This is a genomic window from Psychroserpens mesophilus (assembly GCF_000826645.1).
In the GTDB taxonomy this organism is placed as follows: domain Bacteria; phylum Bacteroidota; class Bacteroidia; order Flavobacteriales; family Flavobacteriaceae; genus Psychroserpens; species Psychroserpens mesophilus.
In genome coordinates, this window is the sequence record NZ_JXJP01000032.1 from 1 (window position 1) to 42,335 (window position 42,335).

General features: G+C 33.8%; 41 protein-coding genes. 29 read left to right on the forward strand and 12 right to left on the reverse strand.

The features are described 5' to 3' along the window. From TD18_RS17255 to TD18_RS15880, 4 genes are all read left to right on the forward strand, one after another. A partial coding sequence (locus tag TD18_RS17255; RefSeq protein ID WP_394330406.1) for an outer membrane beta-barrel protein occupies positions 1 to 339 on the forward strand: 339 nt, incomplete at its 5' end. A gap of 128 nt (positions 340 to 467) precedes the next feature. After that, the gene (locus tag TD18_RS15870) at positions 468 to 1,109 is read left to right on the forward strand and encodes a porin family protein (RefSeq protein WP_040254626.1); all 642 of its coding nucleotides are present in this window, start codon (positions 468 to 470) and stop codon (positions 1,107 to 1,109) included. A 76-nt stretch (positions 1,110 to 1,185) separates the two neighbouring features. After that, positions 1,186 to 1,605 carry a type II 3-dehydroquinate dehydratase gene (gene aroQ / locus TD18_RS15875; RefSeq protein ID WP_040254627.1) on the forward strand — a complete coding sequence of 140 codons (420 nt, stop codon included), beginning with the start codon at positions 1,186 to 1,188 and terminating at the stop codon, positions 1,603 to 1,605. A 29-nt stretch (positions 1,606 to 1,634) separates the two neighbouring features. After that, positions 1,635 to 2,135 carry a hypothetical protein gene (locus TD18_RS15880; RefSeq protein ID WP_040254629.1) on the forward strand — a complete coding sequence of 167 codons (501 nt, stop codon included), beginning with the start codon at positions 1,635 to 1,637 and terminating at the stop codon, positions 2,133 to 2,135. Between the two features lie 312 nt (positions 2,136 to 2,447). On the opposite strand, the gene lpdA is transcribed toward TD18_RS15880, so the two are convergent. The 3 genes from lpdA to msrB all read right to left on the reverse strand — a co-directional run bounded on the left by lpdA (position 2,448) and on the right by msrB (position 5,015). Further along, positions 2,448 to 3,824: a dihydrolipoyl dehydrogenase gene (gene lpdA / locus TD18_RS15885; RefSeq protein WP_040254631.1), complete on the reverse strand. Its 1,377-nt coding sequence runs from the start codon at positions 3,822 to 3,824 to the stop codon at positions 2,448 to 2,450. 56 nt (positions 3,825 to 3,880) lie between these two features. Next, entirely contained in the window at positions 3,881 to 4,435 is a 555-nt protein-coding gene (locus tag TD18_RS15890; protein ID WP_040254698.1) for a DUF1572 family protein, read from the reverse strand. A 103-nt stretch (positions 4,436 to 4,538) separates the two neighbouring features. Next, complete coding sequence (gene msrB, locus TD18_RS15895; protein ID WP_040254633.1) at positions 4,539 to 5,015, reverse strand: peptide-methionine (R)-S-oxide reductase MsrB; 477 nt, start codon at positions 5,013 to 5,015, stop codon at positions 4,539 to 4,541. A gap of 154 nt (positions 5,016 to 5,169) precedes the next feature. Here msrB and glgA point away from each other — a divergent pair, with 154 nt between their 5' ends. The 11 genes from glgA to TD18_RS15950 all read left to right on the forward strand — a co-directional run bounded on the left by glgA (position 5,170) and on the right by TD18_RS15950 (position 20,675). After that, positions 5,170 to 6,381: a glycogen synthase gene (gene glgA / locus TD18_RS15900; RefSeq protein ID WP_040254635.1), complete on the forward strand. Its 1,212-nt coding sequence runs from the start codon at positions 5,170 to 5,172 to the stop codon at positions 6,379 to 6,381. Beyond that, the gene (locus TD18_RS15905; RefSeq protein ID WP_040254637.1) at positions 6,378 to 7,643 is read left to right on the forward strand and encodes a glucose-1-phosphate adenylyltransferase; all 1,266 of its coding nucleotides are present in this window, start codon (positions 6,378 to 6,380) and stop codon (positions 7,641 to 7,643) included. Before glgA ends, TD18_RS15905 begins: the two co-directional genes overlap by 4 nt. A gap of 131 nt (positions 7,644 to 7,774) precedes the next feature. Continuing rightward, a complete protein-coding gene (locus tag TD18_RS15910; protein WP_040254640.1) occupies positions 7,775 to 9,712 on the forward strand; it encodes an alpha-1,4-glucan--maltose-1-phosphate maltosyltransferase in 1,938 nt (645 codons plus the stop codon). A 3-nt stretch (positions 9,713 to 9,715) separates the two neighbouring features. Continuing rightward, entirely contained in the window at positions 9,716 to 11,347 is a 1,632-nt protein-coding gene (locus tag TD18_RS15915) for a maltokinase N-terminal cap-like domain-containing protein (RefSeq protein ID WP_040254641.1), read from the forward strand. A 3-nt stretch (positions 11,348 to 11,350) separates the two neighbouring features. Continuing rightward, a complete protein-coding gene (gene glgB / locus TD18_RS15920; RefSeq protein WP_040254643.1) occupies positions 11,351 to 13,261 on the forward strand; it encodes a 1,4-alpha-glucan branching protein GlgB in 1,911 nt (636 codons plus the stop codon). Between the two features lie 178 nt (positions 13,262 to 13,439). Further along, positions 13,440 to 15,845, forward strand: coding sequence for a glycoside hydrolase family 31 protein (locus tag TD18_RS15925; protein ID WP_040254645.1), 2,406 nt, complete (start codon positions 13,440 to 13,442; stop codon positions 15,843 to 15,845). A gap of 97 nt (positions 15,846 to 15,942) precedes the next feature. Further along, positions 15,943 to 16,773: a M48 family metalloprotease gene (locus tag TD18_RS15930; RefSeq protein WP_052461226.1), complete on the forward strand. Its 831-nt coding sequence runs from the start codon at positions 15,943 to 15,945 to the stop codon at positions 16,771 to 16,773. Between the two features lie 60 nt (positions 16,774 to 16,833). Continuing rightward, complete coding sequence (locus tag TD18_RS15935; protein ID WP_040254648.1) at positions 16,834 to 18,141, forward strand: MFS transporter; 1,308 nt, start codon at positions 16,834 to 16,836, stop codon at positions 18,139 to 18,141. A gap of 36 nt (positions 18,142 to 18,177) precedes the next feature. Continuing rightward, the gene (locus TD18_RS15940) at positions 18,178 to 18,783 is read left to right on the forward strand and encodes a hypothetical protein (protein WP_040254649.1); all 606 of its coding nucleotides are present in this window, start codon (positions 18,178 to 18,180) and stop codon (positions 18,781 to 18,783) included. Between the two features lie 128 nt (positions 18,784 to 18,911). Beyond that, the gene (locus tag TD18_RS15945) at positions 18,912 to 19,751 is read left to right on the forward strand and encodes a hypothetical protein (RefSeq protein ID WP_040254653.1); all 840 of its coding nucleotides are present in this window, start codon (positions 18,912 to 18,914) and stop codon (positions 19,749 to 19,751) included. Between the two features lie 81 nt (positions 19,752 to 19,832). Next, positions 19,833 to 20,675, forward strand: a complete 843-nt coding sequence (locus TD18_RS15950; RefSeq protein ID WP_040254654.1) for a hypothetical protein — start codon at positions 19,833 to 19,835, stop codon at positions 20,673 to 20,675. A 71-nt stretch (positions 20,676 to 20,746) separates the two neighbouring features. On the opposite strand, the gene TD18_RS15955 is transcribed toward TD18_RS15950, so the two are convergent. The 4 genes from TD18_RS15955 to TD18_RS15970 are packed head-to-tail and all read right to left on the reverse strand — an operon-like array spanning position 20,747 to position 23,766. Beyond that, the gene (locus TD18_RS15955) at positions 20,747 to 21,463 is read right to left on the reverse strand and encodes a head GIN domain-containing protein (RefSeq protein WP_040254656.1); all 717 of its coding nucleotides are present in this window, start codon (positions 21,461 to 21,463) and stop codon (positions 20,747 to 20,749) included. Between the two features lie 23 nt (positions 21,464 to 21,486). Next, positions 21,487 to 22,578, reverse strand: a complete 1,092-nt coding sequence (locus TD18_RS15960; RefSeq protein ID WP_040254657.1) for a DUF4097 family beta strand repeat-containing protein — start codon at positions 22,576 to 22,578, stop codon at positions 21,487 to 21,489. Between the two features lie 58 nt (positions 22,579 to 22,636). Continuing rightward, positions 22,637 to 23,197, reverse strand: a complete 561-nt coding sequence (locus TD18_RS15965; RefSeq protein ID WP_040254658.1) for a hypothetical protein — start codon at positions 23,195 to 23,197, stop codon at positions 22,637 to 22,639. An 11-nt stretch (positions 23,198 to 23,208) separates the two neighbouring features. Next, positions 23,209 to 23,766, reverse strand: a complete 558-nt coding sequence (locus TD18_RS15970) for an RNA polymerase sigma factor (protein ID WP_040254659.1) — start codon at positions 23,764 to 23,766, stop codon at positions 23,209 to 23,211. Between the two features lie 230 nt (positions 23,767 to 23,996). Here TD18_RS15970 and lon point away from each other — a divergent pair, with 230 nt between their 5' ends. The 4 genes from lon to cmk are packed head-to-tail and all read left to right on the forward strand — an operon-like array spanning position 23,997 to position 28,975. Beyond that, positions 23,997 to 26,450: an endopeptidase La gene (gene lon, locus TD18_RS15975; protein WP_040254660.1), complete on the forward strand. Its 2,454-nt coding sequence runs from the start codon at positions 23,997 to 23,999 to the stop codon at positions 26,448 to 26,450. After that, entirely contained in the window at positions 26,434 to 27,210 is a 777-nt protein-coding gene (locus TD18_RS17515) for a LysM peptidoglycan-binding domain-containing protein (protein WP_040254661.1), read from the forward strand. Before lon ends, TD18_RS17515 begins: the two co-directional genes overlap by 17 nt. Positions 27,211 to 27,260: 50 nt before the next feature. Continuing rightward, entirely contained in the window at positions 27,261 to 28,280 is a 1,020-nt protein-coding gene (porQ, locus tag TD18_RS15985) for a type IX secretion system protein PorQ (RefSeq protein WP_040254662.1), read from the forward strand. Further along, entirely contained in the window at positions 28,280 to 28,975 is a 696-nt protein-coding gene (cmk, locus tag TD18_RS15990) for a (d)CMP kinase (RefSeq protein WP_040254664.1), read from the forward strand. Before porQ ends, cmk begins: the two co-directional genes overlap by 1 nt. A gap of 55 nt (positions 28,976 to 29,030) precedes the next feature. Here the strand turns inward: cmk and TD18_RS15995 are convergent, their stop codons facing one another. After that, positions 29,031 to 29,411, reverse strand: a complete 381-nt coding sequence (locus TD18_RS15995; RefSeq protein WP_174435329.1) for a LysM peptidoglycan-binding domain-containing protein — start codon at positions 29,409 to 29,411, stop codon at positions 29,031 to 29,033. A 288-nt stretch (positions 29,412 to 29,699) separates the two neighbouring features. Between TD18_RS15995 and rpsA the strand changes: the two genes are divergently transcribed. The 6 genes from rpsA (at position 29,700) to TD18_RS16025 (ending at position 35,125) form a co-directional block, all read left to right on the forward strand. Continuing rightward, positions 29,700 to 31,559: a 30S ribosomal protein S1 gene (gene rpsA / locus TD18_RS16000; protein ID WP_040254667.1), complete on the forward strand. Its 1,860-nt coding sequence runs from the start codon at positions 29,700 to 29,702 to the stop codon at positions 31,557 to 31,559. Positions 31,560 to 31,628: 69 nt separating this feature from the next. Beyond that, positions 31,629 to 32,045, forward strand: coding sequence for a hypothetical protein (locus TD18_RS16005; RefSeq protein WP_040254669.1), 417 nt, complete (start codon positions 31,629 to 31,631; stop codon positions 32,043 to 32,045). Between the two features lie 214 nt (positions 32,046 to 32,259). Further along, positions 32,260 to 32,799, forward strand: a complete 540-nt coding sequence (pyrR, locus tag TD18_RS16010) for a bifunctional pyr operon transcriptional regulator/uracil phosphoribosyltransferase PyrR (protein WP_040254671.1) — start codon at positions 32,260 to 32,262, stop codon at positions 32,797 to 32,799. Positions 32,800 to 32,874: 75 nt separating this feature from the next. Continuing rightward, positions 32,875 to 33,804, forward strand: coding sequence for an aspartate carbamoyltransferase catalytic subunit (locus TD18_RS16015; protein ID WP_040254673.1), 930 nt, complete (start codon positions 32,875 to 32,877; stop codon positions 33,802 to 33,804). A 4-nt stretch (positions 33,805 to 33,808) separates the two neighbouring features. Continuing rightward, a complete protein-coding gene (locus TD18_RS16020) occupies positions 33,809 to 34,141 on the forward strand; it encodes a hypothetical protein (RefSeq protein ID WP_040254676.1) in 333 nt (110 codons plus the stop codon). A gap of 78 nt (positions 34,142 to 34,219) precedes the next feature. Next, positions 34,220 to 35,125, forward strand: coding sequence for a ribonuclease Z (locus TD18_RS16025; protein ID WP_040254678.1), 906 nt, complete (start codon positions 34,220 to 34,222; stop codon positions 35,123 to 35,125). Positions 35,126 to 35,144: 19 nt separating this feature from the next. On the opposite strand, the gene TD18_RS16030 is transcribed toward TD18_RS16025, so the two are convergent. Continuing rightward, the gene (locus TD18_RS16030) at positions 35,145 to 35,576 is read right to left on the reverse strand and encodes a hypothetical protein (protein WP_040254680.1); all 432 of its coding nucleotides are present in this window, start codon (positions 35,574 to 35,576) and stop codon (positions 35,145 to 35,147) included. A gap of 103 nt (positions 35,577 to 35,679) precedes the next feature. On the opposite strand from TD18_RS16030, the gene pdxH reads away from it, so the two are divergent. The 4 genes from pdxH to TD18_RS16045 all read left to right on the forward strand — a co-directional run bounded on the left by pdxH (position 35,680) and on the right by TD18_RS16045 (position 37,743). Continuing rightward, the gene (gene pdxH / locus TD18_RS16035; RefSeq protein ID WP_040254682.1) at positions 35,680 to 36,327 is read left to right on the forward strand and encodes a pyridoxamine 5'-phosphate oxidase; all 648 of its coding nucleotides are present in this window, start codon (positions 35,680 to 35,682) and stop codon (positions 36,325 to 36,327) included. 210 nt (positions 36,328 to 36,537) lie between these two features. Then, positions 36,538 to 37,032, forward strand: a complete 495-nt coding sequence (locus tag TD18_RS16040) for a CAP domain-containing protein (protein WP_040254684.1) — start codon at positions 36,538 to 36,540, stop codon at positions 37,030 to 37,032. A 168-nt stretch (positions 37,033 to 37,200) separates the two neighbouring features. Further along, positions 37,201 to 37,338 carry a hypothetical protein gene (locus tag TD18_RS17260; RefSeq protein WP_160289479.1) on the forward strand — a complete coding sequence of 46 codons (138 nt, stop codon included), beginning with the start codon at positions 37,201 to 37,203 and terminating at the stop codon, positions 37,336 to 37,338. Between the two features lie 222 nt (positions 37,339 to 37,560). Then, the gene (locus TD18_RS16045) at positions 37,561 to 37,743 is read left to right on the forward strand and encodes a hypothetical protein (protein ID WP_040254686.1); all 183 of its coding nucleotides are present in this window, start codon (positions 37,561 to 37,563) and stop codon (positions 37,741 to 37,743) included. 232 nt (positions 37,744 to 37,975) lie between these two features. Here TD18_RS16045 and TD18_RS16050 read toward each other — a convergent pair whose 3' ends face one another. The 3 genes from TD18_RS16050 to TD18_RS16060 form a co-directional block, all read right to left on the reverse strand. Next, positions 37,976 to 39,904: an OmpA family protein gene (locus TD18_RS16050; RefSeq protein WP_241480689.1), complete on the reverse strand. Its 1,929-nt coding sequence runs from the start codon at positions 39,902 to 39,904 to the stop codon at positions 37,976 to 37,978. A gap of 10 nt (positions 39,905 to 39,914) precedes the next feature. After that, positions 39,915 to 40,832 (reverse strand): PorP/SprF family type IX secretion system membrane protein, encoded by a 918-nt coding sequence (locus TD18_RS16055; RefSeq protein WP_040254688.1) that lies wholly within the window; start codon positions 40,830 to 40,832, stop codon positions 39,915 to 39,917. A 13-nt stretch (positions 40,833 to 40,845) separates the two neighbouring features. Then, on the reverse strand, positions 40,846 to 42,335 hold a 1,490-nt coding region (locus TD18_RS16060), incomplete at its 5' end, for a gliding motility-associated C-terminal domain-containing protein (protein WP_040254694.1).

The following is a 42,335-nucleotide window of genomic DNA, read 5'->3' on the forward strand; positions in this document are numbered from 1 at the left end:
AGTGCAGGTATTGCTACAGGTTATTCTACATCTTCAGGAGATTCTCAAGATCTTGGAACGTTCTTTGGTGTAAATTTAGGAACAATTGATTATCCAGATTTTAGCTATATTCCTTTAGCAGCTGCAGGTCGTTACAATGCATCTGAAGCTTTTGTATTAGGAGCTGATTTAGGTTATGCAATCGCTACAGGTGATGGTGATGGAGGATTTTATTATGCTCCAATGGTTGGATACAACATTACAGAAGAATTCCAAGCTAATGTATCTTACAGAGGCGTAAGTGTTGAAGGAGGAAGCTTCTCAACGATTAACTTAGGAGTTAACTACAAAATCATGTAGTCACTAACTATAGATTAATAAAAGGGTGACGATTTGTTACCCTTTTTTTATGTCTAACAATCACATTATTTTTCTTGTTTACTCAAGAAGCTTACTATATTTTTATAACAATTTAATCTCAATCAATTATGAAAAAATTAATGTTATTTGCTGCTCTTTCAGTTGGATATTTATCAGTTATAAACGCTCAAGACATAAGTTTTGGTGCTAAAGCAGGTTTAAATCTTGCCTCGGTAAGTGGTGACGATACATCAGGTCTTGATAGCAGACTATCATTTCATCTTGGAGCTGTAGCTGAACTAGAAATTTCTGAAAAATTTTCAATTCAACCAGAATTGTTGTATTCCAGTCAAGGTGCTAAATATGAAGATTCTTATACTGATTTCGGTTTCAATATCACAGAAAAAGTAGTTGCTAAATATGACTATTTGAATTTACCAATTATGGCTAAGTACTATATAGCTGAAGGTTTCAGTATTGAAGCTGGACCTCAAATTGGTGTTTTATTAAAAGCTGAAGCTGATATTGATGTTACGGTAAGTGGTCAAGGTGTAACGCAATCTGAATCTGCAACTGAAAATTTAAATGAATTCACAAAAGGAATTGATTTTGGATTAAATTTTGGGTTTGGTTATAAACTAGACAATGGTTTAAACTTTGCTGCGCGCTATAATTTAGGACTTTCAAATATTAATGATGGAGAAGGATCAGATGAATTTAAAAATCAAAATGCTGTTTTTCAAATTTCATTGGGATATTTCTTCAAATAATTAGCATTTAAACATAAGTTCAACCGAAGCAATTTGCTTCGGTTTTTTTATGCACAAATTTTAATACCTTTACTTTATGAAGAAATTAATGATCATTAACGGACCTAATCTGAATTTATTAGGAAAACGTGAAACTAATATTTACGGAGATTTATCGTTTACAGAGTTTTTTGATTCTATAAATAATAAGTATCCTGGAATTTCTCTGGAGCATTACCAGTCAAATATTGAAGGTGAATTGATTGATAAGATTCAGGAAGTTGGCTTCAGTTATGATGGCATTATTTTAAATGCAGCAGCTTATACGCATACTTCAATTGGTATTGGTGATGCCATTAAAGCTATCAAAACTCCTGTTATTGAGGTTCATATTTCGAATACGTTTTCTAGAGAAGAATACAGGCACCAATCGTTTATTGCCCCTAATGCTAAAGGTGTAATTTTAGGTTTTGGCTTGCAAAGTTATGAATTGGCAATTCTAAGTTTTATAGATTAATTTTATGCAAATACCATAAAGACTTCAAAATGAGGCAAATTATATTTCTGGTTATAGCTTGTTCTGTATTCAGTTTTTCTTCTCATGCACAATCCAATGTTGAATTTGGGATCAAAGGAGGTTTGAATTTAACCTTCTTTAATGTTGAAGTAGGAGGTTTTGGAATACAAACAGAAACTGAAACAGGTTACTATGGAGGTACGTTTGCAGATTTTTACATTGATGAGTTTTTATCTATTCAACCTGAAGTGCTCTACATTGGGCTAAACGATTTTAAGTTTATTAATGCGCCTATATATGTTAAGTATCAGGTTGCTGAAAAATTCGATCTTATGGTTGGCCCAAGTCTAAATTATTTTTTTGATTTTTTCTCGAATAAATTTAAAATCCGAGCAGATATTTGTGCTGCGTACCAAATAACAACTTCTATAGATTTGCATATGAAATATACCTTGGGATTTGTAGAAATAGCTCCTAACGGTTTATTTATTGGTGTAGGAATTAAATTTGGTTCGTCTAAGCAGAAATGAGCCGCTAGAAAGCAATAAATTATTTTTGATACACAGCTTTGTAAAATAGTTGTCTTAGTTTCGGTCGGATACCTAGCGAAGTGGTTCGACGGAGTCAATAACACATAGCAATATATATTAGATTATAAAGAGTTAACACTAATTTAAAATACATGTAATTTGTCATTTCGAGCCTGTCGAGGATTCTAATTATAATTGTGATATGTTATGATAGATTCCTCCATTCTTGTCGGAATGACAACAAAAAAAGTCCCAATATTATTGGAACTTTTTTGTTTCTAATGTATCTAAAAATCTAAGTTGTCTAGATGTCTATAAATGAATCACTTCATCATAAGCATCTGCTACAGCTTCCATAACAGCTTCACTCATTGTTGGGTGAGGATGTACTGCTTTTAAAACTTCATGACCAGTAGTTTCAAGTTTTCTACCTAAAACCGCTTCAGCAATCATATCTGTAACACCTGCACCAATCATGTGGCATCCTAACCATTCACCATATTTGGCGTCAAAAATGACTTTTACGAAACCTTCTTTGTTTCCGCCTGCACTTGCTTTTCCTGAAGCAGAGAAAGGAAATTTACCAACCTTAATATCAATACCTTTATCTTTTGCTTGCTTTTCAGTTAAACCTACACTTGCTATTTCAGGTGTACAATACGTACAACCAGGAATGTTTCCGTAGTCTAATGCTTCAACATGCTGACCTGCAATTTTTTCCACACATAAAATGCCTTCAGCTGAAGCAACGTGCGCTAGAGCTTGTCCAGGAGTCACATCTCCAATGGCATAATAACCAGGAATATTGGTTTGGTAATAATCATTGACTAAGATTTTATCTCTGTCAACAGCAATACCAACATCTTCCAAGCCTATATTTTCAATATTGGATTTAATTCCGACAGCAGATAATACAAGATCAGCCTCAAGAACTTCTTCACCTTTTTTAGTTTTTACAGTTGCTTTTACACCGCTACCAGAAGTATCTACTTTAGTCACTTCAGAAGAGGTCATTACTTTTATACCACTCTTTTTGAACGAACGTTCAAGTTGCTTAGAAACCTCATCATCTTCAACAGGTACAATTCTATCCAGATATTCTACAATAGTGACATCAGTTCCCATAGAATTATAGAAATAAGCAAACTCTACACCAATGGCTCCAGAACCTACAACAATCATCTTTTTAGGTTGCTTAGGAAGCGTCATCGCCTCTCTGTAGCCAATGACTTTTTTACCATCTTGTGGTAAACTCGGTAGTTCACGACTTCTAGCACCTGTAGCAATTATAATATGATCTGCACTGTATTCTTTTCCGTCAACGTCAACTTTCTTTCCAGTTTTAAGTTTTCCGAAGCCTTCAATCACGTCAATTTTATTCTTCTTCATTAAAAACTTTACGCCATTACTCATGCCTTCAGCAACACCACGACTACGTTTTACAACAGCATCAAAATCATGTGCTGCATCTTTTACTTTAAGTCCGTAATCTTCTGCGTGTTTTAAATATTCAAAAACTTGGGCAGATTTCAATAAAGCTTTCGTAGGAATACAACCCCAATTTAGGCAAACGCCACCTAAACTTTCTTTTTCTACAATAGAAGTCTTTAAGCCCAGTTGAGAAGCTCTAATTGCTGTTACGTAGCCTCCAGGACCACTTCCAAGTACTATTACATCGTATTTACTCATGAGTCTATTTTTGTCTAATTTTTAAGGTTACGAAGTTACAAAACCTAATTGTAATATTAAAGGTCATCTGTAAAATGTCTTCTAGCTTTTTCTTTACTGAATTTTTCCAAATTGTAAGTGTTCGATGTTCCTTTAGGAATTGAGAGAGAAACCCAGTCTTTGCCCTTCAAAAGTTTTCCCAAAAAAACGATTTGGCCTATATGATAGGAGTAGTGTGCTAATTGACGATTTATTGCTTCAGTGACTGTATGGCCTTGATTCCGGATATAAATAATACGTTCTAAATCTTCTTCAGTTAAGGTAGTAATGGCATCAAATAAACAAATCCAGCCTTTATTCCAATAGTCTAAAAGTTCTTCTTTAGTTTGAAAGATATCTTTAAATTCATCATCGCGATGTCGCCATTCTTTTTCACCATCTTCCGTTAAAAAGTTGGTCCATCGACTCAACATATTTCCAACAATATGCTTCACAATTATTGAAATTGAATTAGAATCTTCTACAAATTCTTGTTTAACCTCTTCAATTGAAAGTTGATGGAAAGTTTTTTCTCCTAAGGATTTGTAGTATTCAAATTGTTTCTTAATGCTAGATAAATATGAAGTGTTCATCGTATTGAAATTTGATAACATAAAAATAGCGATACAACATCTTAAAATCTACAAATTCGTATAGATTGATATTATATCGCTATCTGTATTATACGATAGTTATTTAGTTTTCTGGAACAAATTCTAAAGCCACTCCGTTAATGCAATGGCGTTTGCCAGTTGTATCTCTTGGGCCATCATTAAAAACATGACCTAAATGTCCACCGCAAGTCGCACAGTGTTCTTCGGTTCTTGTGTACCCTAGATGATTATCGGTTGAGTACGCTACATTGCCTTCAATGGCTCGGTCAAAACTTGGCCATCCAGTACCAGAATCAAATTTATGTTCACTTTTAAATAATGGTGTATTACAGGCAGCACAATGAAATGTACCAGCACTGTATTCCTTGTTTAACGGACTGGAGAACGGACGCTCAGTTCCTGCTTGTCTTAATACATAATATTCTTGCTCAGTAAGTTCTTTTTTCCATTGGGCTTCAGTTTTATTAACTTCAAAAGTTTCTTTCTTTTCAGGTTTTTGAGCCGAACTGTTACAGCTAAAAAACAAACCGATGAGTCCGACTAATAATGCATTTTTCATAAATTTTAATTTTTTTTAGTAAAGTTAATAGATAATAATATCAACCATAATCAAATTATCATAAATAATAATTTTACGTTTTAATTTTTAGTTGTAAATTCATAAACTAATCTTTTAGTCTTAAAAGTCTTATATAACTTACAGGATAACCTTAATGAAAGCACTATTTTTAACTAGAGAATTTCCTCCTTATGTGTATGGAGGTGCTGGAGTACATGTTGAATATTTAGCAAATGAGCTATCAAAATTAATGGAAATTGAAGTTAGAGCCTTTGGCGATCAAGATACTTCTAAAGGCAATTTGACTGTGAAAGGCTTTCCATTTGATACCTCTGAATTTAATGATGCCAACGACAAGTTAAAAGCGGTTTTTAAAACCTTAAATACAGGCTTGCATATGAATGCAGTAGACATAGATGCTGATATTGTGCATTGTCATACTTGGTATTCTCATTTTGCTGGCATTATGGCTAAACTCTGTTATGGAACACCATTGGTAATTACGACGCATTCTTTAGAGCCCTTAAGACCATGGAAACGAGAGCAGTTAGGGAGAGGTTATGATGCATCTTCATGGATAGAAAAAACAGCCATTGAAATGGCGGATGTTTTGATAGCGGTTTCCGAAGAAACAAAAGATGATGTTTTAAAACATTTTGATGTTGATGAAACTAAAATTGAAGTGGTTTACAATGGCATTGATTTAAAAGAATATGTTGTTGTTAATGAAACGTCGGTTTTAGATGCCTATGGAATAGATAAAACCAAGCCGTACGTTTTATTTGTTGGAAGAATTACACGGCAAAAAGGAATTATTCATTTGGTAAATGCTATAAAATACATCGATGAAGAGACTCAGGTCGTCCTATGTGCAGGAGCTCCTGATACACCAGAAATTGCTAAAGAAATGAAAGATAGTGTGGATGAAGCTTCTAAAACCAGAACTAATATCATTTGGATTGACAAGATGTTAGATAAAAAGGTAGTTATTCAACTGTACTCTCATGCTGATGTATTTTGTTGTCCTTCAATTTATGAACCTTTCGGTATTATAAATATTGAAGCTATGGCTTGTGAAACTGCTGTGGTTGCTAGTGCTGTTGGTGGCATCAAGGAAGTTGTAGTTGAAGGAGAGACAGGCTTGTTGATTCATTTGGAACAACAAAAATCGGCACCTTTTGAGCCTGTAAATCCTGACCAGTTTTCGAGAGATTTAGCTAAAGGTATTAATAAAGTGATTGCTCACAAAGATTTACGAGAGACAATGGCTAAAAACGGAAGAGCGCGAGTTGAAGCTTATTTCGATTGGAGAGCCATTGCGAAACAAACAGAATCCATTTATAAAAAATTAATAGAAAAGAAATGATTAACAATAAAGTATTGAGTATTATTTTAGGAGGAGGTCAAGGTTCGAGATTGTATCCTTTAACCGAAAATAGATCTAAACCTGCTGTTCCTATTGCTGGAAAATATAGATTGGTAGATATTCCAATCTCAAACTGTATCAATTCTGATATCAAAAGAATGTTTGTTTTAACCCAGTTTAATTCAGCGTCCCTGAATAAACACATAAAAAACACCTATCATTTTAGTTTTTTTAGTTCTGCATTTGTTGATGTTTTAGCAGCAGAACAAACCATTAAAAGTGGTGATTGGTTTCAGGGAACTGCCGATGCAGTACGACAAAGTATGCATCATTTTTTATCTCATGATTTTGAATATGCCTTGATACTTTCCGGCGATCAATTGTATCAAATGGATTTTAATGACATGATTGAAGCTCATGAAGCCAGTGGCGCAGAAATTTCAATTGCTACTTATCCTGTTAATGCAAAAGATGCAACCTCTTTTGGAATAATGAAAACGGATGAAGAGAACATTATTCAGTCATTTATAGAAAAACCAAATGCTTCACTATTGCCAGAATGGACGTCTCAGGTAAGCGACGACATGAAAAAGGAAGGACGACATTATTTAGCATCTATGGGTATTTATATCTTCAATAAAGATTTATTGGTTGAGCTCATGAAAGAACCAAATAAAGTCGATTTTGGTAAAGAAATCATTCCGGGAGCTATTCAAGATCATAAAACTTTAAGTTATCAATATGAAGGCTATTGGACAGACATTGGAAATATTGATTCCTTTTTTGAAGCAAATTTGGGATTAACCGATGATATACCTCAATTTAATTTATACGACAATCACCAACGTGTTTATACCAACGCAAGAATATTGCCTACTTCTAAGATTTCAGGTACACTTTTAGAGCGTACCGTGATTGCCGATGGTTGCTTAATTCATGCTGCCAAGATAGAGCGTTCGGTTATAGGTATTCGTTCTAGAATTGGAAAAGAATCTACGGTTATAAATTGCTATATGATGGGGAACGATTATTATGAATCTTTAGAGGAAGTTCAAAAGAAAAAAATCAAAATCTTTATGGGAATTGGAGAGCGTTGCTTTATTAAGAATGTTATTCTTGATAAAAACTGCAGAATTGGTGACGATGTTCGAATCAATGGCGGTAAGCATCTCGACGATGTTGAAACCGATAATTACCTAATTAAAGAGGGTATTGTAGTGATTAAAAAAGGAGCTGTGATTCCTAAAGGAACAATCATTTAATAAAATCACAATACCAGATTTTCTTTTCAATCGTTGTAGTAAATTATTAGAGACTTTTTCTTATTATATAAACGAAATATGTGTCTAATTTTATTAATTTCACACTTTTAATTTCAAATTAGTCTATCAAAATGAAAAATCAAAAACGTGTAGTCATAGATTATGTTTCACCACAAATTAATGGAGGTGAATTTTTTATTAAAAGAGTGGTCAATGAAATTGTAAATGTCGATGCACATGTTTTGGTTGATGGTCATGATGTCATTGCGGCTTCGGTCTTGTATAAACATGAAAAGGCTAAAACTTGGAATGAAGTTAGAATGCAACTCATTGAAAATGATGAATGGAATGCTTCTTTTTTGGTTGAAAAACAAGGGTTTTATGCTTACAAAATTGAAGCTTGGGTAGATTATGCTCTAAACTGGCAACATGGAATCGAAAGAAAAATAGACGATCATCAACACGTAAAATCTGAACTTTTAGAAGGTGTTCTCTATTTGAAACCACTACTAAAAAAAGCAACCAAAGTAGAACAAGACTATATTACATCTTGCATCAAAGCTTTTGAAGATGAATCACAATATGACAATGCAGTTCTTGAAGCAAAAAGTGAAAAGTTACATAGCATTTTTGTAAAGTATCCTGAAAAAATTCTGGCTAATTCTACTCAAGATTTTCAGGTTTATGTCGATCGAAAGAAAGCCAGATTTAGTACTTGGTACGAATTTTTCCCTAGATCGGCTTCAGAAACAGAAGGTGTTCATGGGACGTTTAAAGATTGTGAACGTTTATTACCTAGAGTGGCTCAAATGGGTTTTGATACGTTATACTTTCCGCCAGTTCATCCCATTGGAGAAGTGAACAGGAAAGGTAGAAATAACACGACCGAAGCCAAAGAAGGTGATGTTGGTTCAGCCTGGGGAATAGGTTCTAAAGATGGTGGACATAAATCCATTCACCCTAAACTAGGAACGGTTGATGATTTTAAAACGCTCATTAAGAAAGCAAAAGACTTAAATATTGAAATTGCAATGGATTATGCTTTGCAAGCTGCTCCAGATCATCCTTGGGTGACGTCACATCCAGACTGGTTTAAATGGCGACCAGATGGAACAGTACAATATGCAGAAAACCCACCAAAAAAATATCAAGACATTCTTCCAATTTACTGGGAAAGTAAAGACTACAAAAATCTATGGAACGAGTGTTTAGACACTATGCTGTATTGGGTAGATTGCGGAATAAATGTTTTTAGAGTTGATAATCCACATACGAAGCCATACTATTTCTGGAATTGGCTGATTTCTGAGGTAAAACAAAAGCATCCCGATGTTATTTTTCTTGCAGAAGCATTTACCAGACCCAAAGTCATGCAGCAATTGGCTAAGCAAGGTTATACACAATCTTATACCTATTTCACCTGGCGAAATTCAAAACAGGAGTTTATTGAATACATGACTGAATTGACACAGACAGATCAACGTGAATATATGCAGCCAAATTTCTGGCCAAATACACCAGATATCAATCCGTATCACTTACAAGGTGCTAATGAAGCCATGCATTTGTTGCGTTATGCTTTGGCAGCTACATTAAGTTCTAGTATTGGTATTTACGGTCCAGTGTTTGAGCAAATGATTACGGAAGCTATTCCTGGTAAAGAGGAATATTATATGTCTGAAAAATTTGAGGTAAAGCATTATGATTGGTTCAAAGAGAATAAACTCACCTTACTCATTTCAAAGATAAATGAGGTCAGGCATCAAAATGAAGCTCTACAACAAACTAATAACATCAAGTTTTGCCATATTGAAAATGATAATTTGTTGGCATTTTATAAATGGAATCAAGACCGAACTAACGAACTTTTAATCATCGTTAGTTTAGATCCTTATTATAAACAACAAGGTACAGTTCAACTTCCTCTTAAAGATTTAGGAATTCATGAAGGCCATCGATTAAATATGCAGGACTTGGTGACTGGAAGTAGTTATAACTGGCATCAGGAATGGAATTACGTAGAGTTGCATCCAGCACTTCCTTTTCATATCTTTAAGATAAATAAGTAAACAATGTCTAATAAATCAACTAAAAATTTGAGTTTGCAACCACCTTTCAACTTCAATGATCGATGGGAAGAATTACTTGAAAACAAAGATTTTGTAAAGGTTTTTTTGTCAGACGTTTTAGAAGATTATATTAAAAAACAACGCTGGTATGGCGGAAAAGCAAGTAAACTTAAATACATCGAATTAGCAGAGTATTTTAAAATTCAGCAAAATGAAGAAGTTTACTACGGACTCATTTTAGAGGTGAATTTTGATGAAGCATTTTACCAGCATTATTTCCTCCCAATTGCATTTGTCTCTGATGAAAATTTCGCCATGGAAAACCGAATTCTTCCGATTAGCATCCAAAATCAGGAAGGATTTATCATTGATGCTATTCATTTGGAAGCTTTCAGAAAAGTAGTTTTTGAGCGTATTTTAAACGCACTTCCAAAAGATAAAACCAGAGTTAGATATCATAAAAGTGAACTTTTTAAAGATTGCAAATATGAGTCATCTCGTTTTATGGGATTGGAGCAAAGTAATACTTCAATCGTTTACAACGAAAAGTATGTTCTAAAGTTTTTTAGAAGAATTTATGCCGACCGAAATCCAGATTACGAAATGAGTCGTTTCTTATCTGATAAAAAAGATTTTAAAAACACGCCAGCGTATTTGGGAAGTATACAAATTAAAGATAGTGATGATCTAAATATTACAATTGGATTAATGCAGGAAATGGTCGAAAATCAAGGTGATGCCTGGGAGTTTATGTTGACCGAATTGCACAAAGTCTTTTCTAACCTGGAATATAAAAAAATCAACATAAAACAGCTTCCTAAAACTGAAGATTATGGTCGTTTACAAATTACAGATGTGCCTCCTCAAATTATTGATTGGGCTGGATTAAACTTATTTTTAAAAATTCAAACCTTAGCCAAACGCACTGCTGAAATGCATATTGCGCTTGGAAGTGAATTTGAAGACACAGCGTTTACACCTACGCATTTTAATGGAGATTATACCGTTTGGTTAAAGAACAGATTGTTGTATCAGTTTCAAAATCGATTAAATGCGATTGAAAATAACTTACATAAACTTGACGGATTAGCATTAGAACTGGCTAATGAATTTTTAGAGCGCAAAAATGAAATCAGAAAAAAGTTTGTCAACTTCGATTGGACGAAACTTAAAGGCGAACGTATTAGAGTTCATGGTGATTACCATTTAGGGCAAGTACTCGTTAAAGATGATGATTTTTATATTCTCGATTTTGAAGGTGAACCTGAAAGCACCATTCGCGATCGAAAAGTGAAGCAACCACCTCTTAAGGATGTTGCTGGAATGTTTAGATCGTTTCACTATGCTATTTATGCCACCATTTTCAATAACATTGAATTATATAAACACAGTCAAAATGAATTATTTGAAGCTGGTGAAATCTTATACCAGTATTTAAAAGGTGTCTTTTTAGGCACTTATATTGTCGAAATTCAAAACGCAAACATCAATATAGGATATCATCAGGAACGTATATTCTTATTAAAATATTCATTGCTTGAAAAAGCAGTTTATGAATTAGGTTACGAACTTAATTCTCGCCCACGTTGGGCTGTTATTCCCTTAAAAGGAATTTCTAACATTATTAACAATTAACTTATGGCAGAAGTAATAGCACATAGCCTATTTACAGAATTTGATATCAACTTGTTTAAAGGTGGAAGGCATTACCGATTATACGAAAAGTTTGGTTCACATATGATGACTTTAAATGGAGTAGAAGGAACGTATTTTGCAGTTTGGGCTCCTAGTGCTAAACATGTGTCTGTGATTGGAGATTTTAACTATTGGGTGGAAGGTGCACATCCTTTACATGTGCGATGGGATTCAAGTGGTATTTGGGAAGGCTTTATTCCTGGTGCTGGAAAAGGAACAACTTATAAGTATAAAATCCATAGTAACAATAACGATATTAAAACTGAAAAGGCAGATCCATATGCCAGACGATGTGAGCATCCTCCAAAAACAGCTTCTATAGTTTGGGACGAACCTTATAACTGGAAAGACGATAAATGGATGAAAAAGCGTAAAAAGCACAATGCTTTAGACGCACCATTTTCGGTGTATGAAGTCCATTTAGGATCTTGGAAAAAACAGATAGAAGAAAAACGATTTTTGTCTTATGTAGAATTGGCCGATGAATTGGTGGCCTATGTGAAAGAGATGAATTTTACACATGTAGAGTTAATGCCAATCATGGAATTTCCTTATGATCCAAGTTGGGGCTATCAACTCACAGGTTATTTTGCGCCTACATCCCGTTTTGGTTATCCTGAAGAATTTAAGCTTCTGGTAGATAAACTACACCAGAATGATATCGGAATCCTTCTAGATTGGGTGCCATCTCATTTCCCAGAAGACGCTCACGGACTAGGATTTTTCGACGGAACACATTTATACGAACATCCCGATCCTAAAAAAGGCTATCATAATGACTGGAAAAGTCTCATTTTTAATTATGGTCGTAATGAAGTCAAATCGTTTTTAATTAGTAATGCTATTTTCTGGCTAGATCAATACCACGCAGATGGTTTACGTGTTGATGCGGTAGCTTCTATGTTGTTTTTAGATTATTCAAGAGAAGATGGGCAATGGGAACCTAATATGTTTGGCGGAAGAGAAAATTTAGAAGCGATGTCATTCATGCGAGAAATGAATGAAGCTGTGTATTCTAGTTTTCCAGATGTGCAAACCATTGCGGAAGAATCAACAGCATTTCCAATGGTTTCAAAACCTACATTTATGGGAGGATTGGGATTTGGTATGAAATGGATGATGGGTTGGATGCATGATACACTTCAGTATTTCGCTAAAGAACCTATTTACAGAAAACATCATCAAAATGATTTAACCTTCAGTATGACGTATGCTTTTACTGAAAACTTTATGTTGCCATTAAGTCATGATGAAGTGGTTTACGGAAAAAAATCAATCTTAGGACGAATGCCTGGAGACGAATGGCAACGTTTTGCAAACTTAAGATCGTTGTATAGTTACATGTTTACACATCCTGGAACCAAATTATTATTCCAAGGCGCAGAATTTGCACAAAGTGATGAATGGAATTTTGAAACAAGTTTAGATTGGCATTTGCTGCAATACGAACCTCATAAAGGAATTCAGGAGCTGATCAGAAGTTTGAATACCTTATACAAAAAAGAACCTGCATTATACCAAAAACAATTTTCTGGAGATGGCTTTGAATGGATTGATTATAATGATGCCGAAAATTCAACTTTCGTATATATGCGACATGGCGAACAAGAAAAAGACACTTTAATTGTTGTTTGTAATTTAACACCTGTTCCAAAGGAAACCTTTAAAATAGGCTTACCGAAATCAGGTAAATTGAAGGAGGTGTTTAACAGTGATCTTGAAAAATTCTTTGGAACAGGAAAATATTCTAATAAAACTGTTGCAACAACTGAAGCGCCATGGCATTTTAGAGATTATTCTATTGAAGCTAAAATTCCGCCATTGGGAGTCGTGATTTTCAAATACATCTCATAGTTACATTGATGTCCTAAACATTAGGGAATTCAGAATTGAAGCCTCGTAAAATTTTTGTTTTATCAAAATGTCAGACCGAAATCGTTGTAGTTAATAATTCGTTACAATTAGCGCATAGCATTCTTTTTTACGTCCTGATTTTTCCGTTTTTTTACGTTTATTATTTTAAAATCAAGCTATGATTATAAATACCGAATTAGAACAAAAAGGAAATCTGTTTCCTTCAAATATAATTGCTTTTAAAAAGGATGTCGATACCTTATATTTTTCCACAGATAACGATGTTGTTTTACAATTAACCGTATTGAGAGATAGCGTTCTTCGTTTTAGATATACAACCACAGGTACATTTGACAAAGATTTTTCCTATGCCATAACAAAATATGCAAGTACGGGCTATAATCAACTCACTATTGAAGAAGATGAAATAAATTATATAATTACAACTTCAAAATTGATTTGTCATATCGCAAAAGAGGATTTAAAAGTATCCTTATATGATGCAAAAGACAATGAATTAATCAATCAGGATGAAGCCGGTTTTCACTGGGAAGAGAGTTATGAGTTTGGAGGTAATATTGTAAAAATGAGTAAAGCATCTCATGATGGTGAAAGTTATTATGGTTTAGGTGATAAACCGAATCATTTAAACATGAAAGGGAAACGCTATCAAAACTGGGTCACAGATTCTTATGCCTACGGAAAAGATACAGATCCTATTTATAAAGCTATTCCGTTTTATACTGGACTCCACAATAAAAAAGCTTATGGGATTTTCTTCGATAATACCTTTAGAAGTTATTTCGATTTTTCTCACGAAAGACGAAACGTTACAAGTTTCTGGGCAGATGGAGGCGAAATGAATTACTATTTCATTTATGGTCCGCAAATGCAGGATGTCATTGAAAGCTACACAGATCTTACAGGAAAACCTCATCAGTTACCACCACTTTGGGCATTAGGTTATCATCAGTGTAAATGGAGTTATTATCCTGAAAGTAAAGTTAAAGAAATCACATCGACCTTCCGGAAATTAAGAATTCCATGCGATGCAATTTATCTGGATATTGATTATATGGATGGTTTCAGATGCTTTACATGGAACAAAGAGTACTTTCCTGATCCTAAGCGAATGGTGAAAGAATTGGCAGATGACGGATTTAAAACTGTTGCTATCATTGATCCAGGAATAAAAATTGACAAGGATTATTCTGTGTTTAGAGAAGCTTTAGAAAAAGACTATTTCTGTAAACGAGCAGATGGTCCGTACATGAAAGGAAAAGTTTGGCCTGGAGAATGTTATTTCCCAGATTTTACAAATCCGGAAGTTAGAGAATGGTGGTCTGGCTTATTTCAAGAACTCATTGAAGATATTGGCATTAAAGGAGTATGGAATGATATGAACGAACCTGCAGTGATGGAAGTTCCTAATAAAACCTTTCCTGATGATGTAAGACATAATTATGAAGGTAACTATTGCAGCCACAGAAAGGCTCATAATGTCTATGGAATGCAAATGGCTAGGGCTACCTATCAAGGCTTAAAGAAATACGCATATCCAAAACGTCCTTTTGTGATCACAAGAGCGGCCTATTCTGGAACACAACGATATACATCGACATGGACAGGCGATAATGTAGCAACTTGGGAACATCTGTGGATAGCAAATGTACAGGCGCAACGTATGGCAATGTCTGGTTTTAGCTTTGCAGGTAGTGATATTGGTGGTTTTGCTGAACAGCCTCAAGGCGAATTATTTACGAGATGGATTCAGTTAGGTGTATTCCACCCATTTTGTCGCGTACATTCTTCTGGAGATCACGGCGACCAGGAACCATGGGCTTTTGATGAAGATGTAACTGATATCGTTAGGAAATTTATTGAACTACGTTACCAGTTATTACCTTATTTATACACAGCGTTCTGGCATCATGTTGATCAAGGCAGGCCAATTTTAAAATCTTTGGTGCTCTATGATCAAGAAGATGTGCATACACATTACAGAACTGATGAATTTATCTTTGGAGAAAGCATTTTGGTTTGTCCTATTCTGGAACAAAATGCCAGAGGTAGACGCATGTATATTCCTCGTGGGAACTGGTATAATTATTGGACAAACGAAAAGGTTAAAGGAGGAAAAGAATTATGGGTGGATGCCGACATTGAAAGTATGCCAATTTTCATTAAAGAAGGTGCTATTATTCCTAAATATCCTATTCAGCAGTATGTGGACGAACTTGATATCGATGAAGTGTTTTTAGATGTGTATTTCAAACAAGGTAAACAGGTGTCAACCTTATTTGATGATGCAGAAGACGGCTACGATTACACGAAAGGGCGTTACAGCTTGCGTACTTTTAAATTAAGTGGTAAAGAAAATGCATTAATCATTCAGCAACACAAAGAAGGAAAGTACACGACTAAGTACAAAACTTTTAATTTGAAAATTTATGGTTTACCTTTTGAAGTGAAAGAAATTCAGCTAGATAATGAAGTCATTGCTATTAGCAGACTAATTGTTGATGAGTATTCAAATATCATTATTGATAAAGATTTTTCAGAACTTCATATCATAGGAAAATAATAAGTTATAGTAATTGTGACATTTTTATATCTGTATGTGTCAAACAATACGGTACGAATTTTGTAAATTTAGCTTATAATATTAAAATCCATTAACAATGAAATTTAAAAACACTATAGTAGCCTGTGGAACTTTAATTGTGTTCTTATCTTGTGCTACAAATCCATTTACCGGAAATAAAACACTTGCTTTTGTATCTAACGATTCGTTATTCCCATCAGCATTTGCACAATACGATCAGTTTTTAACCGAAAACAAAGTCGTTACTGGAACCTCTGATGCAGATATGATTAAACGCGTCGGACAACGCATTGCGGTTGCTGCTGAACGTTGGTTAAATGCAAATGGGCATCAAGGTTACTTAGATGATTACAAATGGGAATATAATCTCGTAGAAGATAAAACAGTAAACGCTTGGTGTATGCCTGGAGGGAAGATTGTGTTTTATACAGGCATCTTACCAATAGCTCAAAATGAAACAGGGATTGCTGCTATTATGGGTCACGAGGTTGCGCATGCTCTTGCTAATCACGGACAACAGCGTATGAGTGCAGCTTATATACAACAAGGTCTTGCAATAGCAGGAAATGTTGCGATTAAAGATGAACAAACCAGAGGAATCTTTAATCAGTCTTATGGTATTGGTTCTAATGTTTTAGGAATGTTACCATTTAGTCGAAGCCATGAAACGCAAGCTGATGAAATCGGTTTAACCTTAATGGCTATAGCTGGCTACAATCCAGATGAAGCTGCCGAACTTTGGAAACGAATGAAAGCAAACAGTGGAGGACAAGCACCACCTGAGTTCTTGAGTACACACCCTTCTAATGATACGCGAATTTCTAACTTACAAAGTTGGGCACCAAAAGCTAAGGCTGAAGCTAAAAAGTTTGGGATAACTTCTTTTAGACCATTAGGGGAGTTTTAATATCTAGTTCTTAAAAAATATCTTATTTTAGAAGCTGCTTACTTAAAAGCAGCTTTTTTTATGAAAAACTTACAAAAAGGCAGTAAAAAACTGCTGAATGCTTGGGCATTTTACGATTGGGCAAATTCAGTCTATACACTAACAATTGCTTCTTCAATTTTTCCATTGTTTTACTCCTTTTTATTTGCAGAAGGTTCAGATAAAATCGTAGCTGCTTTCGGATTAGAATTCAAAAGCTCAGCACTTATAACATACGTTACTGCATTCACGTTTCTAGTAGTTTCTGTGACATCACCAATACTGTCTGGTATAGCAGATTATGTTGGAAATAAAAAGAATTTCATGAAATTTTTCTGCTACATTGGAGGTGCTGGTTGTATCGGACTCTATTGGTTTAGCCTTGACACTATTCATTTAAGTCTACTGTTTTATTTTATGGGATTAATAGGATATTGGGGCAGCCTAGTGTTTTACAATTCCTATTTACCTGATATTGCATTTCCAGAACAGCAAGACAGCATTAGTGCCAAAGGATTTAGTATGGGTTATGTAGGTAGCGTTCTGCTTTTAATTCTAAATCTGGTTATGGTGATGAGTCAGGAAACAGGTGAAGAGAAAATGCAAATGATGCGCTATTCTTTTGTAACCGTTGGCTTATGGTGGATTTTATTCAGTCAGTACACATTTTATATCCTACCTAAAGGTGTTTCTAACGGACATAAAGTGACTAAAGCGGTTGTATTTAATGGTTTAAAGGAATTAAAACTGGTTTGGCTTCAGCTTAACCAAAACCTAAGATTAAAACGCTATCTCGTTGCATTTTTTGTGTTTAGTATGGCTGTTCAAACCATTATGCTCGTCGCTGTTTATTTTGGTGAAGAAGAAATTGATTGGGGAAGTTCTGATGCTAAAACTCAAGGGTTAATCATTAGTATATTAGTTATTCAATTAGTTGCCATACTTGGTGCTTTTTTAACGTCTCGAGCATCTTCAAAATTTGGAAACATTCCAACACTTATAGTCGTTAATTTTATATGGATGTCTTTATGCGTTTATGCCTATTTTATGGAAACTCCTATACAGTTTTATATAGCTGCATCTTTGGTAGGATTGGTGATGGGAGGCATACAATCGTTAGCAAGATCAACGTACTCTAAATTTTTACCTGACACAGAAGATACGACGTCGTATTTTAGCTTTTACGATGTAGCTGAAAAAATAGGAATAGTCATTGGTATGGTGATTTTTGCTACCATAGATCAAGTGACAGGAAGTATGCGAAACGCCATTCTCTTCTTATTTTTGTTTTTCTTAGTAGGAATCGCGTTACTTTTTAGAGTTCCTAAAGAAAACCCAATCTCGAATTAAATTAGTATGTTTGCCATTAACTAAATCAATGATACCATGAAAAAACTAAGTATTCTCTTTTCTTTATTTGTTTTGTTAACTGCTTTTACTTGTGAAAATGAAGCTTTAGATTCAGATTTAATTAATCAGGAGATTGAAAACAACGACAATAACAATAACAATAACAATTCATCTCTTATTGGCTCTTGGGTTTTAGTAGACATGAATGCTGACATCATTGCTGAGTCAAGTTTTCAAGGTATTGAATTTAGTTCTCAATTTTCCGTAGAAATCAGTGATTCAGATTATGTATTGGTATTTGAAGCGTCTGATTACACAGTTTCCGGAGATTACGAATTAATTGTTTCTTCTACCTTCCAAAATGAAACAACGACCTATACAGATTCATACACAAACGTAGAAGGATTGGGAACATATTCTACAAGTGGCAATATAATGACAGTTGATGGATCATTTATTGAATTTGATTTTGACGGAATGCCAATGGAAGTAGATCAAGGCGAGCAATCTGTTGAATATTCACTAAGTGCTGATGGACAAACGTTAACTTTTAATCAAGATGAAGTGCAAACCACAAATGAAGGAGGAGCGATGTCTACAACAGATATATCGTCTACTTCGGTTTGGCAGAAACTAGACTAATATATTTTGATATATTTTTTTTAAAAGAAGACCAGAGTTATCTTTGGTCTTCTTTTTTGTATCCATTTATAAATCTATAATTTAGTATTAATTAGTATGTTTGCAGTAAATATTATAATCATAGTCAAATGAAAAAAATATCATTTTTAATCTCAATATTCGTTTTATTAACTGCTTTTACTTGTGAAAATGAACCTTTAGAAGGAGATTTTGAGACTGAAAACGAACAGTCGTGTACTATCGCACAACAAAATACGCAGAACGCAGCTCTAGCATTTTTAGAAGTTACAGAAGACACCTACACCGAATTATGTGTCGCTTACAGAAATGCGTTACAAATTCAAATTCAGTTTTGTGGAGATCCCGACGGCACTCTACAAACACAAATTAATAGTTTAGGAAATTGTGGAGACACGACCAATCCCGATCCATGTGAAACAGCAACTACCGCTGCTAATGAGGCTGAAACTGCATATAATGAAGACACATCTAACACTAATTTGTGCAATGCTTACAAGGCAGCTTTGCAAAATCAAATTGCAATTTGTGGAGATCCAAGTGGAACTATTCAAGCTGTAATTGATAGTCTTGGAGATTGTGCTGTAGCAGCTACTGACGGAACTTTAAGTGTGACTGCAGGAACATTAAATATTCAATTTATTGTAAATAACGCAGCATTAAACTCAGGAGTTGTTTTTGTTAGTGGTAATAATACTGAACAAGGAGCAAATTACTTTATTGAGTTTGAAGTACCAGAAGGAACTACAGGAGTAGATGTCATGCAAAATTTTAAACTGACTTTAAATGGAGGAGAATATTTTCCAAATACTGATGGTTTCGATGATTTTACCAGTACGATAACCGTAAATTCTAATGGTGTTATTCAAGGAACATTTGGAGGAATTGTAACCAGAACTGATGGTGCTGACTTAAGCTTATCTCAAGGCATAATAGATTTAACTTACTAAAAATATAATTTTAACTTTTGAAGGAAAGTTAAGACTATTCTTAAAAATTGTATCTTGTAAATATTTAAGTGAATATTTGCTATGAAAAAGATATCATTTTTAGTTTTGTTTTGCGTATTTCTTACGGCTTTTAAATGTGATAATGAGCCTTTAGAAGGTGAATTTGTAACCGAGCAGGAAGCCTCGTGTGATATTGCTATCCAAAATGCAATAGATGCGGCAATGGCATATTCACAGGCTACAAATGAAACTTATGAGTCGCTATGTGTTGCCTACAAGAATGCGCTACAATTTCAGATACAATTTTGTGGAGATCCAGATGGAAGTTTGCAGGCACTCATTGATAGTATTGGTAATTGTTCTTCGGTTAATGAAGTTGATAATTGTGCAGAAGCTGCAGCTGCTGTTGGAGTTGCGCAGGCTGCTTTCGTGGAAGCTACAATTCAAACTTACACAACATTGTGCATCGCCTATAGAGAAGCATTATTGACTTTAATAGAGTTCTGTGGGCCAGATGGAGGAACATTATCTGTTCTACAAGATTTAGGAAATTGTGTTCAGGATGCTACTGGAGAAGGATTTATAACCGTTAATGCAGGTACAGCTCCAGTCGTTTTTGATGTTATCAATGTGTTTGAAAATGGCAATACACTTCAAGTAGCTGCCGAAACAGGTTCACCTACTTATTATATTATTTACTTTGAAATTGAACTAGGTGTTACAGGTGACGAAGTCATTAATGATTCGTTTTCTCTACTTTTAAATTCTCAATATTATCCGTCTTCATCAGGTTTTGATGATTTCACTTCAACAATTACGACCAATAATCCTGGAAACATTATTGGAACATTTAATGGTATTGTAACCAATGCTGATGGAGGTGATTTAAGTTTAACGTCAGGAGTTATTAGTGTTTCGTATTGAGTTGAACTAAATAAATAAAAAAGCCATAAACTTCAATGTAAAAGTCTATGGCTTTCTAATGCTATTAAATGTTAGTTGCTAATACTTCCTGATCCAGCAACTTTTGTGTCTTCCGTTTTTGGATTTCCTCTATATTCTATGTCACCTGAACCAGCAACTCGCGCTCGTAAGCTTTCATTACAAACCACTTCTGCATCACCTGAACCCGCAACAGCAACATCTGTGTGGTTAGATTGTAAATCAAATCCGTGAAAATCACCTGAACCAGCGACTTTAGCTTCTAGTTTATTTGTGCTTCCTTTTAAGGTTAAATCACCTGAACCAGCTACTTTTCCTTCAGTAGTAGTCGCCTGAATATGCAATACAATATCTCCCGAACCTGCTAAAGCAACTTTTAAATTATTTGCAGCAATGATATCTTCATTCCATAAATCACCAGATCCTGAAAGCGAAACGCTGCTAATCTCTTTAAAAGGAATTCTAATTTTAATGGTTTTGTTGTTACTTGGCTTAAGATTAATATGATTTTGAGTTTTAATAACAAGCCTGTTGTCTTTTACTTCAGTAATAATATAGTCTAATAAGTTTTCTTCACCTTCAATCGTTATGGTTCCTTCAGTACCTGCAACTAAAACATAATCAAATTGACCTGCACATGCGATACCATCATAATTTGAAGTAGATCTTGTTATTGTCGTCATATTTCCGTTTCCTCTGATGTTTTTATCTCCTGCATAACTAAACGTGATGCAAAATAAAAGAGTCGTAAGTAAAATTGATGTTTTCATTTTTAGAGTTTTTTAATTGGTTATTAATTTTTTTTAAAGGTGACGCTTCCGTATTCTGTTTTAATTCGTATGGTATTACCACTATTTGGTTTTCCGTAATATCCTTGATAATATTTGTCTGATGATTCGATTCGTTTTTTTGTAAATTCGAAATCATCTGTATCTCTTAATGAAGCATATTCCAAATCGATATCAAAATTAAAGGCGTAACCAGAATCGTAGCCAATAGTAATGCCACAGTAATCGGATTCTATATCAACATCACCAGCATTAGCAGTCATTTTTTCAATTTTAATTGAACCATAGTCTGCCTTTACACTAACATTTTTATAAATGGTTCCTAATCTTAGCGTTAAATAATCACCGTTACCATTCACCGAATTAGCATTATTAATTTTTAGAGACCCATAATCACAGTTATAGGAAACGTCTTCGGCTAATTCAACTTCAGATTTTGTGTAATCAGCATTAATAGTTAATGATTTAGCTTTTCCTACTGTGTAGCCACTATAATCTGCATTGATGCTACCACTTTTTATGTATTCGAAATAGGAGTTATTGGTGTAATCAAATCGAATATCATTGTTATCTGCCATCAATTCCTTTGTTGTAATTTTTCCGTAGTCACAACTAATATCTGCGCGACCTTTGAGTTTGTCAAGTGTAATGCTGCCGTAGTCATTACTGAGGTCGACATTATTAGTAATAGGCAATTTGATGATGTAGTTAATGGACATATTTACATTATTGTTTTTTCCCCAATTCCACCAGGATTTAGATTTCTCTTTGCTAAAAATGGTTTTAGCAGCAACAAAAGAAGAAGATGCATTAAATTCTACATCAATGTCATTAATCTTATCCTGCACTTTTTCCATATCATCTCCATTGGTTTTAATATGAACCTCAATACTAATGGTCGAGCCTTCATATGTTACGATGTCAATATTTCCGTAGCTATTATCAACTTTTAGTGTAGCGTCAACAGTAACTGAAAAGTCTTTTTTTATAGTTTTTTCTTTGGTGTGTTTACCAGACCAGCTTGTGTTTCCTGCCATAATCATAGATGGTAATAGCATGAAAGCAAAAAGCAATTTGAATAGTAGTTGTGTTTTCATAAGGGTTGTTTTTTATTTCTGAAAAGTTGTTTTGCTTAATCAGATTATTTTTTTGTTGTTATAAGGTGTTTTGATGTGATGCATGTGCATTAAATTCTTTTACTTCTTCTATATTTTGTAAAACATGTTCTAAGACGTCTATTCTATTTTGAAAGTTTGAAATCATAGCGTATACAACACGTTTGTCATCACCAGAGGTTGTCAGATCTTTTTTTAAATTTTCATAATCGGCTTCCAAAATTTGAAGTTGTTTTAAGGCATCATTAATTAATTCTTCAGTTTCTGGAGTTCGTTCAGCTTCAAGTGTTGCCAATTCACTTTGTATTGCCAACGTAAAAAAGTCTTGAGTTCTCGATAATTCTGGAGACACACTAGCCAGGTCTTTTATTTCAGGTTCTTGTTGTTGCATGACTGTGAAAATGCTTAAGCATAATACTATCGATGCAGCGATAGCAAAAAACGGTTTCCAATAGCTTAACTTTTCTTTTTTAGAATCTACAATTATTGGCTGTTGCTTCAATTTTTCTAAAAATCGATTTTGATGACCTGAATTCGGCATTTGAATATCAAACTCGTTTTCGAGTTGTTCAAAAAGGGTATCAATGTTATCTTTTTTCATGTTTTTAAATATTATAGGGCTAAAGGCGTTAATTTTTTTCTCAAACTATCTTTAGCACGTGATATTAATGTTCTGCAATTCGCATTGGTAATGTTCATGATGTCACAAATTTCTTCATAATCATAGCCTTCAATCAAATGCAATGTCAATCCCATTCTGTAGTTATCTTTAAGTAATTTCATAGTATCTAAAATCTGATTTGCTTTCAAATTTGTAAATCCGTGATCTTCAATTATTCCAGAATGATCTTCAACTTTATAGAGCACATCTTCTAAAGGCACATCATTATATTTAGTATTCTTTTTGTAATGATAAATACTGTTATTGATGACGATTCGTTTTAACCAAGATCCAAATGTTTTTATCTCTTTAAGACTGTCTAACTTTGTGAACGCGGTTAGAAATGAATCTTGCATAATGTCTTCTGCTTCAAAACTGTCTTTAACAATTCTGAATGCTGTGTTATACATGGCTTTATAATACCTGTTATAGACTTCCATTTGTGCCTGTTGGTCTCCAGATTTACAAAGCTGCAATAACTGCTCTATATTTTGATTGGTTAGTGTCAAAAAACAATTGCTTTATTATAGAGATGAAAGGGTAAACAATTTGTTACACTTTGAATAAAAAAAGTTTTTAATTTTTGGAAGTGTAATGGCATAACTATTGAAATTAGATAAAGGTATATAATTCCTTTTACTTGGTAAGTGCTTAATTTACAAGGATTAAAGTGATTATGAAAATAAATATAAATCGATAACTTCTGTTGTTTTAATGACAGAATGACTAAAAAAATAATATGGCGAAGTCTAATTTCTTAAAGCTTGACAGTTTGTCATTTCAGGATTTTGATGAAAATTCAGAATTAATTCCTTTAATGACTCCCGAAGATGAAGCAGAAATAAATAATGAAATCCTACCAGAATCGTTACCAATATTACCATTGCGTAATACGGTTTTGTTTCCTGGAGTGGTTATTCCTATTACAGCAGGTAGAGATAAATCTATTAAACTTATTAATGATGCTAATAAAGGAAGTAAAGTTATAGGTGTAGTTTCTCAAAAAGATGAAACTATTGAAGATCCATCAGGTAAAGATGTGTTCAAAAAAGGAACTGTTGCACGTATTTTAAAGGTGCTTAAAATGCCTGATGGTAACACGACCATTATCATTCAGGGAAAGAAACGTTTTGAAATTCAGGAAATCACTTCTGAAGAACCTTATTTAACGGCTAGAGTAAAGGACGTTCCAGAAGCAAAACCTGCCGTTGATAATCAAGAGTTTTCTGCAATTATAGAGTCAATTAAAGATTTGTCGCTTCAAATCATTAAGGACAGTCCAAACATTCCGACAGAAGCTTCTTTTGCGATTAAGAATATTGAAAGCAATTCATTTTTAGTCAACTTCGTGTCTTCTAATATGAATCTTTCTGTAAAAGAAAAGCAAGAACTGTTAGAGATAAACGATCTTAAAGAACGTGCTTTAGCGACTTTAAAATTCATGAATATTGAATTCCAGAAGCTGGAGCTTAAAAACGATATTCAGTCGAAGGTTCAAAGTGATATGAACCAGCAGCAACGTGAGTATTTCTTGCATCAGCAAATGAAGACGATTCAGGAAGAACTTGGAGGAGGTGTGTCTTCTGGTGAAGAAATCGAAGACATGCGTCAACGCGCAAAATCTAAAAAGTGGAATGAAAAAGTTGCTGAACATTTTGATAAGGAATTGTCAAAAATGCAACGTATGAATCCGCAAGTGGCCGAATACTCTATTCAACGTAATTATCTGGACTTGTTTTTAGATTTACCATGGAATGAGTTTAGCACAGATAAATTCGATTTAAAACGTGCCATGAAAATTCTTGATCGTGATCATTATGGTCTTGACGATGTTAAAAAGAGAATTATTGAATATCTGGCCGTTTTAAAATTACGCAACGATATGAAATCGCCTATTCTTTGTTTGTATGGACCTCCAGGTGTTGGTAAAACCTCTCTTGGAAAGTCGATTGCTGAAGCTTTAGGTCGAGAATATGTGCGTATGTCACTAGGAGGCTTGCGTGATGAAGCCGAAATTAGAGGTCATCGTAAAACCTATATTGGTGCAATGCCAGGGCGAATTATTCAGAGTTTGAAAAAGGCTGGTACTTCAAATCCTGTTTTTGTACTGGATGAAATCGATAAATTGTCTAATTCGCATCAAGGAGATCCATCGTCTGCCCTGTTAGAAGTATTAGATCCTGAACAAAATAGCGAATTTCACGACAACTTCCTTGAAATGGGATTTGACTTATCTAAAGTAATGTTTATTGCTACATCGAACAGTCTCAATACCATTCAGCCAGCATTACGAGATCGAATGGAGGTTATTAATGTAACTGGTTACACCATCGAAGAAAAAGTTGAAATTGGTAAACGTCATTTGCTTCCGAAGCAATTAAAAGAGCATGGATTAACCGACAAACATCTTAAAATTGCCAAGCCTCAATTGGAAAAAATTGTTGAAGGTTATACCAGAGAGTCAGGTGTTCGTGGATTAGAAAAGCAAATCGCAAAAATGGTACGTCATGCGGCCAAAAATATTGCGATGGAAGAAGATTATAATTTAAAAGTGACTAATCAGGATATCATAGATGTGCTTGGATCACCTAGATTAGAACGTGACAAGTACGAAAATAATAACGTTGCAGGAGTAGTGACAGGTCTTGCATGGACAAGCGTTGGAGGTGATATATTATTTATTGAATCTATTCTATCTAAAGGTAAAGGAAATCTTACGATCACTGGTAACTTAGGAAAAGTTATGAAAGAGTCTGCCACCATTGCGATGGAATATATTAAATCTAATGCAGATGAATTTGGTATCAATCCAGATGTTTTTGAGAAATATAATGTACACATACACGTCCCAGAAGGCGCAACTCCAAAAGATGGTCCGAGTGCAGGTGTAACCATGTTAACGTCCTTAGTGTCCTTATTTACACAGCGTAAGGTAAAAAATAGTTTGGCCATGACAGGTGAGATTACTTTAAGAGGAAAAGTGTTGCCAGTAGGAGGTATTAAAGAGAAAATTTTAGCAGCGAAACGAGCTAGAATTAAAGAGATTTTACTTTGTGAAGATAATAAAAGAGATATAGAAGAAATAAATCCCTTATATTTGAAGGGGTTAAAATTTCATTATGTCAAAGATATGAGTGATGTTTTGAGATTGGCCTTAACCAATCAAAAAGTAAAGAATGCTAAAAAACTTTAGATTAATAGCTACGGTTTTTGTTTTTGCAGCTTCTGGTTTTGGAGCTTTTGCGCAGACTAACGAAACCGAGAATTACAAAGAGGTCCTTTTAAACGGAAAACCAGCTCAACTCAATTTGGTTACTGGAGAAATTACGTATATAAATGGCGAAGTAGCTAAAAATAGAGCTGCCAAAAAAATCAAAGATTCATTATTGGCAACTCGCACAGAAATAAAGACCAACCTTATTAAAGATATGGTTTATAATTCTGAATCAACTCAAGATTCTGTAATTCAGGATCCAGAGGTGGCTAATTCTGAAGCGAAAAAGGAAATAGTAGTGATATCTGAAACCGATAGTCTAACTACGAATTCTGATGTCGTTACTGAAACGTCTTTAGTTTCTCATTCAGATTCTGAAAAGGTAGTAGATTCAGCAGAAGCTAATACTTCAGATTTTCATATGGTAAAAGAAGGGGAGACCTTGTATGCATTAACGAAGCGATACAATACAAGTTTAGGGCAGCTAATGGCTGCCAATGATTTGGAAACTACGCTTATTAAGGAAGGAGAAACGTTGAGAGTTAGAAATTTTGAGTCTTCTGAAACGGTTTCGGAAACCGTATGGATTGTTTCAAAAGGCGATACCTTATACAATATTGCAAAACGAAATAACACAACTGTTGAAGACTTAAAAGATCTCAATGAGCTATCTGATAATCTAATTATAGTCGGACAAAAACTACAGGTAAATCAGAATTCAACGCTTTCAAAAAAATAAAATAGACATATACTCGTTTTAAGATAGATTTATTTACTTTGCAAACTTATATGCTAAAGAAAATTACCACACTTATTTGTCTTTTAACGACCTCTGTATTTTATGCACAAGTAGGTGGTGAATCTACATTTCAATTTTTAAATTTAGTAGCATCTCCTCGACAAGCCGCTTTGGGAGGTAAAGTAATTACCAATTATGACTATGATGTTACCAGTGGATTGTTTAATCCTGCTAGTATCAATGCAGAAATGGATAATCAATTGGCTGTCAATTACTCCAGTTATTTAGGTGGAATTGGTTATGGAACAGCAGCTTATGCTTATACTTGGGACAGACACGTACAAACCTTGCATGTAGGAATGACCTACATCAACTATGGAGAATTTGATGGTTATGATCAAAATGGTATTTCTACTGGTACATTTACTGGTAATGAAGCAGCATTATCTGCTGGATATGCGTATCAAATTCCATTTAGTGATTTTTATATAGGTGCAAATTTTAAAATCATTACGTCTAAATTAGAGCAATATAATTCGATAGGTGTTGCTGCCGATTTTGGTGCGATGTATATTAATGAGAGATTAGATTTTAGAGCAGCCCTTAGTATTAGAAATTTTGGAACTCAAATCGTAACTTATGCTGGACTTAACGAAAAATTACCTTTAGATATTTCTCTAGGTTTATCTCAAACACTGGAGAACATGCCTTTACGATGGCATCTGACTTTTGAAAATCTTCAAAGATGGCCTTTGGCGTTTTCTAATCCAGCCAGAGCAACTACCGATTTAGATGGAAACCAAACTCAGGAACAAGTAGGATTTTTAAATGAAGTCTTACGTCATACAGTTATTGGAGCAGAATTGTTTCCAGAACGTGGATTTAACATCAGAATGGGATATAATTTTAGAAGAGCTGAAGAATTACGTATTGAAGATCAACGTAATTTTTCAGGATTATCATTCGGTATCGGAATTAAATTAAATAAAATGCGATTTAGTTATACGCATGCCAGATATACAAGTGCCTCAAATACAAGTTTCTTTGGATTACAAATCGATTTAAGATAATGCATAAGATTACAATAGCCATCGACGGATTCTCTTCCACAGGAAAAAGCACAGTTGCAAAGCGCCTTGCAACAGCCTTAGGCTATGTGTATGTTGATTCTGGCGCCATGTATCGTGCTGTGACATTCTACGCTATGAAAAATGGATTTATTGCTGAGAACCATTTTAATAAGCAGCAACTTATAAATCATCTGGATGATATTAACATTGATTTTAAATTTAATGAATCATTAGGTTTCGCTGAAGTATATCTCAATGGTCAAAATATTGAAAAGGATATCAGAACCTTAGATGTTTCTCAGTTTGTAAGTCAGGTCGCCACGGTTTCAGAAGTAAGAGAACAGCTAGTTTTACAGCAACAGAACTTCGGAAAAAATAAGGGTGTAGTTATGGATGGTCGTGATATTGGAACCGTAGTTTTTCCTGAAGCCGAATTAAAATTATTTATGACAGCTTCAGCAGAAAAAAGAGCACAACGACGTTATGATGAGCTTATTGAAAGAGGCGATGAGGTGAGTTTTGAAGCTGTTTTAAAAAATGTGCAATCCAGAGATCATATTGATTCTACACGAGAAGACTCACCTTTAACAATGGCAGATGACGCCATAAAAGTTGATAATTCTAACTTAAATTTAGATGAGCAATTTGAATTCATATATAATTTAGCAATAGATAAAATTGCGGAATGTAATTAGTGATTAAAATAAGTCACAAAAAAAAGCATGCTTTTTTTTGTGACTTAAATTGTGCTTACGATAAATTAGGAATAATTAATTCCTGATCTGGATGAATCAAATCCGGATTTTTAAGAATATCTGAATTTGCTTGAAAAATGGCCTGATACTTTGCAGGATTACCATAGTATTGCTTTGCAATTTTTCCTAGAGTTTCTCCACTTTTAACGGTATGTCTTGTATAAACAGATGTGTCAGCTACTTTAATATCTGCCATAATATCTGAAGGGCTATCACCACCAATAGCTTTAATAGCGTCCCAAAGTAAATCTTTTTCGTATTGTGTTTTGGCTGTTCCCCAGATTTTTAATTTGCCATCTTCAACCTTAACATCGCCATCTTGGATGTTTAAAGTTTCGCCTAAGTCTAGGACGTCTTGGTATTTTGCTTTTACCATAATTATAGTTTTAATTTTAAGAGTTATACGTACTGTAAAGATATCAATTTATATGCCAAAATATCAATAAGTTAACCATCTTTTTTTAACATTTGTAAGTAATCAATACTTATTCAAATGCTTAGTGTAAATTTTGCTTGTTTTATTAATAGAGAATATGTATTTTTGCACTCCTTTTAGCGAAACCTAAGAAAGACGAAAGGATAAACTATAACAAATAATAACACTTCTGTGTGTGATTCGCTTTAATCTTTCTAAACGTACAGAATACAAATTAATATTCAGCACATGTCTGAAAAAGAAACAAAAAACGCTGAGGTAGAAACTACTGAAGCAGCAACTGTTGAAACAACAGAAACACAAACAGTTGAAACTCCAAAAGTATCCGAGTCACAAGCTAACCCTGAAAAATTCTTAAAAGATTTTAACTGGCACAATTACGAAGAAGGTATTGATCCAGTTGATGACAAACAATTAGAAGAATTTGAAAAGTTAGTCGCTGAAAACTTCGTTGATACACTTAATGACGAAGTTGTAGAAGGTGAAGTGATTCATATTTCTGATAGAGATGCTATCATCGATATCAATGCAAAATCTGAAGGTGTAATTTCTCTTAATGAGTTTCGTTACAATCCAGATTTAAAAGTTGGTGACAAAGTAGAAGTATTAATTGATGTTCGTGAAGATGCAACAGGACAATTAGTATTGTCTCACAGAAAAGCAAGAGTAATCAAAGCTTGGGATCGTGTCAATAATGCTCACGATACAGGTGAAATCGTTAATGGTTTTGTAAAATGCAGAACTAAAGGTGGTATGATCGTTGACGTATTTGGTATTGAAGCATTCTTACCAGGTTCTCAAATTGATGTGAAACCTATTAGAGATTACGATCAATATGTAAACAAAACTATGGAATTTAAAGTTGTGAAAATCAACCACGAATTCAAAAACATAGTAGTATCTCATAAAGCTTTAATTGAAGCTGATATTGAAGAACAGAAAAAAGAAATCATTGGTCAATTAGAAAAAGGTCAGGTATTAGAAGGTACTGTTAAGAATATTACGTCTTACGGTGTGTTTATCGATCTAGGTGGCGTTGACGGATTAATTCATATTACTGATTTATCTTGGTCAAGAATTAATCATCCAAATGAAATCGTAGAATTAGACCAGAAACTTAATGTGGTAATCTTAGACTTTGATGAAGATAAGTCTAGAATCCAGTTAGGTCTTAAACAATTAAGCAAGCATCCTTGGGAAGCTTTAGGCGACACTGTAAAAGTTGGCGACAAAGTTAAAGGTAAGGTTGTTGTTATTGCTGATTATGGTGCATTTGTTGAAGTAGAAGAAGGTGTAGAAGGATTGGTTCACGTAAGTGAAATGTCTTGGTCAACACATTTGCGTTCTGCTCAAGATTTCGTATCTGTTGGTGATGAAATCGAAGCTGAAATCTTAACTCTTGATAGAGAAGATCGTAAAATGTCACTTGGTATTAAGCAATTAACACCAGATCCATGGACAGATATTACAAGCAAATATCCTGTAGGTTCTAAACACACAGGTATTGTACGTAACTTTACAAACTTTGGTGTATTTGTTGAATTAGAAGAAGGTATCGACGGATTGATTTATATCTCTGATTTATCTTGGACTAAGAAAATCAAGCATCCAAGTGAATTCTGTAACGTAGGTGATAACCTAGAAGTGGTTGTATTAGAATTAGATGTTGAAGGACGTAAATTATCTTTAGGTCACAAACAAACAACTGACAACCCTTGGGATAAATACGAAACTGAATTTGCTCTAGGTACTGTACATACTGCTGAAATTTCTGAGATTGTTGACAAAGGTGCAACTATTGAGTTTAACGAAGATATCGTTGCTTTTGTTCCTACGCGTCACTTAGAAAAAGAAGATGGTAAAAAAGTAGGTAAAGGAGAAACGGCTGAGTTTAAAATTATTGAATTCAATAAAGAATTTAAACGTGTAGTTGCTTCTCATACTGCAATCTTTAAAGAAGAAGAAATTGCTAATGTAAAAGCAGCTGCTAAAAAAGCAGAAGCTCAAGCAGCAGAATCAAAACCGACTTTAGGTGATGCTAATGATGCTTTACAAGCTCTTAAAGATAAAATGGACGGAAAAAAATAATTCCTAAATTTTAAATATAGGAAAGCCTTTCAGAAATGGAAGGCTTTTTTTATTTTTCAATAAAAAAATATGAAAGTAGTTAATAAATATTTTTTAATTAATTCAATAGATGCAATCTCTTTTTATGATTCTGAAGATTGCGAAGATGTATTTTCAGATTTAGACGTGAATAATGAATCTGAAGTAAAAAAAATTATTAAATATAGAATGCTTATTAACCATTTAATAAAGCCTGAAACGTTTAAGGAAATATTTAAGAATACGTTAAAATATTATTTAAATAAAGACAAAGTTGATTTTGAAAAAATTTATCAAGCTGGTTATCCGTCTTTTGGTTTGCCAAATGAACCTAAATTTTTTTTTATTTGGATTTGGGAAGAGTTTTATAAAGGTGAAAGTTACATTTTAGATGACTTATCAGATTATGAAGAGTATAATGATCATAGTCAATTGTTAAGAATTATGCCTTACACCAGAAATATTTAGATGATTTATGATATGTAATCTACAAGTTTAGAATTCGTTTAATTTCAAATAAGTAAAAAATAGCATATCACAACTATAAAACTATAAAACTATAAAACTATTAAACTATACAACTACACAACTGCACAACTGCACGACTGCACGACAAAAGAAAACCATTGCAAACCCTAAATTTTTAACTTAACTTTGTCAACCAAATACGTTTGGAAACTATATGAGTCAAAAAGTGTTACTTAATGCTAAAGAGGTAAACATCATTCTTCATCGACTGGCTTGTCAACTCATTGAAAATCACAACGACTTTACGAATACGGTTCTCATTGGACTTCAGCCAAGAGGAAAATATCTCGCAAATCGACTCGCTGAGATGCTTAAAAACGATTACAAGATTAAAAATATTCAGTTAGGTCATCTAGATATCACGTTTTTTAGAGATGATTTCAGAAGAGGCGAAAAAATATTAGAAGCCAATACTACCGAAATTAATTTTTTAGTGGAAGGAAAGAATATTGTTTTCATAGATGATGTGTTATATACAGGACGAAGTATCAGAGCAGCACTCACAGCCATTCAGTCGTTTGGAAGACCAAATGAAATTGAATTACTAACATTGATTGACAGACGTTTCAGCAGACATTTACCTATCCAGCCAAACTATAGAGGACGACAGGTAGATGCCATTAATGAAGAAAAAGTTAAAGTGAACTGGGAGGAAAATGAAGGCGAAGACGCAGTCTATTTGATAAGTAATTAGTTGTAAAATAATTATAAATAAATGTCTGGTCGAGCGCAGTCGAGACCTTTTAGACATTAAAACTAGAACACAAAAATGAGCGAATTAAGTGTCAATCACTTATTAGGAATTAAATATCTTAACCAAAAAGATATTCAGTTAATTTTTGAAACGGCAGATCATTTTAAAGAAGTGATCAACCGACCAATTAAAAAAGTGCCTTCGCTTAGAGATATTACCATTGCTAATTTGTTTTTTGAAAATTCAACGCGCACAAAATTATCGTTTGAATTAGCTGAGAAACGACTTTCTGCAGATGTGATTAACTTTTCGGCTTCTCAATCTTCAGTAAAAAAAGGAGAAACCTTAATTGATACGGTTAACAATATTCTCTCCATGAAGGTAGATATGGTTGTGATGCGTCACCCCAATCCAGGAGCTGGTGTGTTTTTATCACAACATGTAGATGCAAGTATTATTAATGCTGGAGATGGAGCACATGAACATCCAACACAAGCCTTACTTGACACCTATTCTATTCGTGAACGGCTAGGAGAAGTTAAAGGGAAAAATGTTGTTATTATTGGTGATATTTTACATAGTAGAGTTGCACTCTCTAATATTTATGCTTTACAATTATTAGGTGCAAATGTGATGGTTTGCGGACCAAAAACCTTGCTTCCTAAATACATAAAAGATTTAGGTGTTAAAGTAGAAACGAATTTAAAGAAAGCTTTGAATTGGTGCGATGTAGCAAACATGCTGCGCGTTCAAAATGAGCGTATGGATATAAGCTATTTTCCATCTACAAGAGAATACACACAACAATATGGAGTCACTAAAGCATTGTTAGATTCTTTAGATAAAGACATTACCATCATGCATCCAGGACCAATTAATCGTGGTGTTGAGATTACAAGTGATGTCGCAGATTCAAAGCAAGCCATTATATTAGATCAGGTTCAAAATGGAGTGGCCATTAGAATGGCTGTAATCTATTTACTGGCTTCTAAAATTAAACACTAACATTATGATTTTAGATAAAAACGGAAATACCACTATAATTACTCAAGAAAAAGCTTCTGTTGTAGAGTTAGTTAAAAAAATAGATGTGCTATATGAGCGTTTTAAAAATGATAATATTATCGTAAATCTTACGACGTTGAATAAGGTACCATTGCCTGATATTGTTGAATTTCTTCAGCTGTCAAATAAACACCGAAAGGCAAAACATTCGTTTGTAATCGTAACTGATAAAGCTAATCTCAATGAAACTCCAGATGAAATTGTAGTAGTACCAACCCTTCAAGAAGCTTATGACATCATTGAAATGGAAGACATTGAGCGTGATCTTGGTTTTTAAAAAGCGTTTAGGCGTTTAGATGTTAGTTATTAAGATGTAACGTCTTTACAGCTTAACAACTTAACAACAAATAAATTAATGAAACTATCCATACTTGGTTGTTATAGTGCAACTCCACGAACCAATACCAATCCAACCTCTCAGGTTTTGGAGATCAAAAACCATACGTTTTTAATAGATTGTGGTGAAGGCACTCAAGTAGAATTACGTCGCAATAGAATTAAATTTGTGAGAATCAAACATATTTTTATCTCACACTTGCATGGTGATCATTGTTTTGGATTGGTTGGCCTAATTTCAACATTTCGGTTATTAACTCGAGAAGCCGACTTACATATTTATGCACCTAAAGGTTTAAAGGAAGTGATTACACTTCAAATGAAACTGTCTGATTCATGGACCAACTACAAACTTATTTTTCACGAGCTCACATCTAAGAGCTCTGAATTGATCTATGAAGATGATAAAGTCGAAGTGTATACTATTCCGTTAGACCATCGTATTTATACCAACGGATTTCTATTTAAAGAAAAAGAAGGCGAACGTAAACTAGATATGAATGCCGTTTTAAATGCAGATGTTGATGTGGCGTATTACAGAAAACTAAAACAAGGCTTCGATGTTAAGGATAAGCAAGGTCATCTAGTGACAAACGAATCAGTGACAAAACCACCAAATAAACCTAAGAGCTATGCATTTTGTAGCGATACTGCTTATAACGAAGCCATGTTGCCAATAATTAAAAATGTAGATGTGTTGTATCATGAATCAACATTTTTAGAAAAAAATGAAGCTTTGGCACAACCTACTAAGCACAGTACAGCCAAACAGGCAGCTAGTATAGCAAAACAAGCCGATGTAGGCACTTTAATTTTAGGACATTATTCAACCAGATATGATGATTTGAATTTGTTTAAAGCCGAAGCACAAGAGATTTTTGATAATGTGGAGTTAGCAAAAGACGGCAAATCATTCGAATTTTAAGACGGTATAAGTGTACTTTTTATTTAGAATTGGCATTGACATTTAATTCATCTAATTCCATCATCCACTCAATAGCTTCATCTAAACTGCGACATCGCTTCAGACTTTTCTTAAAAAAATGCTTTTCTAAGCTAGAATTGAGATATCCGAAATCACTGTAAGTCACTACAGCACTTGCCACTAAAAAATCATAATCATTATTAAAATCAAGCCATAATTGAGGCTCAAAAGAATAGGAATTGATGCGGTTCGCAATGTACCCAATTCTGATATCATTGCTAATCTCTTCAGAAAATTTACTGATGAGTTTACTTACCATTTCAAAATTGACATGAATGCCTTCATTTAATTCGGTGATAACAAATTGTTTTGTGAGATATAGTTTTCCAAATGGAAACTCTATTTTTTTGTACTCTAAAAGATTAGAATATTTACTGTTTTCAAATGTCATTTCAAGGGATTTAATTCCTAAATTTATGGGAATTAAATAAGGCTATCAAAAAAAAACACAATTAAGTTACAGAAATTACTCATAACGTTCACAATTAATCTCAATGAATACAGACTTAGGCGATTATAGAAAATCATATGAAAAGCAGGAATTACTTGAAAAAAACTTAAGTGAAAACCCATTAGAAGTTTTCCAGAAGTGGTTTCATGAGGTCGATACTAATTTTGATGTAGGCGAAACTAATGCCATGACATTAAGCACAATTGGATTGGATGGATTTCCTAAGAGTAGAGTAGTGCTTCTCAAAAAGTTTACCTATGAAGGTTTTATTTTCTACACAAATTATGAAAGTGAAAAAGGAAAAGCCATTGCAAATAATCCTAATGTTTGTATTTCATTTTTTTGGCCAGAAGCCGAACGTCAGGTCATTATTAAAGGTAAAGCTGAAAAAATTGCTGAGAATTTAAGTGATGGTTATTTTGAATCCAGACCTCGTGGAAGCCAATTAGGTGCTTTAGTTTCAAATCAAAGTCAAACACTTGAAAGTAGAGAAGAACTCGAAAACCGTTTGAAGACGTTGGAGGAAGATTTCAAAGGTAAAGAGATCGCAAGACCAGATTTTTGGGGAGGTTTTATAGTTAAACCTGTTGAAATTGAATTCTGGCAAGGACGTCCTAACCGATTACATGATAGAATCCGGTATAAGTTGAATGAAAGTTACGACTGGATTCAAGATCGATTATCGCCATAAATCGGTGAACTACACAAAAAAATAGAAAATTCTTACATTTTATAACGTTTTATCGAAAAACTAGGTATATAAACGTCAAATCTTTGTCTGTTTATGTATATTGTCGAAGAAATTAGCAGTTGACTGAATTCTGCCCCGTTTTTAGTCAGTAATTAATTAACCAAAACAATTTAGACCCCAAATCTGAATTACCAAAACTTAACCTACGTTATGAAACTATCTAAAATGTTACCCTTGATGGCATTAGTTGCCTTGTTGACGTTTTCTTGTTCTACTGAAGAATATCCAGAAGAAACGATTGATAGCGTTGAACTTCTAGCCGCTCCAGAAGCTAAAACCATAGAAATTGAAATCTTAGAGCTTATTAATGCTCATAGAATTAATATGGGATTAAATGCTTTAAGTAATCATAATACGATTAAAGCTGTGGCATATACGCATACAGATTATATGGTAGAAGTAAATAATGTTTCTCATGATAACTTTTTCCAACGTAAAAATAGCTTAGTACAAAATGCTTCTGCAACTAAAGTATCTGAGAATGTGGCTTATGCATTCAGTTCAGCTCAATCTGTTGTTAATGCTTGGTTAAATAGTGATGGACATAGAGCTAATATAGAAGGTGATTTTACCGATTTTGATGTTTCTGCAGAAATGAATAGCGAAGGTAAATGGTATTTTACCAACATATTTATCAAAAAATAACGACATATATATTTCAAAAACTTGATTAATAGCAAATAATTGTTTTTAAAACCACAGTAGTACTGTGGTTTTTTTTTGTTTATATTTAGCTGAATTTTTGATTACTCGTCTAAATCATTAGAACTTTTGAAGTGTTATGAAACTTTTTAATTTTAATATAAATATCCAATGATTTCAATAGTTTACAATTCTTTAAAGAAATGTCTTATTGTTTTAATGTTATTAAGTATCGTGTCTTGTGGTAGTGATAATTCTTCCGATCCAAATGATATGGCTATTGATCCTTCAGAACTTTTAACCTTTTAGATAGAGCCTTTTAAAGAATTTGGAACCTTACCAGAAGCTCTTTTTGCAAGTGAAGGGCAGCCAGATTCTCAGCCTGGAGATACAAGTTATAGATACCATCCTGATTATCCTGGAATAATTCTATATGGATACCAGTATTTTTCAGATTTTTTTGAAACTGAACCTGCAACCTTAAAGGTTTGTGCAATCCGAGTTCATGCGCATCAACTAAATCTTGATTTTTTGATAAATGCCTTAACCGAACTTTATGGCGAGCCGGAAATAATTGAAATTGAAGAATTACTAAGTGTTGAATATAAATTCACTCCACAAAACGGAGAATATACAGTTTCTGTTTATCCTCCCAGTGATTTTTCAACCATCAATGTAACTATTTTAGTAAATTACTTTGCTGTTGACTTATAAGTTTAAGTGAAAATTACACAATAAAATTTGATAAAAAAATCAAGTTAAAAAGTAACTAAACCGAATGTAGTTTAAAAGGTTCGGAATTTTTAAGTGTCTATATTTTAAAACATAAAGTATTATGCCTTAACCATAAGCAATGGTTTCAAATATTATAAAGACTTTATAAATACGAAAAAGCAGACCCATTTTTGAATCTGCTTTTTTTAAGTTCACGATAAAGGGGTAAACTTTATTCTTTTAAAATATAGAAGTAAGAACGTCTGTTTAATTGATGTTCTTCTTCAGTACATTTCACACCATTAGAACATTTGTTTAGTAACTGACTTTCACCATAACCGATTGCACTTTCTATTCGTTCTTCTGCAATTCCTCTCGAAATAATATAATCTCTTGTCGATTTAGCTCTACGGTCTGATAATTTCATGTTGTATGCATCACGTCCACGACTATCAGTATGTGCTTCAATTTTTATAACCATATTTGGATGAGCACGCATTACATCTACAATATTTTCAAGCTCGTATTGCGCATCAGTTCTAATATTAGATTTATCGAAGTCAAAGAAAATAGGATTGATTACAATCTGATTGTTCTTGATTAGAGGTTCCAAATAAAGATCTGCTTCAGTTACTTTATCATTTTCATCATCAGTAGCTACTTTTTTGATATCATCTTTATAGTCTTCTTTAGTGCCAATTACAGTATATTTTTTATTACAATCTACTGTAAACTCATATTCTCCATTTTCGTTGGTTTCAACTTCTTCTAGAACTTTACCAACCTCGTTCACTAGCTTTACAGTGGCACCAGGAATAATATCGTTTGTATTCAAATCTCTTGTAATTCCTTTGATAGTTTGTAAACAAATACTGGCATCAAAACTATAGATATCATCACTTCCTTGTCCGTCAGGTCTGTTAGACGAGAAATAACCTGTTTTATCGTTCTCATCTTCAGAAGGATTCATAAAGAAAGCAAAATCATCATAACCACTATTATAAGGAGCGCCTAAATTTTCAGGCTCTGCGGTTTCATCTTTTATGACATTTGATTTAAAAATATCAAGAAACCCTAAATTTAAATGGCCATCAGAGGAAAAATAAAAAGTACTGTCCTTACTTACAAATGGGAACATTTCACGTCCTTCAGTATTGATTTTATCACCTAAATTTACAGGTTCAGAATAAGAATTACCACCTTTTATTTCAACTTGATAAATATCTGTTTGACCTAATCCGCCGTCACGATCTGACACAAAATATAAAATCTTATTGTCAGGACTTAATGTAGGGTGACCTGTTGAGAACACATCGTCATTAAACGGAAGCTCTTCAATATTTGTCCAAGTTTCACCAACACGAGTCGCTTTATAGAGTTTTAAATGCGTTGTTCCGTTGTTATCATATTTCACTTTATTTTTTTTACTCACATTATCTCTTGTGAAGTACATCGTTTTACCATCATTTGTGATAGCAACAGATGCTTCGTGATAATCGGTATTTATCTTTTCAGCATTGATGAAATCAGCACTTCCGTAAGCAATGGTATCACCTTGTTTTTCTACGGAAACCTTATAGATATCTAGAAAAGGTTCTTGATTCCAGCTGTATAATTTTTTCTCATCTGTATTTCTTGAAGAAGCAAAGTACAATTGACCATCGTGAATATAGGAACCGAAATCTGAGTATTTAGAGTTAAAAGGTAAATTTACCAACTTAACCACACGATCATTTTCAGTTTTTGCCAATTCATTGTATTTGCTAATGTTTTCAGGATTATAGCCTTTTACACGAGTATCGTTATTTTGAATTTCAGTAAATTTTTTCATCCACTCATTTGCTTCAGCATAGTTACCCATACTTCTGAGAGACTGAATATATTTATAGATGTATTCAGGATTAACATCGCTATCATAATTTTGCAATGCTTTTTTATACCAAAGCGCTGCATCTTCAGACTTTGAATTGTTATAGTAACAATCACCTAAACGCGTTAAAACATGAACACTAGTATCGCCTTTTTTTAAGACCTCCTTATATAATTCAGAAGCTTTTACATAATTGTAATTGCCAAAAAACTTATCCGCTAGCTTTTCCTGGGCGATCATGAATGTGCTACTTAGCACAAAAAATAATAGTAAAGATTTTGTTTTCATCATGATTAATTTTTTAGAAGTATCTAGGCGATTTAATACGTTTGCTTTTAAATATCTCGAACATAAGCAGTACTTCATGAGTTCCACTTGTATATGCGCTTAATTCTGATAATGGGTATTCATAAGCATAGCCAATTCGCAATTGTTTTGAGACTTGAAAATCTGCTATACCACCAACAGCTTGTGCCAGTTCGTTAATTCGATACGATCCACCAACCCAGAACTTTTCATAGAATAGAAAGTTCGCTGTTAAATCAAAAGATAAAGGCGCACCATTAGTAGCTTTAAGCAACATGGCAGGTTTGAATTTTGTGTTTTCACTTAAATCAAATACATATCCACCTGTAATATAGTAACTAATTCTTTCTAAAGATTGAAATTCTTCACCACCAGTATAATCGGTATTCAAGATTCTTGGAGCCGAAAGTCCGAGGTACCATCTTTCACTGTGCCAGTAAACACCGGTACCAATATTTGGTTTCCAGCGATCTTCATAACCAAAAATTACAGGATCATTAGATTCAGACAATCTAAAATCGGCATCTAGGCTATAACTTGTAAAACCAGCTTTCAAACCAAATGCTAACTCACTGCTTTCACCAACACGAATGGTGTATGAGAAATCACCGTACAAATAGGAGAAGTTTTGGAAACCTAATTCATCATTAATAAATGAGAATCCTAATCCGATTTTATCATTTCTAAGTGGCGAATGTACTGAAAGTGTTTGAGTAGTTGGACCTCCTTCAAGACCAACCCATTGACTTCTGTGCAAACCGACAACACTTAAAGTCTCTCTACTACCTGCATAAGCCGGATTTATCGAGATCGTATTGTACATATACTGCGTAAACTGAGGCAATTGCTGAGCAACTCCCATCCAACTACTGAATAGTATAAATGCTATGATATTAAACTTTACTAATTTCATGTTAGGTTAAGATTTAGTTTGTTGATACGTAGATTGGTCCTGTGATTGGTTTTAATTCTAATCCACCAGTACTACCTTTTAATTTTATGATATAATAATATGTTCCAGTTGGTACAAATCCTGAATTTCCTATTGAACCTTTAGAAGCAGTTCCATTCCAATCATTTTTATAATTTGAATTGTCATAGATTTTGGCTCCCCAACGGTTGAATATTTGTAACTCAATAACAAAACCACATTCCTCAACACCACCGACAGTAAAGAATTCGTTAATACCATCATTGTTTACAGTAACCGCTTTTGAAATGATAAGATCTTCTTCACCACAAGGTAAAACAACACAATCATCATTTATTGTTATAGTGACTTCTGTTTCACTAGGACAAATACCACCAACAGTATACGTAAATTTATAGTCGCCTAAATCAGCTTCAGTAAACTCACCATTAATATCTAATAATGTTGAAGGGTTAAACAGACTTCCATCTATAGTTGCATCACCAAGAGTTACCGTCCAAACTCCATTTATGTCAAAGTTACCTGATAGTAAATCAAATAAATCAAAGTTGAAATCATCCAGAATACATAGCTCTGTATCTGTACCTTCAATTTCACTTTCTACATTAACACTTACATCAATGTTTTGAGTAAAGAAAGCTCCATTTCCACATTCATCTTCTACAAACCATTCTCTAATGATAGTATAATCTTGAACTGTTCCATCAGAATTAGATACTTCATTAAAAGTAACTGTCATATTAGTTGAACAAGCATCTTCAAAAACAAGATTTGGTACATCAGGAATGTCATTACATGTTACAGATATGTCTTGTAAATCTGATACTAAAGTTGGAGCAGTAGTATCTTCAACAGTGATTGTTTGTGTAAGATCTGTTTGATTACCACATTCGTCAATTAAGGTCCAAGTTCTTGTAATTATGAAATTGTTCGGACAAGAACCAGGTTGAGTAGTATCCGTAAAAGTTGCTTCTAAACCTGTAGAACAGTTATCGGCTTCATCAGTTACATCACCAGTTAAGTTAAGATCATTTACATCAACATTACATTCTACTGTAACATCTAATGGAACTGTAAATGTTGGAGCCGTGTTATCTTCAACTGTAATCATTTGAGTCAAAGAAGTAGTGTTATCACACTCATCCACTAAGGTCCATTCTCTAGAAATTATGTAAGAATTAGCACAACTTCCAGCAGTAATAGTATCCGTAAAAGTTGCTTCTAAACCTGTAGAACAGTTATCGGCTTCATCAGTTACATCACCAGTTAAGTTAAGATCATTTACATCAACATTACATTCTACTGTAACATCTAATGGAACTGTAAATGTTGGAGCCGTGTTATCTTCAACTGTAATCATTTGAGTCAAAGAAGTAGTGTTATCACACTCATCCACTAAGGTCCATTCTCTAGAAATTATGTAAGAATTAGCACAACTTCCAGCAGTAATAGAATCCGTAAAAGTAGCTTCTAAACCAGTAGAAC

Excerpts from the sequence above, each read along its gene's own strand:
- TD18_RS15870 (WP_040254626.1), top strand. The coding sequence starts at position 468 with ATGAAAAAATTAATGTTATTTGCTGCTCTTTCAGTTGGATATTTATCA.
- aroQ (WP_040254627.1), top strand. The coding sequence starts at position 1,186 with ATGAAGAAATTAATGATCATTAACGGACCTAATCTGAATTTATTAGGA.
- TD18_RS15880 (WP_040254629.1), top strand. The coding sequence starts at position 1,635 with ATGAGGCAAATTATATTTCTGGTTATAGCTTGTTCTGTATTCAGTTTT.
- lpdA (WP_040254631.1), bottom strand. The coding sequence starts at position 3,824 with ATGAGTAAATACGATGTAATAGTACTTGGAAGTGGTCCTGGAGGCTAC.
- TD18_RS15890 (WP_040254698.1), bottom strand. The coding sequence starts at position 4,435 with ATGAACACTTCATATTTATCTAGCATTAAGAAACAATTTGAATACTAC.
- msrB (WP_040254633.1), bottom strand. The coding sequence starts at position 5,015 with ATGAAAAATGCATTATTAGTCGGACTCATCGGTTTGTTTTTTAGCTGT.
- glgA (WP_040254635.1), top strand. The coding sequence starts at position 5,170 with ATGAAAGCACTATTTTTAACTAGAGAATTTCCTCCTTATGTGTATGGA.
- TD18_RS15905 (WP_040254637.1), top strand. The coding sequence starts at position 6,378 with ATGATTAACAATAAAGTATTGAGTATTATTTTAGGAGGAGGTCAAGGT.
- TD18_RS15910 (WP_040254640.1), top strand. The coding sequence starts at position 7,775 with ATGAAAAATCAAAAACGTGTAGTCATAGATTATGTTTCACCACAAATT.
- TD18_RS15915 (WP_040254641.1), top strand. The coding sequence starts at position 9,716 with ATGTCTAATAAATCAACTAAAAATTTGAGTTTGCAACCACCTTTCAAC.
- glgB (WP_040254643.1), top strand. The coding sequence starts at position 11,351 with ATGGCAGAAGTAATAGCACATAGCCTATTTACAGAATTTGATATCAAC.
- TD18_RS15925 (WP_040254645.1), top strand. The coding sequence starts at position 13,440 with ATGATTATAAATACCGAATTAGAACAAAAAGGAAATCTGTTTCCTTCA.
- TD18_RS15930 (WP_052461226.1), top strand. The coding sequence starts at position 15,943 with ATGAAATTTAAAAACACTATAGTAGCCTGTGGAACTTTAATTGTGTTC.
- TD18_RS15935 (WP_040254648.1), top strand. The coding sequence starts at position 16,834 with ATGAAAAACTTACAAAAAGGCAGTAAAAAACTGCTGAATGCTTGGGCA.
- TD18_RS15940 (WP_040254649.1), top strand. The coding sequence starts at position 18,178 with ATGAAAAAACTAAGTATTCTCTTTTCTTTATTTGTTTTGTTAACTGCT.
- TD18_RS15945 (WP_040254653.1), top strand. The coding sequence starts at position 18,912 with ATGAAAAAAATATCATTTTTAATCTCAATATTCGTTTTATTAACTGCT.
- TD18_RS15950 (WP_040254654.1), top strand. The coding sequence starts at position 19,833 with ATGAAAAAGATATCATTTTTAGTTTTGTTTTGCGTATTTCTTACGGCT.
- TD18_RS15955 (WP_040254656.1), bottom strand. The coding sequence starts at position 21,463 with ATGAAAACATCAATTTTACTTACGACTCTTTTATTTTGCATCACGTTT.
- TD18_RS15960 (WP_040254657.1), bottom strand. The coding sequence starts at position 22,578 with ATGAAAACACAACTACTATTCAAATTGCTTTTTGCTTTCATGCTATTA.
- TD18_RS15965 (WP_040254658.1), bottom strand. The coding sequence starts at position 23,197 with ATGAAAAAAGATAACATTGATACCCTTTTTGAACAACTCGAAAACGAG.
- lon (WP_040254660.1), top strand. The coding sequence starts at position 23,997 with ATGGCGAAGTCTAATTTCTTAAAGCTTGACAGTTTGTCATTTCAGGAT.
- TD18_RS17515 (WP_040254661.1), top strand. The coding sequence starts at position 26,434 with ATGCTAAAAAACTTTAGATTAATAGCTACGGTTTTTGTTTTTGCAGCT.
- porQ (WP_040254662.1), top strand. The coding sequence starts at position 27,261 with ATGCTAAAGAAAATTACCACACTTATTTGTCTTTTAACGACCTCTGTA.
- cmk (WP_040254664.1), top strand. The coding sequence starts at position 28,280 with ATGCATAAGATTACAATAGCCATCGACGGATTCTCTTCCACAGGAAAA.
- TD18_RS15995 (WP_174435329.1), bottom strand. The coding sequence starts at position 29,411 with ATGGTAAAAGCAAAATACCAAGACGTCCTAGACTTAGGCGAAACTTTA.
- rpsA (WP_040254667.1), top strand. The coding sequence starts at position 29,700 with ATGTCTGAAAAAGAAACAAAAAACGCTGAGGTAGAAACTACTGAAGCA.
- TD18_RS16005 (WP_040254669.1), top strand. The coding sequence starts at position 31,629 with ATGAAAGTAGTTAATAAATATTTTTTAATTAATTCAATAGATGCAATC.
- pyrR (WP_040254671.1), top strand. The coding sequence starts at position 32,260 with ATGAGTCAAAAAGTGTTACTTAATGCTAAAGAGGTAAACATCATTCTT.
- TD18_RS16015 (WP_040254673.1), top strand. The coding sequence starts at position 32,875 with ATGAGCGAATTAAGTGTCAATCACTTATTAGGAATTAAATATCTTAAC.
- TD18_RS16020 (WP_040254676.1), top strand. The coding sequence starts at position 33,809 with ATGATTTTAGATAAAAACGGAAATACCACTATAATTACTCAAGAAAAA.
- TD18_RS16025 (WP_040254678.1), top strand. The coding sequence starts at position 34,220 with ATGAAACTATCCATACTTGGTTGTTATAGTGCAACTCCACGAACCAAT.
- TD18_RS16030 (WP_040254680.1), bottom strand. The coding sequence starts at position 35,576 with ATGACATTTGAAAACAGTAAATATTCTAATCTTTTAGAGTACAAAAAA.
- pdxH (WP_040254682.1), top strand. The coding sequence starts at position 35,680 with ATGAATACAGACTTAGGCGATTATAGAAAATCATATGAAAAGCAGGAA.
- TD18_RS16040 (WP_040254684.1), top strand. The coding sequence starts at position 36,538 with ATGAAACTATCTAAAATGTTACCCTTGATGGCATTAGTTGCCTTGTTG.
- TD18_RS17260 (WP_160289479.1), top strand. The coding sequence starts at position 37,201 with ATGATTTCAATAGTTTACAATTCTTTAAAGAAATGTCTTATTGTTTTA.
- TD18_RS16050 (WP_241480689.1), bottom strand. The coding sequence starts at position 39,904 with ATGATGAAAACAAAATCTTTACTATTATTTTTTGTGCTAAGTAGCACA.
- TD18_RS16055 (WP_040254688.1), bottom strand. The coding sequence starts at position 40,832 with ATGAAATTAGTAAAGTTTAATATCATAGCATTTATACTATTCAGTAGT.